Annotated in this window: 46 protein-coding genes (2 of these 46 running past the window's edge); 14 read left to right on the top strand and 32 right to left on the bottom strand. The window is 43.3% G+C overall.

Annotated features, from left to right (window positions below):
• From gltS to HRQ85_RS04290, 5 genes are all read right to left on the bottom strand, one after another.
• On the bottom strand, positions 1 to 730 hold the 5' portion of the coding sequence (gene gltS, locus HRQ85_RS04310; protein ID WP_048615504.1) for a sodium/glutamate symporter. The gene continues 497 nt to the left of window position 1, outside the view; 730 of the gene's 1,227 nt are visible here — the first part of the coding sequence; it begins with the start codon at positions 728 to 730; the stop codon falls past the left edge of the window.
• A 70-nt stretch (positions 731 to 800) separates the two neighbouring features.
• Positions 801 to 2,306: an efflux transporter outer membrane subunit gene (locus tag HRQ85_RS04305; protein ID WP_048615505.1), complete on the bottom strand. Its 1,506-nt coding sequence runs from the start codon at positions 2,304 to 2,306 to the stop codon at positions 801 to 803.
• 13 nt (positions 2,307 to 2,319) lie between these two features.
• On the bottom strand, positions 2,320 to 5,394 hold the full coding sequence (locus HRQ85_RS04300; RefSeq protein ID WP_172378809.1) for an efflux RND transporter permease subunit: 3,075 nt from the start codon (positions 5,392 to 5,394) through the stop codon (positions 2,320 to 2,322).
• A gap of 10 nt (positions 5,395 to 5,404) precedes the next feature.
• Positions 5,405 to 6,490, bottom strand: coding sequence for an efflux RND transporter periplasmic adaptor subunit (locus HRQ85_RS04295; protein WP_172378808.1), 1,086 nt, complete (start codon positions 6,488 to 6,490; stop codon positions 5,405 to 5,407).
• Between the two features lie 297 nt (positions 6,491 to 6,787).
• Positions 6,788 to 7,687 (bottom strand): phospholipase A, encoded by a 900-nt coding sequence (locus tag HRQ85_RS04290; RefSeq protein ID WP_086968402.1) that lies wholly within the window; start codon positions 7,685 to 7,687, stop codon positions 6,788 to 6,790.
• A 251-nt stretch (positions 7,688 to 7,938) separates the two neighbouring features.
• On the opposite strand from HRQ85_RS04290, the gene HRQ85_RS04285 reads away from it, so the two are divergent.
• The 3 genes from HRQ85_RS04285 (at position 7,939) to HRQ85_RS04275 (ending at position 11,434) form a co-directional block, all read left to right on the top strand.
• On the top strand, positions 7,939 to 8,454 hold the full coding sequence (locus HRQ85_RS04285; RefSeq protein ID WP_172378807.1) for an outer membrane beta-barrel protein: 516 nt from the start codon (positions 7,939 to 7,941) through the stop codon (positions 8,452 to 8,454).
• A gap of 564 nt (positions 8,455 to 9,018) precedes the next feature.
• The gene (locus HRQ85_RS04280; protein ID WP_172378806.1) at positions 9,019 to 10,299 is read left to right on the top strand and encodes a sensor domain-containing diguanylate cyclase; all 1,281 of its coding nucleotides are present in this window, start codon (positions 9,019 to 9,021) and stop codon (positions 10,297 to 10,299) included.
• 502 nt (positions 10,300 to 10,801) lie between these two features.
• Complete coding sequence (locus HRQ85_RS04275) at positions 10,802 to 11,434, top strand: response regulator (RefSeq protein WP_086968415.1); 633 nt, start codon at positions 10,802 to 10,804, stop codon at positions 11,432 to 11,434.
• Between the two features lie 26 nt (positions 11,435 to 11,460).
• Here HRQ85_RS04275 and HRQ85_RS04270 read toward each other — a convergent pair whose 3' ends face one another.
• Positions 11,461 to 12,354: a LysR family transcriptional regulator gene (locus tag HRQ85_RS04270; RefSeq protein WP_172378805.1), complete on the bottom strand. Its 894-nt coding sequence runs from the start codon at positions 12,352 to 12,354 to the stop codon at positions 11,461 to 11,463.
• Positions 12,355 to 12,590: 236 nt separating this feature from the next.
• On the opposite strand from HRQ85_RS04270, the gene HRQ85_RS04265 reads away from it, so the two are divergent.
• The 4 genes from HRQ85_RS04265 to HRQ85_RS04250 all read left to right on the top strand — a co-directional run bounded on the left by HRQ85_RS04265 (position 12,591) and on the right by HRQ85_RS04250 (position 16,103).
• Positions 12,591 to 12,935 carry a hypothetical protein gene (locus HRQ85_RS04265; protein WP_048614891.1) on the top strand — a complete coding sequence of 115 codons (345 nt, stop codon included), beginning with the start codon at positions 12,591 to 12,593 and terminating at the stop codon, positions 12,933 to 12,935.
• Positions 12,929 to 14,152, top strand: a complete 1,224-nt coding sequence (locus tag HRQ85_RS04260; protein WP_172378804.1) for an HlyD family secretion protein — start codon at positions 12,929 to 12,931, stop codon at positions 14,150 to 14,152. Before HRQ85_RS04265 ends, HRQ85_RS04260 begins: the two co-directional genes overlap by 7 nt.
• Before the next feature lie 246 nt (positions 14,153 to 14,398).
• A complete protein-coding gene (locus HRQ85_RS04255; RefSeq protein ID WP_172378803.1) occupies positions 14,399 to 15,244 on the top strand; it encodes an EAL domain-containing protein in 846 nt (281 codons plus the stop codon).
• Positions 15,245 to 15,347: 103 nt separating this feature from the next.
• Complete coding sequence (locus HRQ85_RS04250) at positions 15,348 to 16,103, top strand: helix-turn-helix transcriptional regulator (protein ID WP_172378802.1); 756 nt, start codon at positions 15,348 to 15,350, stop codon at positions 16,101 to 16,103.
• Between the two features lie 73 nt (positions 16,104 to 16,176).
• Here the strand turns inward: HRQ85_RS04250 and HRQ85_RS04245 are convergent, their stop codons facing one another.
• The 17 genes from HRQ85_RS04245 to HRQ85_RS04165 form a co-directional block, all read right to left on the bottom strand.
• Positions 16,177 to 17,115: a hypothetical protein gene (locus HRQ85_RS04245; RefSeq protein ID WP_172378801.1), complete on the bottom strand. Its 939-nt coding sequence runs from the start codon at positions 17,113 to 17,115 to the stop codon at positions 16,177 to 16,179.
• A 143-nt stretch (positions 17,116 to 17,258) separates the two neighbouring features.
• Positions 17,259 to 18,491, bottom strand: coding sequence for a BatD family protein (locus HRQ85_RS04240; RefSeq protein WP_172378800.1), 1,233 nt, complete (start codon positions 18,489 to 18,491; stop codon positions 17,259 to 17,261).
• Positions 18,484 to 20,106: a vWA domain-containing protein gene (locus HRQ85_RS04235; protein WP_172378799.1), complete on the bottom strand. Its 1,623-nt coding sequence runs from the start codon at positions 20,104 to 20,106 to the stop codon at positions 18,484 to 18,486. Before HRQ85_RS04235 ends, HRQ85_RS04240 begins: the two co-directional genes overlap by 8 nt.
• A complete protein-coding gene (locus HRQ85_RS04230; RefSeq protein ID WP_253918828.1) occupies positions 20,099 to 21,121 on the bottom strand; it encodes a VWA domain-containing protein in 1,023 nt (340 codons plus the stop codon). Before HRQ85_RS04230 ends, HRQ85_RS04235 begins: the two co-directional genes overlap by 8 nt.
• Positions 21,111 to 21,617, bottom strand: coding sequence for a DUF4381 domain-containing protein (locus HRQ85_RS04225; RefSeq protein ID WP_172378797.1), 507 nt, complete (start codon positions 21,615 to 21,617; stop codon positions 21,111 to 21,113). The genes HRQ85_RS04230 and HRQ85_RS04225 overlap by 11 nt, the downstream gene beginning before the upstream one ends.
• A gap of 3 nt (positions 21,618 to 21,620) precedes the next feature.
• Positions 21,621 to 22,574 carry a DUF58 domain-containing protein gene (locus HRQ85_RS04220; protein ID WP_172378796.1) on the bottom strand — a complete coding sequence of 318 codons (954 nt, stop codon included), beginning with the start codon at positions 22,572 to 22,574 and terminating at the stop codon, positions 21,621 to 21,623.
• Between the two features lie 152 nt (positions 22,575 to 22,726).
• The gene (locus HRQ85_RS04215; protein ID WP_172378795.1) at positions 22,727 to 23,731 is read right to left on the bottom strand and encodes an AAA family ATPase; all 1,005 of its coding nucleotides are present in this window, start codon (positions 23,729 to 23,731) and stop codon (positions 22,727 to 22,729) included.
• Positions 23,732 to 23,751: 20 nt separating this feature from the next.
• Positions 23,752 to 24,759: a HEAT repeat domain-containing protein gene (locus tag HRQ85_RS04210; protein ID WP_172378794.1), complete on the bottom strand. Its 1,008-nt coding sequence runs from the start codon at positions 24,757 to 24,759 to the stop codon at positions 23,752 to 23,754.
• Between the two features lie 12 nt (positions 24,760 to 24,771).
• Positions 24,772 to 25,296, bottom strand: a complete 525-nt coding sequence (locus HRQ85_RS04205; protein WP_172378793.1) for a hypothetical protein — start codon at positions 25,294 to 25,296, stop codon at positions 24,772 to 24,774.
• A complete protein-coding gene (locus HRQ85_RS04200) occupies positions 25,293 to 26,582 on the bottom strand; it encodes an anaerobic sulfatase maturase (protein ID WP_172379341.1) in 1,290 nt (429 codons plus the stop codon). The genes HRQ85_RS04205 and HRQ85_RS04200 overlap by 4 nt, the downstream gene beginning before the upstream one ends.
• Before the next feature lie 138 nt (positions 26,583 to 26,720).
• Positions 26,721 to 28,301, bottom strand: coding sequence for an arylsulfatase (locus HRQ85_RS04195; RefSeq protein ID WP_172378792.1), 1,581 nt, complete (start codon positions 28,299 to 28,301; stop codon positions 26,721 to 26,723).
• Positions 28,302 to 28,590: 289 nt separating this feature from the next.
• Positions 28,591 to 29,892 carry a GGDEF domain-containing phosphodiesterase gene (locus HRQ85_RS04190; RefSeq protein ID WP_172378791.1) on the bottom strand — a complete coding sequence of 434 codons (1,302 nt, stop codon included), beginning with the start codon at positions 29,890 to 29,892 and terminating at the stop codon, positions 28,591 to 28,593.
• A gap of 413 nt (positions 29,893 to 30,305) precedes the next feature.
• Positions 30,306 to 32,978: a transporter substrate-binding domain-containing protein gene (locus HRQ85_RS04185; RefSeq protein WP_172378790.1), complete on the bottom strand. Its 2,673-nt coding sequence runs from the start codon at positions 32,976 to 32,978 to the stop codon at positions 30,306 to 30,308.
• A 314-nt stretch (positions 32,979 to 33,292) separates the two neighbouring features.
• Positions 33,293 to 34,336 carry a GMP reductase gene (locus tag HRQ85_RS04180; RefSeq protein WP_172378789.1) on the bottom strand — a complete coding sequence of 348 codons (1,044 nt, stop codon included), beginning with the start codon at positions 34,334 to 34,336 and terminating at the stop codon, positions 33,293 to 33,295.
• A gap of 866 nt (positions 34,337 to 35,202) precedes the next feature.
• Complete coding sequence (locus HRQ85_RS04175; protein WP_172378788.1) at positions 35,203 to 35,640, bottom strand: PAS domain-containing protein; 438 nt, start codon at positions 35,638 to 35,640, stop codon at positions 35,203 to 35,205.
• A 1-nt stretch (position 35,641) separates the two neighbouring features.
• On the bottom strand, positions 35,642 to 36,646 hold the full coding sequence (locus HRQ85_RS04170; protein ID WP_004731662.1) for a response regulator: 1,005 nt from the start codon (positions 36,644 to 36,646) through the stop codon (positions 35,642 to 35,644).
• Positions 36,647 to 36,952: 306 nt separating this feature from the next.
• Positions 36,953 to 37,198 carry a hypothetical protein gene (locus HRQ85_RS04165; RefSeq protein ID WP_010430578.1) on the bottom strand — a complete coding sequence of 82 codons (246 nt, stop codon included), beginning with the start codon at positions 37,196 to 37,198 and terminating at the stop codon, positions 36,953 to 36,955.
• 212 nt (positions 37,199 to 37,410) lie between these two features.
• On the opposite strand from HRQ85_RS04165, the gene HRQ85_RS04160 reads away from it, so the two are divergent.
• Complete coding sequence (locus HRQ85_RS04160) at positions 37,411 to 37,848, top strand: Spy/CpxP family protein refolding chaperone (protein ID WP_172378787.1); 438 nt, start codon at positions 37,411 to 37,413, stop codon at positions 37,846 to 37,848.
• A 159-nt stretch (positions 37,849 to 38,007) separates the two neighbouring features.
• Here HRQ85_RS04160 and HRQ85_RS04155 read toward each other — a convergent pair whose 3' ends face one another.
• Positions 38,008 to 39,360 (bottom strand): MATE family efflux transporter, encoded by a 1,353-nt coding sequence (locus HRQ85_RS04155; protein ID WP_050648127.1) that lies wholly within the window; start codon positions 39,358 to 39,360, stop codon positions 38,008 to 38,010.
• Between the two features lie 100 nt (positions 39,361 to 39,460).
• On the opposite strand from HRQ85_RS04155, the gene HRQ85_RS04150 reads away from it, so the two are divergent.
• Positions 39,461 to 40,417, top strand: a complete 957-nt coding sequence (locus HRQ85_RS04150) for a LysR family transcriptional regulator (protein ID WP_172378786.1) — start codon at positions 39,461 to 39,463, stop codon at positions 40,415 to 40,417.
• A 90-nt stretch (positions 40,418 to 40,507) separates the two neighbouring features.
• Here HRQ85_RS04150 and HRQ85_RS04145 read toward each other — a convergent pair whose 3' ends face one another.
• Positions 40,508 to 41,908: an alpha-amylase family protein gene (locus HRQ85_RS04145; protein WP_172378785.1), complete on the bottom strand. Its 1,401-nt coding sequence runs from the start codon at positions 41,906 to 41,908 to the stop codon at positions 40,508 to 40,510.
• Between the two features lie 268 nt (positions 41,909 to 42,176).
• Here HRQ85_RS04145 and HRQ85_RS04140 point away from each other — a divergent pair, with 268 nt between their 5' ends.
• Complete coding sequence (locus tag HRQ85_RS04140; RefSeq protein WP_048610851.1) at positions 42,177 to 43,076, top strand: DMT family transporter; 900 nt, start codon at positions 42,177 to 42,179, stop codon at positions 43,074 to 43,076.
• Between the two features lie 157 nt (positions 43,077 to 43,233).
• On the opposite strand, the gene HRQ85_RS04135 is transcribed toward HRQ85_RS04140, so the two are convergent.
• From HRQ85_RS04135 to HRQ85_RS04105, 7 genes are all read right to left on the bottom strand, one after another.
• Positions 43,234 to 43,653 carry a VOC family protein gene (locus HRQ85_RS04135; protein ID WP_172378784.1) on the bottom strand — a complete coding sequence of 140 codons (420 nt, stop codon included), beginning with the start codon at positions 43,651 to 43,653 and terminating at the stop codon, positions 43,234 to 43,236.
• 227 nt (positions 43,654 to 43,880) lie between these two features.
• On the bottom strand, positions 43,881 to 44,645 hold the full coding sequence (gene fecE, locus HRQ85_RS04130) for a Fe(3+) dicitrate ABC transporter ATP-binding protein FecE (protein WP_172378783.1): 765 nt from the start codon (positions 44,643 to 44,645) through the stop codon (positions 43,881 to 43,883).
• A gap of 2 nt (positions 44,646 to 44,647) precedes the next feature.
• Positions 44,648 to 45,619: an iron chelate uptake ABC transporter family permease subunit gene (locus tag HRQ85_RS04125; protein WP_172378782.1), complete on the bottom strand. Its 972-nt coding sequence runs from the start codon at positions 45,617 to 45,619 to the stop codon at positions 44,648 to 44,650.
• The gene (locus HRQ85_RS04120; RefSeq protein ID WP_172378781.1) at positions 45,619 to 46,653 is read right to left on the bottom strand and encodes a FecCD family ABC transporter permease; all 1,035 of its coding nucleotides are present in this window, start codon (positions 46,651 to 46,653) and stop codon (positions 45,619 to 45,621) included. The genes HRQ85_RS04125 and HRQ85_RS04120 overlap by 1 nt, the downstream gene beginning before the upstream one ends.
• Entirely contained in the window at positions 46,650 to 47,627 is a 978-nt protein-coding gene (locus HRQ85_RS04115; RefSeq protein WP_172378780.1) for a Fe(3+) dicitrate ABC transporter substrate-binding protein, read from the bottom strand. Before HRQ85_RS04115 ends, HRQ85_RS04120 begins: the two co-directional genes overlap by 4 nt.
• Positions 47,628 to 47,714: 87 nt before the next feature.
• Positions 47,715 to 49,844, bottom strand: a complete 2,130-nt coding sequence (locus tag HRQ85_RS04110; protein ID WP_172378779.1) for a TonB-dependent receptor family protein — start codon at positions 49,842 to 49,844, stop codon at positions 47,715 to 47,717.
• 188 nt (positions 49,845 to 50,032) lie between these two features.
• Positions 50,033 to 52,069 (bottom strand): TonB-dependent receptor, encoded by a 2,037-nt coding sequence (locus HRQ85_RS04105; RefSeq protein ID WP_172378778.1) that lies wholly within the window; start codon positions 52,067 to 52,069, stop codon positions 50,033 to 50,035.
• A 241-nt stretch (positions 52,070 to 52,310) separates the two neighbouring features.
• Between HRQ85_RS04105 and HRQ85_RS04100 the strand changes: the two genes are divergently transcribed.
• The 4 genes in view from HRQ85_RS04100 to HRQ85_RS04085 are tightly spaced (at most 6 nt apart) and all read left to right on the top strand, a layout consistent with a single transcriptional unit that may run on beyond the window.
• Complete coding sequence (locus tag HRQ85_RS04100; RefSeq protein ID WP_172378777.1) at positions 52,311 to 53,522, top strand: ATP-grasp domain-containing protein; 1,212 nt, start codon at positions 52,311 to 52,313, stop codon at positions 53,520 to 53,522.
• Positions 53,519 to 55,330 carry an IucA/IucC family protein gene (locus HRQ85_RS04095; protein WP_172378776.1) on the top strand — a complete coding sequence of 604 codons (1,812 nt, stop codon included), beginning with the start codon at positions 53,519 to 53,521 and terminating at the stop codon, positions 55,328 to 55,330. The genes HRQ85_RS04100 and HRQ85_RS04095 overlap by 4 nt, the downstream gene beginning before the upstream one ends.
• A gap of 6 nt (positions 55,331 to 55,336) precedes the next feature.
• Positions 55,337 to 56,554: an MFS transporter gene (locus HRQ85_RS04090; protein WP_132942264.1), complete on the top strand. Its 1,218-nt coding sequence runs from the start codon at positions 55,337 to 55,339 to the stop codon at positions 56,552 to 56,554.
• Positions 56,526 to 57,671: the 5' portion of an IucA/IucC family protein gene (locus HRQ85_RS04085; protein WP_172378775.1), read on the top strand. Its footprint extends 720 nt past the window's final position; 1,146 of the gene's 1,866 nt are visible here — the first part of the coding sequence; it begins with the start codon at positions 56,526 to 56,528; its stop codon lies beyond the right edge, outside the window. Before HRQ85_RS04090 ends, HRQ85_RS04085 begins: the two co-directional genes overlap by 29 nt.

Here is a 57,671-nt window from a genome sequence, read left to right as displayed (position 1 = left end):
TAATCACTTCATTGAGAACAACACCAACAATGATACAAATATGAATCGCTAAAACCGCATCTAAGAATTGAAATGAAGTCAGGCTTTCTTTTGCTGTTGATGTCGTATCTTGTTGATTTTCTTGCTTAGCTGACTCTGCTGGTACTAGATCATGCTTTTTGATCAAATACTTTGCGATTGGCCCACCCATCAAGCTGGCAAGAATCAATCCAAACGTTGCACTAGCAATGCCGATTTCCATCGCACTTTCTAAACCGAACTCTTCTGCGACTCTTGGTGCCCAAGCGATAGCTGTACCGTGACCACCTATTAATGAAATACTGCCACTCAATAGACCAAACACAGGTTCTAAACCAAACATAGAAGCGACAGACACCCCCACGATATTTTGCATAACCATAAAGAAGATAGTGATGGCCAACAGAACAACCAGTGGTTTCCCGCCTTTCAATAGATCTTTTAGGCTGGCGTTAATACCAATAGTAGTAAAGAAATAGACAAGCAGCACATCACGAGCCATAAGGTCAAACTGCACTTCAATAGAGGTTGTTGCATAAAGTAGAGCGAAGAGCGTTGAAACAAGAATACCGCCCGATACCGGTTCGGGGATACTGAACTCTTTTAAGAAGCCAACAACTTGATTGAGTCGACGACCAATGAAGAGAACTACAATGCCCATTGTCACTGCGAAAAATGAGCTTAGCTGTAAGATATTATTTTCAAATTCCATAACGATACCTATCGTTCAGGTTAAATTTCAACTTGAAATGCGCTCACAGGAGCGGTGAGCGCAGCTTCAATTAGTTTGTTTGTGTTGCTTCTTGCGTTTCAGTGCTTTGAGGTACTTCCCAGTTGCCACCCAGTGCCTTATGTAAGCCCACGATGACTTGTGAAGTTTGCAAGCTTGCCGCAATTTCACGATCTTTCACTAGGTTTTGTTGACGCTGAGCATCAAGTACCGTCATGTAATCAACGAGACCCGCTTTGTAAAGTGAGTTCGCCTTGTTCAAAGTGCTATCTGCTTGAACACGCGTATCGGCAACTAATGACTGTAACTCTTGGCTACTACCATAAGCATAAAGCAACGTCTCAACCTCTGTAATCGCAGTGTTTACGGATTGTTCGTAAGACAAAGCAGCTGTTTGGAATCGGCTTTCTTGAATCTCAATTAGCGCATCAGAACGCCCACCATCAAAAATGGTCCAGTTAACGCCCACACTCGCTACCCATGCTGCAGAATCACTGCTGAATAAGTCACTAAAATCGCCTGCTAGTAAACCTGGTGAACCCGTTAGGTAAAACTTAGGGTACTTGTTTGCTATTGCAGCCCCTACATCAGCGTTAATCGCTGCCATTTCACGTTCAGCAATTTGAATATCAGGGCGGTTTCTCAACACATCTGATGGCAAACCAATCGGTACTACGCCACTGAAATCAGCTAATTCGGTACTGACGGTCAGCATTTGATTCATATCTGCTGATGTTTCACCAAGCAAGATAGCTAAACGTTGTTTATGAACACTCTGAGCAATATCAAGTTGAGGCATTACAGAGCGAGTCATTGATAGCGCTGCCTTAGCTTGCGCGAGATCCAATTCAGAACCATAACCGCTCCTTACAACACTCTGCACCAGCTTGAGCGTTTGCTTTTGAGATTCAATGGTCTCTAACGCCAGTATTTTACGTTGCTCAGCTCCACGGTACTGCAGATAATTATGAATCACATCGGCAGTTATCAGCGTAGTCATGCCTTCTTTTAGGATTTGAGCTTGTTCTGCTCGAATCTCTGCAGACTCGGCTTTGTAGCCTAAGCGATTAAATACATCCGCTTCCCAAGTAATATTTGCACTGACAGTGGCAAACTCATACTGGTTATCGATGAGCGCATCTCCACCAGTTAAAGCACTCACTTGGGGACCAAGACCGCCAGGGCTGACTAAAGGTCCAGCAAGAGGGTCATTTTCACTAATTTGATAGCTCGTAGCCCCTGCTGATAGACCAATAGTTGGTACTTTAAATGACTCAATTGCTTTCTGGTAAGACTGCGCCGTTTTGATTCTTTCCGCTGCAATTTTTAACGTGATGTTTTGTTGCTGAGCTTGTTCAACTAATTGATTCAACATTGCATCATCAAATGCTAACCACCATTCTGATTGCACTACCTGGCCACTCTCGGTAACGCCTTGTACATCGCTATAGAGAAAGTCATTCCCAACCACATCTTGTGGCGCTTCATAGTTTGGGCCTACTGCACAGCCAGCAAGGATCAACGAAAGTAAAACAGGGCTTAATTTACGTAATTTCATAATGTTATCCTCGTTACTGTGCTTGGTTAGAGATGGTTGTTAAATCTACTTCGTTGTTCTGCTCAGCTTCTGATTTATAGAACAATTTATACAGAGCTGGCATTACAAAGAGTGATAAGAACGTTGCCGCAGCTAACCCGCCAATAATCGTTGCTGCCATTTGGTCGAACAGTAAGTCAGACATAAGTGGAATCATGCCAAGCATAGTGGTTAATGCACCCATTGAAATTGCCATTGTTCGGTTCATTGTTGCTTCTTTAATTGCGTCCGATAATTCAGCTCCGTTTTTGCGCTCTAGTTCAATTTGGTCAATCAATACAATGCCGTTCTTGATGATCATGCCCGACAGACAAATCAAGCCAACCAATGCCATGAAGCCAAATGCTTTATCTGCTATCAATAACATCGCGACTACACCGGTTAATGCCAAAGGCACTGTACCAAAGATAATGGCAGGCTGTTTAAAGCCGTTAAACATCGCCACCATGATGATAACCATCACTAACATCGCAGCTGGTAGGTTAGAAAGAGTATCAACAATCGCTTTATTCTCGTCGTAGTACTCACCACCCCATTTCATTGTGTAACCCACTGGAAGCTCAATCGCTTCAATCGCTTCTCGGCTATATTCACGAGCCAGTGCGACAGTCGTCCCTTCTACGCCAGCTTGAACAGTAATGGTAGGAACACGGTCACGACGCCAAATCATCGATTCTTCCATTTCTAAATCAAAACCATCAACAACTTGACCAAGTGGAACTGTGTGCATACCAAGTAGTGACTGCACAGGTATTGAATTCAAATCACCGATTGTAATGTCACGACCACGAACCTGAATTGGGATAAGTTCATCTTCAATCTTCATCTGGCTAATAGGGAAACCATCTGAAACACGTTTAAGCGTAAGTGCAATATCAGTGCGGTTAATACCGGCTCTACGTGCTTGTTCCTCATTAATAAGTGGCTTGATGACTTTACTTGGTTGACGCCAATCGTCACGAATGTATTTTGCGTTCGGGTTTTGCTCTAGTACTGCTTGAGCTTCTAAAGACAGCTCTTTCAGAACTTTAGGGTCTGGACCACTGAATCGAGCTTCGATGCTGTACTTATCTGATGTCGCTAGCTTTAGAGCTCTAAAGCGAGGTTCAGCTTGTGGGAACTCTGATTTCAGCCAAGTATCACCACGTTCAACTAGAGATTGAATAGATGCGTAATCAACAGTGTTAATCAGTATCTGGCCGTATGCTGGGTCAAAGGGTTCTGGCTCAACAGTTACAGAGAAACGAGGGGCACTTGCGCCAACATAAGTAGAGAAGTTTTTCATCTCTGGCTGTTCAAGTAACCAATCTTCAATTCTTGTCATGTCTACTGACGTTTCTTCAATTTGAGCGCCATTTGGTAGCCAGTAATCCAAGAATACGATTGCTCGGTCAGACGTTGGCATGAACACCACTCGAACTTGGGGAATAAGCGCAAGAGTAATAAGAATCAGTGGGATAACAGTAGACAAACCTTTTTTCGGATTATCGACCATCCAATTCACAGCTTTACGATAACCCGTTGCAAATTTTGATTCCTTCTGGTCACTAGTTTGAGGAGTCGCTTTTAGCCAAGTCCAGCACATAAGAACCGTAACGGAAACTGCTACTAACCAAGACAATAGCAATGAAGACATCATAATCAGTGGTACAGATTCAGAAAACTCCGAAGCATCGGTATTCGAAATCATCACCGGTAATGTACCCATAGCAGCAATGACGGTTGCAGCAAGCAAAGGTAACGCAGTTTCTTTAACGGCTTCGATACCTGCTTTAGTTCGTTCAACACCTTTATTCAACTTAACTGTAAATAGGTCAACAATAACAATGGCGTTATCGACCAGCATACCAAGCGCAAGAATGAACGTACCCAGAGATACACGTTGTAAGTCAATAGCCATGACATTCATAAAAATGAGAGTACAAAGAATAGTAATCAATAAGCTAGACCCAACAATCATGGCACTTTTCACGCCCATGAATACCCAAAGTACCGCAACAACAATCAATACACTCTCAAGCAAGTTACTTACAAAATTGTTGATTGATTTTGTTACTTCGTCTGGCTGGAATGCGATGTCTTCAATTTCAACACCAAGTGGTAAAGTCTGCTTAAATTCAGCGATAGTTTCACGCAGTTCGTCACCTAGCGAAACAACGTTTACTCCAGATACTGGGCTTACCGCTAGTGTAATTGCATTTTGACCATTGAATCGACTAATGCTTAGTGCTGGCTCTTGGTAACCCATTGTAATTTCAGCAATATCACCAAGACGGATAAGACCAGTACTCAGACCACCTACTCCACCTTTAATCATAAAGTTAGCGACATCATCAACCGATTGAAATTCACTATTTTGCTCTATGCGAATACGCTCGGTCCCTGCTTTAAAACGACCTGCATCATAGATAGCATTTTGACTATTTAATTGGCTAATCACTTGAGCCGCTGAAATATGGAACTGAGCTAAACGTTCTTCTGGCAATTCAATGTTCACTACCTGTTGCTGAACGCCATGCAACTCAATTTTCTTAATGCCCTTCACAGCTTTAAGTCGACGCTGAAGTTCTTGAGCATGATCTTTCAACTCTGCCATCGGAACGCCATCACTCGTCATCGCGAAAAGCATGCCATACACTTCAGAGAACTCATCTTGAACAACACTGATTTGTGCGGTGGCAGGTAGCTGAAGCTTACCGTCACTCACTTTACGACGAAGCAAATCCCATTCTTGCGGTAGCTGAGAAGATTGAATGTCTTCACGCAAATCAACAAATATCATTGACATGCCGGGCTTTGAAAGGGAACGCAACTCATCGAGTGACGCCATTTCTTGAAGTTTAGTTTCGACTTTATCCGTAACCTGTTCTTCAACTTCTTTCGCTGAAGCACCAGGATAAAGGGTTACAACTACAGCACTTTTTACTGTAAATGTTGGGTCTTCTAGCTTACCGAGTTTAAAGTAAGAAGCGACACCAGCAATAATGCATAGCACAGTGAAAAAGGCGACAAACGTTCTTTGTTTAATGGCAAATTCTGCAATATTCATAATCCGCCCCTTAGTCTTTATTCATAGTAAAAAGATCGCCAACCAATTGATTGGGCTTAATAAAACCAACACCTGATGAAATTACATTGTCACCTGATTTAATCGCTCCACTTACGCAGATATCGTTTCCTAGTAACAATTCAAATTTAACGGGTTTTGCCACGGCTCTCGAATCTTCAACAACGTAGACGTTGTCGTGACCTTCGTGTTGGAAAACTGTTGAATATGGAAGACAATGGATATTAGCGGCGTTCTCAAACTGCGCTTCAACGACCACCGCTTTGCCTGGTAACAGAGAAGCCTCATTTTCATCTAGTTCAAAAACAACCGTGTAAGTTTGCTTAATTGGATGAGGTGTTGTGCCAATTTCGGTCGCGACAGCGGCTAAAGTCCCTTCGAAACCACTCCAAGTCACATTAGCAGTTTGACCATAATCAAAGCGCTCAATTAGGCTTTCTGGAACGTCAATTTCTGCCTGAAGCTTAGAAGGCTTATGGATTTTGAAAACTGGAACACCGGGAAGTACTTGCTCAAATTGTTCACTATTTTGTTGACCAACCACACCATCAAACGGTGCCTTCAGTGTGGTATAACGAATTGCATCTTCTGCTTTTTGAATATTTTGTTGTACAACTTCAATAGCGGCTTTACTGCGCTCATAACCACTCTTTGCACGGTCAAGATTTACTGTGGCAATTGCATTATCCGCAATTGCTTGTTTTACACGGCGTAACTCTGAGCTTGCTAGGCGGTGAGCCGATTCTGCTTCACTTAAGCGAGCTTGCAATTCGAGTAAAGCAACTTGGTAATCATGTTGATCAAGCGTAGCTAGCTTATCCCCCTTCCTAACCATATCACCCGGAGCAACATACACATCAGTAATGGTGCCAGGAACACGGAAAGCGACATTGGCCTCATCAACAGACTCTAAGCGACCAGCGAAATATTGCTGGTAAGTCGAATCTTGAACACCAATTTCAATAACATTTACAGGGCGTGGGGATTTATCGACAACTTTCACTTCTTCTTGGCTACAACCAGTAATGGCTCCAGCAATAGCAAGTGCAACTAGGGTATTTTTTGATTGGCTTTTCATAATCATACCTTACGTATTGAGTTAACATGAGATGAAAGGTGCGCAAGCTTCTATCAGCAGTGCTATCGTTCATCGTTCGTATTTGATGGGTTAAGTTTGCGGGATAAGAGAGGAACTCGATACTCGAGGACTTACTAGTAACACCTGTGAAAATTACTAGTCAGAAGGCTAATTTTTTCTCACTAGAGCGGAAAGAGATCTCAATTAGGCAGTTAAGATTAAGCGACATGAACTAAGGTGATGATATAGTTACTAATTAATGCGAATCATCACCTATATTGAACGATAGATTACAAACTAAATAGGATCGGTAAGTGCGAGTCCGATACCGAATCGACGTTGTGAATGATTGTAATCGATAAGAGATTCACCATAACCGTCTGAGTATTGAATGTAGCCTCTCAAACGTTTCCAGATAGGGAATGTTATGCCTAGTTCAATAAACCCTTTGTGTGTCGAAAAGTTGTTTCTAGCCATTCCGAACAACTTTATATCCTCGTATTTATACGCTGCGGTTGCTTCAAAATTCCCCATGTAATCTTCAATATCTGGGTTGTCGTCCTCTTCAGCATCTTCACTAAGCCTTACCCATGGTCGAATGGCAAAAGCAGTATTGTCTTTCTCCCAAAGGGCAACCAAATACGCTCGATTCCAACTCCTCGATAACGGTTCACTTCGCCCATTGGATTGATGCTCAACCCCTACGCCCCAGCCAAAATTGTGTTCAAAGTGCGTCCACTGAGTTGGTGCCACGTAAAAGAGTTCGGGTTGGTAATTACTCTCTCGGAAAGGTGCCGATATATTGCTTGAATAAATTTGCCACCAAGATTGAGCAGTGAAGCCAAAATAAAGCGCATCGTCTGTAAGAAACAAGTCATCGTAGTTGAGAGGCACTTTGAGACTCAGCTGGATCTTGGCTTCTTGATCTTCAAAGTTTTCCTGCCAACTTGGGTTATTCGAGTAAGCACCTCGATTAATCGAATCTGTTTTCGTATAGGGGAGAATGTAGTTCATTTTATGTGGCGTTAGTACAAACGGGTTTTCTTGTGTTTCTTGTTCAAGTCGTAACCGTTCTTCAGCCATCGACAAGCCCGTCTCATCAACGTCACTGTGCTCATGAGTATTATGTGCGAGCAAAGAGAAACTCATAGGAAATAAAACGCAAAACTTAACCACACTTCTATTTATACTGTACATGTCAATCTCTCTTTATTTAATACAATGAATGGTTCACGTCGAAACAAAATATTAATCAAAGCAGCATTAAACATTAACTAGTAATAATACTAATTATTTGAAACATGAGTTCACTAGTAATTTTACTCACGTTCACTAGTAAGTTTTACAGTTATTAATAAAAATAAAATCTGTGATTATTACCTCAAGCCAAAAGGGGTAAAAACCTGGCTAAACATTTTAAAACCATTTTATATATATAGGATTTGATTATGAAAAAGTTAACGACAATCTCAGCACTTCTGCTTACTGCTCTAACAACTGCACCTTCTATCGCTTCTGATCTAGATGTGAACTGGTTTGTGGGTGCCGGTGCGGGTTATCAAAATGATGACGTAAGCGGCCTTAATGCAACCAACGGCGAAGATGCTTCTTTTGAAATTCGTGGTGGTGCGATACTTGAAGAAAACCACCGATTAATGGCTACATACGGTTACATGGACAAGCTAGAACAAAGTAAATTCTTAGCATCTTACGACTACCTATTGCCTGTTTACAACGACATTAACTTATTTGCAGGTGTATCGTTGGGTGCAGCAGACAGTGAAGTGGCAAACGAGAGTTCAACAGAATTTGTGTGGGGCGGTCAAGTTGGTGCGATGTACGAAATTAATGATAACTGGTCGACTGAAATCTCTTATCGTTATCTTGCTCAAGATTTCGAAGAAAATAACGTAGAAATCGACAATACTCAACAAGTTATGGTTTCTTTCGATTACCGATTCTAAGTCACAGCCTCCTATAGGCAGACATCAAGAGTGAGCATTACGCTCACTCTTTTTTATTTGTAGAAGATGGGCACCCCAGTGACCTTCTTGTTTAGTACCTAACCGCTCTGAGATCTTAGAAAGTTTAACGTTTAGTCATAATGGATTATTTTTTTGCTCAATAAGACAGCACCTCTCAAACGCTAAATAATCCTCAAATTATAATACCAATCGTAGTAAATAACTGTTCACCCTAGCTTGTTAAAAGGCTCGATAACTGCGTTAGAATTTTTGATTGTAGAATAACAACTTATCGAACCTACTTGTCGAAAAGATCCGCCTTGTTCTCGAGCCTTTTCCTACGCTATTTTTGATCACTTACTCATTGTGATTGGTATAAGCATGACATCACTCTTACCTACATTTCTAGGTATTCCATTCTTGTATGGGTACATACTTAACCCGTCATCGTTCACACTTGTCATTAACTATATAATCCAACACTCACCCTTGTGAATTCGATCAGAGGTTCAGGGAAGCCAAGGTAAACATGAATGTAATGAGAACATAGAGAGGAAGGCAACCATGCCCGACCAACAAATGAGCCTATGCTATGGCACAGCGATTCTAGTTGAAATGAACCTTGTAAAGATTAATAGAGGGCTTTGTCAGTTGCTAGGATATACCCCTGAGCAGTCTATCGCACTAGCTTCTCTGTCGTTGACAGATCTGTTTTCGGATTCCGATAAAGTACAAATTGAAAATGAGGTTGAACTTGCTCTTCAAGATCACTCTACGTCGCAGGCTTTAGTCCTTAACATAGCAAACCAACACCTCGGTACAATACCAGTCGCCTTGACTCTTAAGAAGGTTATATGGGGCTCCCTGACAACGGTAGAAATGACGTTCTTCGATATACATTTCACCTACTCGAAGCTTCTTGAAGCCAGAGAGCAAGACCAAATATTCCGAGATATGATTTTACAATCGGCTCAAGGAATACTTGTTCACCAGAACTTTAAACCACTCTTCGTTAATGAATCTTGGGTGAAACTACAAGGTGGCAAATCGATTGAACAAGTTCTTAAGATGAACACAATCCTGTCACTGTTACCCCCTCATACACTCCAAGATGTAAAGCAGCGATATCTAGACCTCGTCGAAAGAAAGCAGTCTAAAGCGAGTAATGTCGTTGAAAATATAGGGTTAGATGGCGTGAGTCGATACTTCAATATCTATGACAACGTTATCGATTGGCAAGGCGAGCGTGCCGTGCAGGTCGTCCTAGAGGATGTAACAGAAAAAGTCGTTCTAGAAAACAAACTCAAATACCAAGCCAATCATGATGATATGACGGGGTTACTGAATCGTAGAGCGGTTTATTCGTGGGCTGAAAACCAAATCTCACAACACACTCCATTGACCTGCCTATTGATGGACATCGACGATTTTAAACAGGTCAATGATAACTATGGGCACTCTGTCGGTGATGATGTCATTCGAGCATTGTCGAACAGTGCGAATAAGGTTATTTCAGATGTTGATGGGGTTATTGGCCGTTGGGGAGGCGAAGAGTTTATCGCTTTCGTTCCACATATGTCGATACAACAGACGCGATGTATCGCGCAAACCATATGTCAAAACTTTAGAGAAATTACGTTTCAGGACTTTCAGGGTCAAGTATTTCATGCCACCGTAAGCATCGGTATTAGTTACATGACGACAATAAATAGAGAGCAATCTTTAGATACACTTGTTCAGTGCACCGACACGTTGTTGTATACGGCCAAGGCGCAAGGTAAAAACCAGGTTTGCATTAAAAATCGTCGCCATGAACACCTACTCCCCGCGGCCCTCTTCGCATGAGAAAAGTAATGAATCCAGTAAGGGAGGGAGCTTAGATTCTAATTCACTATATGCTAAGTAGGTGTACTGAGTGTCTGTCGTGAAGGAGGACTTACTGCAATCGTCAATATAAGGCCCGATTACAACCACTTTGTAAGCCAGTCTTGGCGTTGATTGTACAGTAAACTCGCGAAACCATTTACTATCAAGTATCAGAGCATGAATGTTCTTGCAGAAATCATCTGAATTAGTATTCACACTATATAAGCGCACTTCTTTAAGTTGAAAGAGTAAACTTTCAACTGCCGTAAATAACCTATCATCACCGATAAATTGAACATTCATCTTTAAGCCTATCCTTCAGTTACAATTAATGAATTGTCATCTTTATCAAGGATTTTTCATACTCGGAAATTTACTAGTTTGCATGACTAGAGTTTCGTTTATGATGCTTTAAACGAGCGCTTGTTAGATGAATGTGATAAAGCTAAAGTAAGAGTAACGGTATACAAAGGATGTAACTATGACCCCAAAAACAGTTTTGCTTGCAGACGACCACGTGATGGTTGCTGAAGGTATAAAAAACTTGCTGGCCAAGGAGTATCAAGTGGTTGGCATAGTAGAAGATGGTAATGCATTGGTTCAAAAAGCGAAGGAGCTAAAGCCTGATATTATCGTGTCCGACATTTCAATGCCTATAATGAATGGCATCAACTCCGCCGAAAAAATCATTGCAACCAATAAAGACGTTAAAATCATTCTGCTGACTATGCACCCTGAATTGAAATATGCGATGAAAGCCCTAGATATCGGCGTGCATGGTTATTTGCTCAAGCACGCCGCCCCAGAAGAGTTACTCACCGCCATAAAAACGGTACTTCTCAACAAGACTTATATTACACCTACGCTCGCTGCAGACATCATGGATGCTTACAAGAATAATCAAGGAACGAAAGACCCGCTCGATATTCTGACTTCACGTCAAAGGCAAGTACTACAACTTCTTGCAGAAAGTCATTCAGCAAAAGAAATTGCCAATATTCTCAATGTTTCAAGCCGAACAGTTGAGTTTCATAAATACAAAATGGTTGAAATACTTAAGCTTAACAGTGCCAGTGAGCTGGTACCTTTTGCGATAAAAAACGGGTTAGTGTAGTTCATCCATTTCCCATTTTAAGTCAATCAAACTGAATAATACGAGCGCAGAGTGTTAATAAAAATCTGCTCTGGCTCCGACAGTTCTTTACTCGATTTGTAAGTGATATAGGCGTCTTCGCGGCATGAATAACTAGAGTCAAACAGTTCAACGGCCTCACCGTGTTTTACCGCTTCTTTCATCAAGACATCAACGTTCCACGAAATACCCATATCGTTCAATAGTGCCTCCCTCGCCTTAATCGCATCATCGACAATTAATGAAGGGGTAACCTTTAGATCATGATACTCACCATCAAAATAATAGCGCCATCTGCCAGCAACTTGCTTAGGTTGCTGGATATCAATACAAGGAACATGAGAACCCAAAATATCCCTTGGATGTTTTATTTCTGGATGCTCTGCCCATAATCGAGCAGACACATAATAGTTCCTTTTAGCTTGAAGAAAATGAATGACTCTATTGTGTTCCACATCCATCTTCCTTCCTTGCAATCTAATCGCATCACCTAAATTTTGTGCTTGCTCATTATTTTTCAGCGTTTTTAAATCGACAACAATATCCGGATAGCTTTTTCTAAAGAATGGTAGGAAACTATTCATTAATAAAATAGCCAACGGTTGAAGCGCCTCAATAATCACAATTTTCGAATATTTTTCTCCTTGGTTTGCGATTTTTTTCAAGGAATTCAAACTTCGTTTTACCTCCAATGCTCCATTTAAAAACTGCAAACCAATTTCTGTTAACACTACCCCACTCTTAGATCGAAAAAACAACTGAGATTTTATTTTTCCTTCAAGAGCCAGAATTCTTCGGCTTACCGTTGGTTGAGGAATATTCATTGCTTCAGCTGCATCGCTGAAGCTAGAGAAGTTGGTCACTTCCACGAAGAACAACACCTCTTTACTTTGAATTTGCATCGACTTACACCAAGTAATGATCATTGTTCATTATGCTAACGTGTAGTGATTTTAATTAACCCTCGATATTTTACTAGTTTTTACCTTTCGCCTTGAACTCAACAATAGACTCGTATTTATTCCTTAATTGACTAGCAATTTTACGAGCTGTGAATTTCGTACCATCTCTTATGATCTTATTAATCCAGATTTTTGTGTTCCCACAAATCAACATTTACATTATCGAGGAAAAGATTATGAGTTTAGTCAGCGTTCCTTTTGTCGACAGCACTAATGACATTGTGCTTCATGGTATCGCCGCCGTCGTGCTGATCGTATCGGTTTGCGCCGCAGCTATTGCATTTTGGAAACTACACGAACTTCCAATAAGTAAAGCTCACGCTAGCGAGCACCGCCAACTAGGGCTTATAACAGTGCTGACATGGGTTGGCTTTGTTTGGCACTGGGTTTGGGTGCTCGCCATCATCATCGCTTTCCTCGACGTCGAACAAGCTATCATTCGTCTTCGTGATATTTGGCATGGCGGTGCAAAACAGCCCCAATACACATTAGATGAAAGCCAAGGAGATAAATTATGTTAGAAGGTCTAGCGATTTGGGCACTGTTTATATATATCCTGCGCCTGCTTGGAGTTCCTTGGAACAAGCCGTTCAAACTATTTGCTTATATTGGTGGCGGACTTTGGTTAGGGTTTGTGTGGATCGGATTAATTAATTACACACCAATGGATTTATCTGGTGGTTCAGTTGTTCAAGCACCACACGTACAACTGAGACCGGGTAATACTCAAATTAAAGGCAAGGTCAATAAAATACACATAGAGCCAAATTCTAAAGTTAAAAAAGGTCAGCTTATATTTGAATTAGACTCAGACGTTTATCAGATTCAAGAAAGCCAAGCGGCTACAAAAAAACAAGCAGCAGAAGTCGCGTTTATGGTCGCTCAAGAAGAAATAAAACTTTCAAATACACAATTTCAAACAGGCTTAATCAACTTAGATATATCTAAAAGTAATCTTGATTCTGCGAAAGATGACTTAGCTCTGCAAACTAACACGCTCAACCGTTATGTCACGCAAAATACGAAGGTGAAATACACCATCACAGAAAGACAAATGGACGAGCAGCGTACAAAGGTGTCTTTAGCGAGAAATAATGTTCAATCTCTAACAAATGAAATTGCACGTAATCAAGTCCAAGTGACGGAATCAAAAATCTATATCGAAAAAGCGAAGCTTAACGCCATGAATGCAAAAGCAACGCTTAACTCAGCGAAAGAAGATCACGCACAAGCACTATGGAACCTAGATCAAACAAAAGTCCATGCCCCTTCGAATGGTTTTGTCACTAACTTTATTCTTCGAGAAGGTCAATACGTAGGCATACTCTCACGTATGCAAATGTATACTGATGAAAAATACGTATTAATGCGAGTCAATCATCAAGCTATTCGTAATGTGAAAGCTGGACAACTTGCTGAGTTTGCATCTCCTGTTTACCCAGGAAAAATATTCTCTGCTGAAGTTCAAGGCATAGTTGAAGCTACCGGAGAGTCAGAAGCTGGCAGCATGGGTCGTGAGTTATCCGTTTCGAAAACGACATTACAAAATGTGAAGAACAAGTATCACTTTGTACGCCTCAAACTTAACGAGCCTGAAGGTTATGACATTCCAGTAGGGGCGGTAGGACTTGCATGGATAAGCGGCGAAAAACCAAGTCACTACCTATCATTCCTTGATGCTATCCGTGGAATAATCATTCGAATGAAAGCACAGATTTACTATTTCTATTCCATCTAAAAATTCAGCCCACCAGTTAATGGTGGGCAATTTATTATCCGATAACAACACTACCCCAAATACCACCGCCCCAATCCTTCAAAGAGAAGGCCGTCAACGTAGTTTGGACTGTTCAGGCGATATATGTCGTTAGTTTAGGCTGGAGCAAACTAGTACTTATTGCTTCGGAGACTAGTAAAATTCGCAGTGTTTTGAGTGGACGCGCGCATAGATAATAGCTGAACAAACCCAAAATGAGATTGTGATATGACTTCAGACAATTTATACACAAAACAAAATCAAACTGGCACTAGTGCATTTAAGCCTGCTCATTTTTCATCAAATATGATTCAAGGTAAACAGCCACAACCTATACAAACTGACGTCCGCTTTATTGTTCAGTACAAACCTAAGTTCTGTATACGCACAAAACGCGTAGTGGGTGTTGAGCCACAAGTTTGGCTGAAAAGTGTTATCGACAACTCTACTAGACCCTGCGACCCAAGCTTACACTACACAGATCAAGTGGTAGAAAGAATGACTATGTTCTCTCTAAAACAATCTCTTCACGATTGTTCATTATGGGGCAAGATGGGACAAGAACTGGATCTGGTTGTTAATGTATCTGCAAAACAGATCTGCGAGGCTGCGTTTCCTCAGGTTGTTAGCAACCTTTTGGAACACTACCGTATACCATCAAAGAGACTCACTTTGAATGTTTTGCCCTGTCGTTCTCGTTATGAAGAGGACAAACTCGTCGCTTCACTGGCGATCTTAAACTTGTTAGGCATTAAATTGTCTTTGGGACAATTTGGAGGAGAATCCGCAAGTGTGACACTTCTAGGCATTGCCAAGTTTACAGAAGTTAAGATCGATAGTTCTATAATCGACAAAATCAGCTACTCACACAAGAGCAAAGAAATTCTTCTTACATTAATTTCTTTGGCAAAAAGGCTCAATTTAAAAGTGGTAGCTGATGGGATTAAATACAGCTATCAAAACGATTTGCTACTAAAATATGGTATTGACTATATTCAAGGCGAAAATTTTTCAAAGCAGTTAACAGCTCATGAGATATCTGATTTATTTACAAAACTAAAAATGGCTTCTTAAATGAATAGAACCTTATAATATTACTCATTATACCTACAGGCTAATAGTATTAAATGGTATGATATAAAAGATTATTACCTTTTTTTGGGGAGGAGAGAAAAACATGTCGAATCATAGGGCTTTTATAGAGAGTGAGTTTAATCACTTAATCAGCTGTAACTCTGATGATATCATGCATGAGATTCAAAAAAGTGTTAGCCGTACTGTTAAGAGGTTTGATATCGAAAGGATAAGTATATTCCCAATATCAAAGCTAAAAATAACCACTAATGAATTTATTTCCAGCTCGAAGAGTCATAATAAAAAAATCATTGCTACTATATATATGGGACTGGATCACGGTGCTATAGAAAAGTATTTAAAAGAGTTTCACAGCATTGATAAATTCAAGCATTTTAATGAAGACGAAATGCGCAACACTGAAAATAAGCTTCTAAAGATGATCCATAAAGAAGGCATGACATTTCACTACAAAATACCTATTTTGATCTTTGGTGAATTATATGGAGGTGTTGGTGTATCAACCACATCCCCCATTGATGAAACAATGATTGACGACATCCGAACCATCGGCAATATGTGGGTGCTTATACGACGCTCATCTCTTCTTGCAAATAAAAAGTCAGATAACCAAGAAGTGTTATCGCATGAACAGTCTAAGATCGAAGAGTTGACTAAAAGGCAATTACAAATTTTACGAATGGTTGGAAGTGAAAAGCCGTCAAGTATTATATCTGAAACACTACACCTGAGTATCCGAACGATCGAGTCTCATAAATACCGGATATCAAGTAAACTTGGTCTACAAAAAGAAGACAGCTTAGAAAAATTCTGCAAAAGAAACAGCATTTGGGAATGACGCTTTAATGTCTCTCTTTGAACATTTTGGTTATTCTAGCGAGGCTTATTAAACCTCGCTGTAACAGGACTCTCTATTTAAAAGGGTTCGAAATAATCGGTGCAAAAAATACTTTCACATTAAAATCTGGCGCATAAGCGACTGAATTAGCAGGGTTGCTATTAAATTCCTCTGTGCTGTTGGCATCTGGCTTCATAATATAGTACTGCGCTTCAATTCCCCAACGTACTGGGATTTGGCCTATACGCATCACACCGATGTAACCTAAACCCACAGGCACTGTGAAACGGTCTTTACCCTCTCTTTCCCAGTCAATTTGAATATTAGGTGTCATACCAATGAGCCCAACGGCATCGACTTTATAGTTCAAAAAGTATTGGATATCCGATTGGCTTGTATCAGCTCGGTCATCATCTCCCGAAAAACTCCACCAGTGCTGTGCTAGCATCCCGACATTCCAACTATCAAGGCTGGTAATATCGCCACTATCGGAACCCATTCGAGCCACTAGAGCTGCTGGACCGGCTTGCCACTTTTCTTGACCTAATGTGTCTTCAGTGGCCGTTGGTGCGATCAATGTTGGGCCTACACCCCAAATTAAACCATCGTCTCGGTTAGGCGCTACTAGAGACATCAACACGGTATCACCAAGCCCACTAGTACGATCATTCGTAAAACCCTCGATACTTCCAAAATCACTCAGGGCATCTGAGCCCGGAGAGCTATAGTAAGGCAGCACCACGCGGTTAACTAAGTTATATTCACCATCCATAATAGGCACTGGCATAACCGGTTGTAAGGATAAACGGTTACGCATCTCATGGTGCCCGTCTTCTTTCTCTAACGCAGTATAGTCATTTTGAGCAATTAGCATCCAAACATCGGACACTGGGTTGGCTGATTTTTTAGCGGCTTCTGCCATTGATAATTCTTTACCTTCTTCTGCAAACGCAGACCCCATTGCAACTCCAGCCACAATCACGCTCGATAATATCGTTTTACTCAAATTCATTGGTTATTTACCTTAATCATAATTCACACACAATGAATATTGTATTTCTAGTATCACCATTCCCCTGCAGTATCATTGCTGCACTTTTCTCGGAAAATGAGTTGGGAGCATGAGAAATTTTAGTTGTAAAACTCCATCTAATTTCACTTAGCTCTACCAATTAAAACAATAGTTACAATTTTAACCATATGAGATTTTGCTTTTCTAAATTTGGTATTGAAAGCGTATCTATAACTTTTATATTTTGTGACTATATTGGTCAATTCAGTATTCTGGTTCCCTTCAACGAAGGTATAACGCTTATGTCTTACTCGTATAAATTTATATAGGATAGTTTCTGTATGTCCTAGTTGTTCAAATAAAACTGAAATCATTAACTGTAACGGCAGTGGGAAGCAATTTATTTCCTTAAGATTTTGAAATATGCGTTTCCGATTCGATATGAAATAGAAAGAAGTACACAATGATCCAATGGTCAATAGAATATAAGACCATTTTGCGCGAACATAGCTGGAAAACGTATGCTTAACTAGCCAAGTATCACCCTTGATGTAAGCCGTTTTCTCGGTCTGCGAATCCACATCCCACCATATGAGTTCGATATCCGGTAGCACCACTTCGCCGGGTTGTTCAAGAACTAATATGACCGATTCTCGAAGAGATGAATGTCGAACTCCCCGCGCTTGTCTATCTAATCGTTCCGGTGCGTTTGTGTAAACACGGACATTATCTTGAGCGTAGTCATCAACCTCTACAAGCTCTGGCATTAACATTGACGTTGTTCCACCCGCAGATAAAGAAACAACACGTTCAATAGAATCACCCACTTTTAATATATTGTCGTCGTTATCTTTCTCAATCGAGGTAACGAGCATTTTCTGATCTAGCTTTACGTTATCAGCAACAAGCCAAGGTGTTTCACCCAAGAAGCTCGCTGTCGGTTGAAACGCCTCAAAACCTAGCGGTTGAGTTAACACAACCCCTTCAATACTTTGCTCGCCATACTTTACTTGCAACTTTATCGCGATGGGCGGAACAACAAATTCCCCGCTCTTTGTCGGAAACAACGGAATTTCCCAGAGTTGCTGTAGATACTTATCGCCCTTGACCGTCGCACTGCCATTGATGCTGTTGGCGTCTTGCAACAACACCAAAGTATTATCGATTTCAAACCGATTAATCATCGTGCCTTTGGTAAACCACGTTTTAGATCTAATGTCGATATTGAGTGTCAGTTGTTCACCAACTACCGATCTTTTTTGGCTAAGGTAGCTATCCACGATGACATGATCACTATGCAAAAGATCTGAAAAATTGACCGATGCCATGCTAGGAGCAGACGTAATCACAATAAATAACCACAGGAATCTACTCATCTTCTTCATCCCTCCGTACTTGTTCAAATTGTAATAACTGAGTCGCATCACCATCTTCTAGCTGAAAATAGAATTTGGAAGAAAGAAACCGTTCGAGTTTCGCATCGACACGTCGCATCCACTTATCATTCAGCTGTGGATCGGACAATATCTCTTCTGAGGTGAGCGTTTCTTCAATCAATTGATCTTGCTGGACGTTTGTCTCTGCACCTTCGCTAGTCTTCGGTTTGTCCCCTAGTTCTCGACTATTTTGTCTCTCGTTGTTATTGCTTTGGCTTTTAGAAAATTGGTCGATTTGCTCAATGATGTGATTGATTATGTCGTAGTTTACTTGTGCTCCAGGGTAGTCTGGATCTTCCTTTAGAATCGATTGATAGACCGTTTTCGCCGCAACGTATTCTCTCTGGTGTGCAAGGGCAGCTCCTGCCCCAAAAAGAGATTTGAGTGAATCTGTTCTGAGAAAATATTCCTGAGCAAGTGCATAGTCGCCGGCATGATAATAGCTCAACGCTTTCATATAATCGTTTTCAAAAACACTCGCAGCTTGTGAAAATTCCGCGTCATCAAACAGTCGCTGTCCTTGCTGATCATACGTCAACCACAAGTCAATGAATTGCCATTCACGAGCCTGAACATCATTGGGGCTCAAAGAAAGAGACACCGCAAGCCCAATCCAACACCACTGAACAAGCCAACCTTTTCGGAACCATAAGAGGTAGAACAGTGCGACCACAAAAATCAGATAATACCCCGCATCATTCCAAGGCATCATATTGTCTTCACTCATCAATAAATGTTGGTTGATATTGCGAATAAGCGAGTGAATATCACTATTATCAACCGTGACTTGTTGATAATGCCCCCCCGTATTATTCGCTAGGGTTTCCAATTGGTTGTCATTAAATTCAAGCCCACTTTCCACTCGAGGGTCGCCGACGCCTAACACCAAGAGTTGATGAGGTGACTGTTTAAAGTACTCACTGAACATCGACATTGCATCTTGGCTTACCGCATCGGTTACGAGTAATACGCTTGCTGCCGGACGACCCCGCAGTAAATCCTCGATATGCGATAGCGTATATTGAGCAAACTTGCCGTGCCGAGGTAGAACCTGCGGATTGATGGCACTCAGTAACGGAGAAAACACATCGACATCGCGAGTCAGTGGCATAGCAACATGCGCACTTCCTGAGTACACAATCAAAGTCGTTTGTCCGCCTTGGCGCTGTGTAATTAGGTCATCAATTTTGTATTGAGCCAGTCGTAAACGACTTGGCGCGACATCCTTCTCAAGCATCGAGTCGGATACATCCAAAACCACGACTAAGTCAGATTTGTCCTCTCCAAATGGGCTTGCCTGCTTGCTCCAGGTCGGTCCCGCTAACAGCACAATGATTGAAATGCACGTAATGACGAGCACCTTTAGCGGTAGATTCCGTGTCCAGCGCCCTTCTCCGTCTTTCAAAACCGCCAGCAAATGCGCGGGAATGCGATTTAGCCACTTCTGTTGTTGATTAGCTTGCGACCAATTGAGGTAGATAACTGCGATAAATGGGATCAAAAGCCAAAGGTATTCTGGACGCATAAAGTGAAAATATGACAATACGTTATTCATCGTTATGCTCCTTTTTCAATACAGGGCTGATTCGAAAACTAATTCGTCGCTTTAGGGTGTATACCCACATCAATACAAGATAATTCAGCGTCAATATAAGGACGGGAACGTAGTGCTTAGATTCTTTTATTTGATAGGTGAAACTTTCAAATAGCACAGGTTCTAGTAGAGCAATTTCTTCATAGACTCGTTGCAATTCTGACGGTGATAACGCTAAAAATGCTTGTCCACCTGTGATGAGTGAGACTTGCTCTATTACTTCCATATCAAGCTCTTGCTCACCGACGGTAGCGGGATCCCCCATAGCAATCATATGGATTCGAATGTCATATTGTGCTGCGACTTTTGCCGCTTCGATTGGTGGAACTAAACTGTCAGTGTCATTACCATCCGTTAGAACCAACATCACTTTCTCTTCGCTCACACTATTTTCAAGAAAGTTCTTTATTCCTAAACCAATTGCATCCCCTAAGTGGGTATTTTGCCCAGCCATTGCCACACGAGTTTCGTTAAGGAGAGCATTCCAAGCATCGAGATCGGCGGTAAATGGTGTTTGTAGATAAGCAGCATCCCCAAACAGAATTAACCCTAACCGGTCGCCTTGTCGGTCATGACTAAAGTCACTCAAGATGCCTTTTGCTGCCGTTAACCGAGAGGTTGCATCCCCGCTTGCGTTGACAAAATCTTCTTGTGCCATTGAGCCAGATAAATCCATGACAATCATCAGATCTCTTCCATGTACCTCTCGGGTCTGTGGCTCCGATAGCCACACGGGCTTGGCCATCGCTGCAACTAATAAAATCCACCCAAGAATCAATGAACACTGTTGCCAGCGTGTAGCCGTAAGTTTTGTTGCACCTTTGGTTGCTCGTAGCCCTAGAGAATCAGTCAGCACATCAAAAAAAGAAACTCGTATAGCCGATCGTTTGGTTTCGTAAGGCGGCGCCCAACGATAAACCAACACAGGGAGAACCAATAAAATAATTGCCCAAGGGTGTTCAAATTCAAGATTCATGTTGTTCTCCATGCTTCAGCACCCACTGTTGGTAACGTTCACTTAGCGCAAGTCCCTCTTCTACCATGAAAATACTCGGCTCTGATCGGGCAAACTGCGCTTGATTGAGTCGACCTAAAAATTCAGGCGATAAATCAAGTTCAAAACAAGCATTCAAGAACTGATACCATTCATCACCATACAGCTTTGCCACACTTTTACGCCCGTATGCCACGCTCGCTGCTTGTTTCACTACCTGATTCATCTGTTGGATAATCTGATGAGTTATGGCACCAGAGCACTGCAGCTCATTCGTTAAGTGGGTTAATTGGTGAATCGCTTCTCGACGGTATGCATTCTTTTTCCACCGAATGTAGAGCTTTATAACAAACAGAGTGAACCCAAGTAACAATAGCCCTAGGAGGACTTTCCAACCCATTGCCTCAGGCCACATACTGATGGTTTTCATTGCAGCAGGTTCGACTAAGTCACTCAGTAATATATTATTTTTTGACATACGCTAGCTTCTCATACCACGTTGAAAGTTCTTGATATGTTGACCGTCGGTACCAATTTCGATTAACGAAAAGTCCCGTTGCCTAAACCATTGACTGAGTTGTTCATTTTGTTGAGTGGTGTGAGCTTCGTAACGCTCGATTACTTTATGCTCGCGCCCTATTGCCAGTTGGCTTTCACCATCACTCACAAACAGTTGATCGAAACCAGACAATTCTTTTTCTAGCGCATCCTGAATATGGACACCAATCACGCCATTCGTCGTTCGTATTTTTTGAATAAGCTTCTTCGTGTTGCTGTCGCTACCTTTGAAGTCGCTGATCACCACAAACAACGCACCATGATAAGAAAGCTTACTCACCCACTTCAGGGCATCATTAAGTGAATCTTGTGGCGATTTAGCCGATTCAATAGCCTTCAGAGATAAGCCATGGTTCATTTCTTCCATTTTTTTGAGTATTTGATAGGTTTGTGTTTGGCTACGTTTAGGGCTAAAGAAGTGCTGCTCCTTGTCATTAAATATGAGAGCGCCAACACGATCACTGTCTTTAACTACTTGCCATGCGCACAGTGCCGCAATCTCTGCTGCCACCACCGACTTCATCGTGTCTTGTGAGGAAAAAAGCATACTCTGTCTTTGGTCCACAAGCAGAACAACCGGCAAATCCTTTTCTTCCGTAAACACCTTAATGTGGGGTTGTCTTGTCCGTGCTGTAACCCGCCAATCGATTGAACGCACATCATCACCCGCTTGATAATGGCGATACTCTTCAAAGTTCAATCCTCTCCCCCGATAATGACTGAGGTGTTGCCCCGACATTAAGCTGCCCGCTTTATTGCTAGGGTGAAGTGAAAATGAGCCAATCAGATGCTTAAATTCTGCCAACCGTCTTATGTCGACATACACTCTAGGATCATGTTGGGAATTAGACGTAGTGTTAGTGCGAATGATTGACATAGGTGATCACTTATTAAAGAAAAAGAAGATCAGTAAAGCACCGCTAGAAGTTGAAGTTGGTGCTATTCAGAAGTAGGGGTAATCTAGAAAACAGATGTTTTAAGAAAACGATTATTAAAAAACAAAGGCTTTAAAAAACAGATGCTAAAAAACTAGGTTAAAACAACATGGTCCAGAATTTCATCGATCACTTGATGAGAGGTGACCCCATCAGTAAGCGCATCAAAAGATAATGAAATACGGTGCCCAAGAACCGAGTGAATTACGCTACGCACATCATCGGGTGTAACATAAGCTTCACCGTTCAACCACGCATGAGCGCGAGAAGTTCGGTCTAAAGCAATTGATGCTCGAGGGCTTGCCCCCACAGTAATCCACTGACTCAGGTTGCTTTCTGGGTAGTCCATTGGCTTTCGAGTCGCCATGATGATATCGACGATATATCGCTCTATATTTTCAGAGACATACAAAGCTTTAACTTGCTCTTTTCCCGCCAGTACATGATCAATGAAAAGAGATTGAGTAACGCTTGATACTCCATCCTTGCCATCAACTTGAGTCGACTCTTGCGTATCTAAATCTTCTTGGCGAACCAAGCGGATAATGTCTAACTCGGCTTGAGCGTCAGGATAATCGACCACCAACTTCATTAAGAATCGGTCCATCTGAGCTTCAGGGAGCGGGTAAGTCCCCTCTTGCTCTATAGGGTTTTGAGTGGCTAGTACCATAAAGGGTTGCGGTAATGATAACGTCTGCCCCGCTGCCGTCAGAGTGCCCTCAGCCATCGCCTCTAAAAGCGCCGCTTGAACCTTTGCGGGCGCGCGATTTATTTCATCTGCAAGCACAATGGAGTTAAATATTGGACCCGGTTTAAAAGACAGCTGTGGCTTACCATCCACTTCATTGTAAACCTCAGATCCAGTTACATCCGATGGCAATAGGTCGGGAGTAAACTGAATACGACTAAATGCGAGACCAAGATTGTCCGCTAACGCTTTCACTGAGCGTGTTTTCGCCGTACCCGGCAAGCCCTCTAACAGCACATGCCCGCCGCTTAATAAACCAATTAGAATGGAACGAACCACCGACTCTTGCCCAACGACTGCTTGATTGAGGGTTGCTTCAAGCTGATTAACGGTATTCATGTGTTTAGACATCATCATTCCCCTTTGGAACTCTAAGATTGGACATTTGGCTGTGTGTCATTGGTGTCTTGTTTCGTGAACTGTGACAACTCTTCTAAACAGGATTTTGCGTCCTGTTCGTTTGAAATCAGCAACTCGCACGCTGCATACAAGTAGTGAGGTTTACCTGACATTTCATACAAGGAATAAAACAATGGGTACGCATCTTCGGGGTGATTCTTTTGTGTTATCGATGCCAACGTATAGAGGTATCGATGATTCTTAGGCTCGAGTTCACTCGCATGTTTGAACTGTAATTCTGCATCCAGATAGTTATTCTGTTTCGCTTTAATAATACCTAATTGGAAATGGAGTGATGCCACAAGGGGCTGTTGCTCACCACGCTGATTAATAAAAGCTTCCGCTTCATCCAGTTTGGCTTGGCGAACCAGTATTTCGCTATGCAGTAATGTACTGCGATGCCCAAGCTGTTCTGTATTTTCTAACCGAGCTAATTCTTCTGATGCTTGCAAGTAATTCGCTTGAGAAATGTAGATTTCAGTACGTTCAAAAGAAGGCTTGTCTTGTGTATCCTCTAAATATTCAACAATTTTTCTGTCGAGGTACGCTTGCTGGTCATGATTCATTACACTTCGTAGCGTCGAAACACTGCGAATAGCCTGAATTTTAACCTTACCGTTATTATCATTCAGTAGAGGAGAAACGACATCCCACCTAGCAACTGGTGACCAATATTGAACCGCTCGGATGGCAGCGATTCTCATCTCTGGTTCCGAATCTCTCGATGCTCGTGCAATCGCTATTAGTGCATTCTTTCCATTAAAATTACCAAGCTCAACCGTCGCTGCGATACGCGATTCTAAATCCACATTATGGTCTTGCGATAGTCTCGAATAATGATGTTCAAGCTCCATTGCACTTTTCGGCGCAACGGCACTATTTGTTTCAGGCTGGCTTATTGACTCGGCTTGAGCTACACCAGTCACATTTGATATGATTAGGGCGATGATCATCCACCACGAATTTGGTCGATTTTTCATATTAAGTACCTTCTATTCATGACTCGTCGTATTGGTGTTGGCATCGACTTGCATTGCAATCCACTGCCACATGTAAAGGTTCTTGTCTTTATCAAAACCATGATCTTCAGACCATTGCTCTGTTGCATTGACCAATTCGTCATAGGTCACATCACCGGCTTCGGTTCCAGTTTCTATGTACCCTAATTGGGTCAAAGCACCTGCCATATCCTCATACGCAACTGGCGCAACCGGCAATACTTGGTAGCCATTATCTAACATCATCAACAAGATATCGGCGTATGATTTCGACTTTAGGTACGCCCCTTGTTTGGTTTCAAACTCTTGACCACAGCGCTCATCATTAGGCTTTTGTTGACACAGATTAAATAGTTCAGCGTAGTGTGAGTAGTTATCCGACATTTGGTTGTAAGCTTTGTCCTGATATTTGCCTAAAGTAAATTTGGTTTCTGGCGCTAAATCAGTCGCGAATACCGAAGTTGACGCCACAAACGTAAGTGCACCAATACAAGTCAGTAACATTCGTTTGATTTTCATAAAGACTCCTTAGGTAGCTGAATAGACATTGCTGTTGGGTTGATTTTTTTATGCACTTCATATCCCATCGTTCGTACAATCAATGAGACGTATGGGTCTATATGGGTGAAAAATTTCTTCCAACCAGCACATAAGTAGTTCAACCCAGTTTCACCATCCATCGTCTTGATAAAGCGGTTTTTCGGACACTCACCAAAACAGGCAAACTGATATCTACATTCTCTGCATTGCTTTGGCAGCGTACTTTCTTTGGCATAACCAAACGCTTCTTGCTCTTTTGAAAACTGCATATCCTCTAAGCGGGTATCATTGATGTTGCCTAGCTTATATTCGGGATAAACATAATGGTCACACGCAAATACATCCCCATTCGCTTCAATCGCAAGCCCCTTACCACACATGGGTGCCAAGGTACATAATGGATTTACTCGCCCCATCCAAGACTCAACACACGCTTCAAAGTAAGGCACATTGATTAGACCGATGTCGTTGTCAATCCATTCATCAAATACAGTGCATAAGAAGTCACCCCACTGCTTGTCAGACACACACCAACTTTCTACAACCGAGTTAGGATGTTTAGGGTCAGTTTCAGGCATGCCTTGGAAGATTACCTCAGCATCATTCCAGCGTTGAGGTGCAGTACTTCGAAAGCTTTTGGGCTCAACAATAGGAATAAACTGCATCTGTTTTGACTTAACTACGTCACGCAGAAATTTATAGACCTCTAGAGCATTCGCAGCAGTTAGGTTATTGACGCAGGTTAGCGTCGCAAATTGCACGTTATGCTTATGTAGAACTTCAAGACCTTTCATCGTCTGACTGAATGTACCTCGACCTGAACGATTCACTCGATAAGCGTTATGCAGCATTTCAGGTCCATCAATGCTCAAACCTACTAAGAAATGATTTTTCGCTAAAAACTTACCCCATTCATCGTTCAATAAAATACCGTTGGTCTGAAGGTTGTTTTCAATTGTCACACCTTTAGGACAGTATTTTTTTTGTAATCGAACGACATCACGGAAGTAATTGACACCAAGTAACGTTGGTTCGCCACCTTGCCAGTGAAAAACGATTTCTGAGTGGTTCTGTTGTTCAATGTAAGAACGAATATAGTGCTCTAATGCATCGGCATCCATTTGTGGCTGGCAGTTACTTTCATCAGCAAACAACTCTTTCTTACTGAGATAGTAACAATATTGGCAATCGATATTACACTTTGAACCCACTGGCTTCGTCATGATATTCATGCGCTTTACCGGTTGTTTAATATCCATTGACATTGAAGCTGGTGAAGTAATGCTAGACATAAGGCTGACCTTTAAATTATTGAGCTCACTTCATTGTGACTTATGGCTATCCTAGCGCTGTGGTTATATGAAGCTGGAGGAACTCTCCTCCAGCTTCAACGTGCTCGGTGCTTATTTGTACTGAGCGCGCTCCCAGATTTGCATTTTGTCTACGATGCTCTTGACCGTCCAAGAACCCGGTTGCTGACGAGGTGGGAACTCTTCAAACGTTTGCAAGAATTGGTAAGTGCTTGATGCCGCCATATACATGTATGGTAGATGCTCAACTTGCCATTGTGGGTAACCCGCACCTTCATCAATTGCGATTTCATAAGGGTCTTGACGCAAATTGAAGATATGAGGCAAGCGCAGCTCTTCAAAGTCACAACGCCATGTCGCAATACCATGACAGTTGTTTTCGGTAAACATCACTTTCCAGTCACCCATGCGGATAGCTGAGATATGACCATCATCGGCTGCATAAACATAGTTTTTACGTGGCCAATCAGCGTTGTCATCAGCTGTTGTTGACTTAGCTTCAATAAGCTTAGGCATCAAGTTATAGCCATCTAAGTGAACACGGTAGTCAGTACCGTTAAGCTTCGTTCCTTCTTTGAGCTTAGCAACCATTTCTGGCTCCCCAGCAGCTGCTAAGAACGTTGGAGCCCAGTCATTATGTGCTGCGATTTCGTTGACGACTTGACCAGAAGGGATCTGATTTGGCCAACGAACCATTGCAGGAACACGGAAGCCCCCTTCCCACGTTGAGTTTTTCTCACCACGGTAACGCGCTGTACCGCCATCAGGCCAACCCCACTTTTCAACACCATTATCACTTGTGTAAGATACGATCGTATTGTCAGCAATCTTCAGATCGTCGAGCTTATCAAGCAGTTGACCAACCATGTTGTCATGTTCAACCATACCATCACCGTATAGTCCACCACGCTTAGACAGCCCTTTAGACTCTTCTTTTAGGTGAGTCCAAACATGCATGCGTGTTGAGTTGTACCATACGAAAAATGGTTTTTTCTCTTTATGTGCACGGTCAATAAAGTCTAGTGCTGCAACTAAAAACTCTTCATCAACAGTTTCCATTCGTTTAATTGAAAGCGCACCCGTGTCTTCAACACGACCGTCTGCGTAAGAGTGGATAACACCACGCGGGCCAAACTGTTTTTTGAAAGCTGGATCTTGAGGGTAATCGGCATGCTCAGGTTCTTCTTCTGCATTCAAGTGATAAAGGTTACCAAAGAACTCATCAAAACCATGGTTTGTTGGAAGATGCTCATCAAGGTCACCAAGGTGGTTTTTGCCAAACTGCCCCGTCATATAACCTTTGTCTTTTAACATTGCGGCAATGGTAGGATCTTCTTTCTTAATACCTTGTTTAGCACCTGGCATACCTACTTTTGAAAGCCCCGTACGCATCACATGCTGACCAGTAATAAAAGCAGAACGCCCTGCAGTACATGACTGCTCACCATAAAAATCAGTGAATAGAACCCCTTCATTAGCAATTCGATCGATGTTTGGAGTCCAGTGACCCGCTTGACCACGAGTATATGCACTGATGTTGTCCATCCCAATATCATCTCCCCAAATCGCTAGGATATTAGGACGACTGATATCAGTTGTAGCAAAGCTCGCGGTTGCTGTCGTGGCGAGAACCGCACCAATCGACAGCATTAAAAGATTCTTCTTATTAACCATAATGACCTACCTTAATAAATACTTGCTTCGTTGTTATAGAGATTCTAATCCTCAAGCAAAAATCTAAGTGCAGTAGTAACACTTCATTTTTTAAGGTTTCGAATTCGTACAAAAGCACTTGGAATAACCTGCAGGATAATGACTATCCATTTAAACCAATGACTCTTAACAACTTGCAACTTGATGGAACAAAAAGTCCGTTATCAAGATGGCATATTTACTTTCAGTGAGGTATTCGGAATATTACTGAATATTAACTGTAAAAATTACTAGGTGCGGTCCTGCTCGTTTATATGTCGTATACTTGCGCCGATGACAGTACGCTAATTTGCCGAACGAAAAGATATTCAATCAAAAAGTCTTTCGGCTGCGGACGACAGATTTCATACCCTTGTAAGAAATCAGCACCAACCTCAATCAACATCTCGATTTGTTCTTGGTTCTCAATACCTTCAGCGATGACTTTGACATCTAAGCAGCGTGCTATCGAGATAGTGGCATCGACAATAATCTCATCAGTAGGCGATTTCGAGATATTGTCGACGAAGTGACGATCAATTTTTATGTAATCTAGAGGGAACATATCAAGGCAACCCAATGCGGAATATCCGGTTCCAAAGTCATCAATGGCTATCTGATAGCCCAATTCTTTTAATTGATGGAGTTGTTTAACTGTGCGATTCAAATCTTTTGAAATTGACGTCTCTGTCAACTCCAGAATGATACTTTGCATAAGTTCAGGAGTAAGCATAGCTTGGTGCTCATAGCTCTCAATACCAAGCTCAAGCTCTTTGCGCGATAGGTTATATGAAAATTGAATCGGCTCGACCAATTGATTATTAATTTCAATGATATAACGGCAAAAACGAGCAAACAACAACTCACTTAATGGCTTCATTAATCCAGTGCTTTCTGCTACCTGAATAAACTCATCTGGCCCCACATATCCTAATACTTCATCATTCCAACGCGCTAAAGCTTCACAGATAGTGATCTTGTTTGCCAAAGGATCATAGATAGGTTGAAAATGCAGATCAAAGTTATCTTCCTCGATTGCACTGCATAAACGTTGATAAACCATCAAGTGGCGTTTTATTTGGATGCGCTTTTGATGGTTAAACCGCTCAATGCGCTTGCCACTTTTTTCCTTAGCGTCAGAAAGTGCATTTTCAGCACAAGACATCAATGTAGTCACGTCTGCAGCATCATCAGGGTAGAGGCTTACACCACCTGACATGCCTATCCATATAGGCGGGAGTCCTTCTATCTCAATCGGGCTGGAAAAACAGTCCAATACATATTGATTGAAACGCTCAAAGTTATAGTTGTTTTTCTCAATAATACAGACAAATTTTTGTTCACTAACCTGATATAGATAGTGCTCTTCTTTAAAATTTCCCTTGAGCCGTTTGTGCAATATTAAGGTAATTTCTTCCCTTTGTTCTTGGCTAAAAAAGGTTAAGATTGAACGAAATATACCAACATCTCCAATAAAATAGGCATACTCATTCCATTTAAACGCTTCACTCTCAAGTAATTCACAAAGCTCATGACGGCGAATAAAAGGGATAATATTATGAGTTAAAATCATGGTTCCACTTTATGTTTACGGCAGCTAATCCGCTAGGGTACGTACCGAACGCCACCTTTGTAAATGACGAGTTTTGCATAGAAGCATTCAGTTTCTGAATAGCTGATACTTCTGAATAAATAATAGGTCAGTCGTGCTTGCTAGACAGGCAGTATCTATTAGATAGGTCGTTTGCTGGACATGATTTGATTTCAAGACGAAAGAAACAAAACTGCGAAGATGCCCCCAACTCTGATCTTAAAAGAGGTCAAGAATCATTAAACATGTGAGAGGGTTGCTTAGACGAGGTATACGGCGTGTGAGCTGAATGCCCGGGTTTCAGGTTAAAGGTGAATTCACTTAAAGATTCAGGTTACAAAAGTTGTACTGCCCTCATGAAACTTACCACTTGGGCAGTGATACCACTACGATTGTTAACCTACTTCTGGTAGCGGGAGTTCAGTGGCTATAGTGGTACCTTCACTATTGGATTCAATGTTGAATTTGGCACTGATTAACCGTGCCCTTTCAGTCATACTTTGTAGTCCAAGTCCAGGTGACTTCATCGCTTCAGCAACATCAAACCCAATACCGTCATCCATAATTTTTAAAACTAGGCTCTGGTTAATTACATTAAGAGTAACAAGTACTTTTGTCGCCTCTGAATATTTAGCGATGTTCCGTAATGCTTCCTGGGTTATTCTGAACAGTCCAAGCTCAGACGCTTTGTCGAGTTCAATTTTGGTTGACGTTGTCTCAAAGTGAACCGCAATCATCTCCCTATCGGCATAGCTGCCAATTTCTGATTGCAACGCATCTATTAGGCCTAGATCATCCAGTATTGAAGGGTGTAACCTTCTCGATAAGCCATGAATATCATTGGCCACTGAAACTATGTCTCTTTTAACTGATCCAAGACGCTCTTTGGCAGGAAGAAGCGATTCGTCCAACTCCAGCGTAGCGATTGAAATAGACAGCACTGCCAGTCGTTGGCTCAAATCATCATGTAACTCACGTGCTACACGTCTTCTTTCTTCTTCTTGTACATGCAATAGCTTCGACGTGAGATTTCTGAGTTCTGTTTCGTTCTGCTGAACTTGCAGCTCGACCAATTTTTGTTCAGTAATATCCTGAACCGTACCTCGAGCCGACATTAACTTACCATCTTTACCTAAAGTTAACTCAGCTACTTCTCTAACCCACTTCAGTTCATCATCGGCAACAATACGATATTCATGTTGGAAAATGCCCGTCTTCAACGCTGCTTTCCAACTGTTTTTTACTTCTTCCCTATCCTCTGGGTAAATAAAACCTGTGTAATCATCTTGTGTTAATGGGAGCCCTCTTGCTAACCCAAGCATTACACGAATCTGAGGAGAGATCTGCTCAAGCTCTCGATCTGCATTAAGCTCCCAACTACCTACTCTTGCGACACGTTGTGCATTATTAAGACGTTCATCATTTTTAGACAACAACTTAATTGTCTTCGCTTTATTGATGGTCAAGATCGTCGTAATAAAAACGACGCCAACTAGACTCAGGCCAAATATCCAATAAAATATCGAGCTCCAGTCCGTACGATGTACAACCTTAATCTTGGTCCACTTATCCATTATCTTATTTATTTCATTCTCGCCCAAGTCTTTAATTAGCTTATTGAATAGAGTCAATAACTCAGGTTTTGATGGATGAACGGCAATCGCGAGTTCAAATTTGAATTCGGTCTCGGCTGATTTAACGATATGTTCTAAACTGTATTCGTTGATAGTTTGGGACATAACGTGTGGGCTAGTCGCTGTGGCATCAACGTCTCCTCTATCTAGAGCTTTATAAGCGTCGACTCCATTTTTATAAGTAACATAGTTAAGATCGGGGTAGTTTTTCTTTAGCAGTCTCGCGACAGAGGAGTTTTTGCTGACTCCAATTTTGTATCCATCTAATTCATCCAAGCTGCCAAACACTGGACCATCGTCATGAGAAAAAATCGTTAAATAATAAGTAAGGACGGGGTTAGTCAATAAAACTTCTTGTTTTCTTTTTTCATTGATGTTGATGGTAGGGATAAAGTCTAGTTCGCCCTCTAACAATGCTTGGTACGTCTCGGTCCAGCTAGGGTAATCAACATAATAGCTGCCTACATCGTATTTGATGCTAAGCTCTTTAACCAAATCTGCAGCTAAGCCCCCCATAGTCCCATCTTCTTCAACATAAGAGTAAGGAGAGTATTTGGTCGGCTGCGAGTAAATTAGCCGTTTATTGTTGTCCAGCCACAATTGCTCTTCTTCCGAGAGGCCTTTTTCAAGTGGCAATGATTGTTGTTGATTAACCCATTTATCAGCTAAACGTCTCTTTTCTTCCGGCGTAACGGAGGAGATCGCTTTATTGAGAATAGATACGAGTTCTGGCCAATCTTTCCTTACAGCAAAATAGGCTTGCTTTGGCTCTGCTATTTCAGCAATACCCAAATGACCTCGAGACTCAATCAGTGATAAGAATCGACTGCTCAAGTATGTATCACATATACTTGGGTAACATAAAAAGTAGTCACTATCGCCTTTCAAAATAGAATTCACGCCTTGATGAATGCTATCAACACCTTGTAACTGCACATCTGGGTATAATTGTGAAAGCAACCTTTGGTCAACAGTATCTCGAAGAACAGAGACTTTTTTGCTTCCTAATTGAGTATAACTACTGATTAACGCTTTGCTTTTTTTCGCGTATAGAAGGCTCGGTGAACCGGTAAAGTAGGATTGAGTATAATTAAGATAACGCTTTCGGTCCTCAGATTTACTAACGAGATGAAGTAAATCGATGTGTCGGTCTTCAGCAAATTGCTTGTACTCACTCCACGTTTTCCCTTGAACAAACTCAAAAGATAAACCAACTTTATCCCCCAGTAATTGAAGGTATTCAATGGAGTAACCCGCTGGAGCACCATTTTCGATAAAATCAAAGGGGGCGTTTCCACTTGAGTTGTTCGTTTTAATAACAGGAGCGTTATCAATCCATCGCTTCTCATCTTCCGTTAATTGCACAGTTTGTGCGAACGCTACGTGTATAAGAAACACACAAGTCAAAACAGATTTTGCTAGCAACTTCAGCATATCAAACGCACCTGATTAATTACATTGGATTAACAATTAATCCTAGCCCATAACGTTGGCATTATCATTAAAAACAGATGTATCATATTGAAAAATTTCGACAAATGATGATATCAAGCGAAACTTTAGTACTAGTATTATTCTGATTGACTGCTGACGTTGACTTTAGAAAAAGATAAACACGCAATTGATTTTGCTACACCAATTAGTCAAGTCAAGGTTGTGATGTACCTACTGCCACTTACTAAATCCCAAACAAAAAAGAGCCGCTAAAAAGCGGCTCATGATCTTCAAACTATTCGAACTCGTTCAGATTACTCTTTACCGAATACGTTGTTCTCTTGCTCTTGTACACGGATGAAAGTCGTACGCTTAGTTAGCTCTTTAAGCTTTGCTGCGCCTACGTATGTACAAGTTGAACGTACACCACCAAGGATGTCAGAAATTGTGTTGTGAACTGAACCACGGTATGGAAGTAAAACAGTTTTACCTTCCGCAGCACGGTACTTAGCAACACCACCTGAGTGCTTGTCCATAGCCGACTGTGAAGACATGCCGTAGAACTTCATGAATTGCTTACCGTCTTGCTCTACAACTTCGCCGCCTGACTCAGAGTGACCTGCTAGCATGCCGCCTAGCATTACGAAGTCAGCACCGCCGCCGAACGCTTTAGATACGTCACCCGCACATGAACAACCACCGTCACCGATGATCATGCCGCCAAGGCCGTGTGCTGCGTCGCCACACTCGATGATTGCAGAAAGTTGAGGGTAACCTACGCCTGTTTTAACACGTGTAGTACAAACAGAACCAGGGCCGATACCAACCTTAACAATGTCTGCGCCAGCTAGGATTAGCTCTTCAACCATGTCACCCGTTACAACGTTACCAGCAGAGATAACTTTGTTCGGGAATTCAGCACGTACTTTTTGTACGTACTCAACTAGGTGCTCTGAGTAGCCGTTAGCGATATCAATACAGATAAATACGAAGTCTTCGCTAAGCGCCATGATTTGCTTTGTTTTCTCAAACTCAGCTTCAGATGTACCCGTTGACACAAATACGTTGTTCAGTGTTTTCTTGTCTGCTGTTTTAGCGAACTCAGCCCACTGGTCTACTGTGTAGTGCTTGTGTACTGCAGTCATAACACCGTGCTCTGCTAGAGCAGCTGCCATTTCAAAGCTTGCTACCGAATCCATGTTAGCTGCAATTACTGGAGTACCAGACCATTGACGACCGCTATGCTTGAATGTAAAATCGCGGGTTAATTCAACTTGAGAACGGCTTTTAAGGGTAGAACGCTTCGGACGGAAGAGTACATCTTTGAAACCTAACTTAAGTTCTTGTTCGATACGCATGGTGTTTTCCTTGATTCATAAAATTATGTGTCTCTCGCGAAATGCGTAGTAAAACCGTTGGCAGACGGGTTTACTTTTCTTCGGACACAAAAAAACCGGAGCGTTGGCAGACGCTCCGGTTTTCAGCATTATAGGTCGTGATTTAGTAACAGCAAGTCTGATATTTCACTTTTTTTTATGCTATCCTCTCAAAGATTCCATATCCGCTAAAACTCCCCTAGCTGTACTTTCCAACTAAATTCTTACTAATTAATAACTTAGCGAACCATCCACGCAAACTCTGTTGGTTTATTGCGCAATCGTTTTCCTTCAGATTTCACACAATATCGCCCTCACAATGCAAATATGTGAAGAAAGTGACTCGAAATCACATAAAAATCACACTTTTCTCCAACAAAAAAATGCCTTTTTTCTTAAATAAATTCGATTTTTTTCTAATTTTTATCTGTTTTCGACCAAATTGGGTAATCTCGTGACGTTTTTGTTTTGCTGTCACTTGGAAAAGTAGGATGAAAACGACTCAATCTAGAGACCAATATCCACTTGGGTTTGATAATTCAACCTTCACACTCCATTAAATACCCCTTTCCAGCTTGCACTTTATAAAACCAATCTCTATTAACCCGTGGCATTACGGTTCCAAAAGCGCGTTTCGTCGCCGCCCTTTCGTTCATGTAACCTAGAAGACTCTGCAAAGAGCTCAGTAAAAGAGGATTGGTTGATGTGAAAAACTGGGGGAAAAGATAAGATTTTAAGAATAGAAAGCAAAAAAATGGCTAAGGTGGTTAACCTTAGCCATTTTTATTCGCTGATTAGACTGATGCTAATACGCGTATAAGAAAGCGTTGTTTGACGAATAGAACGATCTAGTTCTTTTGAGAGACTAACGCTTCTGCAGTCGCATCTTGAATAGACAAGAACAATGAGGTCACTTGCCCTGTTGGCGAGCGCATCGGGTTTAGCGTCACGTTCTGATACATGAAATCAGCTTGTTGGGTTACTGGCCTAACGTTACGACACTTAAACAGATAAGGCCTTTGTTGCCATGTAATGAAGCTACGACAGCCTAAATCGTAGACTGGCTTGGTTTTCAGCCTAAACCATTCTTCTGGGATTTCAGGAAACAGTTCAAAGATCGACTGACCGATCGCATCATGTGATTGCTTACCACTATGGTGAGTCATGAAACCATTCCAGACTTGTACCTGAAAATCACGGTTAATAACCACCAGCCCCATATCGACGTTTTGAACCATGTCCACCATCCAGTGGAACTGTTCAAATTCAGCAGGAAGATTCAGCATATTAAAACTCCTCCATTAGGTAGGCCAATTTGTTGTCTAGAAGAGGCAAAGACTCATCAACAAACATAAATAGAAGGTCACAACGGATGGACGTGCCGTCGATGTTGTAGCTGACTTCGAATGTCATGGTCTTTTTAAATGAGCCGCTGGTATTTTCAATCACCGAATCAATCGAGATGTGTTGACCTAGCAGCACAGGAGAGCTCTGGAAGAAACGAACTTCTGATTGCTCCCCTAACCCATTCAAGAAAGAGCCGACTAAGATGTTCGATACATCCATCAACAACTCTAATTCTTCTAGCTGCTCGCTTTCTGTTGGCACCTTCATAAGCTTCTTAAGATCGCTCACACTGGAATCACTCAACAAAACTAGCGCTTCACCTGCAATGCCTTCTCCACTAAAGCCTTGGCAAACACCCGACACTTGGTCGTTATCCGCTAGGTCACGAAGTGCCATGTGCAATTCACTCACTTCGAAGATGTTAACGTTCGGCAGCGGTAGGTGAACAAACACATTAAAGTGACGAGCCAGTGCATCAGCTGCACGGCCTATCGCTACGTTCGCGACTTCCATATAGATATCGCGTCTGCGAAGTATTGGCAGTTCTAAAGCGGTTGGGGTAATGATTTGAGGTTGTTTCGGCGGCTCAACATGCTCACGTAAAATGGCTTTTAGCGCTTCTTTATCGATCGGCTTTTGCAAAAATGCTTTGGCGCCAAGATCCAGCACCTTCTGTTGCGCTTTTGGTTGTATGTCACCAGAAACAACGACAACAGGCGTGGTATCGCCTAAACGTTGCATCTCTTCCAATGTGCCATAGCCATCTAATTCCGGCATGGTTAGGTCGAGGAACATCAATTTGAATTGGTTTTGGGCGAGCTCTTCAAGTGCATTAAGCCCATGAACAGCAAAAGTTATATCTGCATTTAGAGAACTAGGCAGTGACCGAGCCATCTGCTTCCTTGCTAACGCAGAATCATCACATATAAGAACTGGGAACGACATAAATGCACCACTGACAAATTAAAGCTAATTCGACCGAGTGTAACAGAACATTATGGTATCAGGTACGGGGTGAATGGATTTATGTGCAGATTATTAGTAAGAATGATGAAACAGGTGGGTAAGCTATTATTTCGCATTATTCTTCATGAAAAACAATATGCTACAAAGGTAATAGCCACTCCTTATTGTTGAGTAATAGCACTATTTTATTTAACAGCAGCCTTAACAAGCGGGTTTATTAAGGCTCGGCTGACTCATTCATTGAGCGGCTTTATGTGCTCTTGATAAGAGAGGTAGTGTGAAGAACTAGAACTGATATGAAGGCCATAAAATCAGTAATGCGAAACGTATGATCACAGCAAATACCAGCAAAGCGATCCCCAAACGGTACCATTTGTATTCAGCTATGTTCATTGGGATACGCTTGTAGAACATCGTAATCACGCCTTTCCAATCGCTACTGCGTCTTCCGTACTGCATCATGCTCGTCAAAACAAACAGTGCGCCAAGCACTAGCATTCCTTTTTCAGCCCAGAACAATCCAACTTCCATTTGTGTATTCCTTGATAAAACGGTGAGCAACTCAAATCATTCTAGTCACCTTTTAGCTCGGTTTCTGTAAGACCAAGGTCTAACTCTTTCCACGCTAAGATGAAGGTAACTAAGTGAACGCAATGAGCTCGGCGAATTAAACTGAACGACATGTTCATATCGAGTTCAGCTTACTCACCTATACTCATGTTTCCACTAACAGGAGAAACTCAATGAAATCACTGAAAAAGTCGCTTTGTGTATTAACTGCTTCAGCTCTACTCGTTACCGCTCCTTTTGTGAGTGCTTCATCACCACAACAACCGCCACAGCCGGCGCTTAGCCCATTACAAATGGTTATTGCTTCTTTGAACCTAACTGAAGAGCAACAAGCGGAAGTGTTCTCTCTTGTTGAAGATTATCAATCCGAACGAACAGAGATTGATATGGAGAGCGCAATAGAGCTTAAGAAGAAACAGATCAGCCTTGTGACTCAACCTGATTTCAACGAAGCCGAGATGGAAAAGGTCATTGATACGGTTCAAGCAACCGAAAAGTCGATGGTGATGCAAGAGATGCGTCTTAAGAACAACATTTACAATGTGTTGACTGAAGAGCAGAAAGAGCAATTCAAAACCATGATGAAGTCTGCGCTCTCCGGTGGAAAGTAGTCTGGTGAAAAATAGTTTGGTAGAGAGTAGTCTGGCAATAAGTCGTCTGGTAGAAAATCGCTGCTCCTAATCCTGATATTGATTCCCTCCCCCCAAGAATCAATTTAGATAAACTAAAGCCACAGACATTGCTGTGGCTTTTTTGCGTTTCAATTAAGCTTAAGAGTAAGCTGAACAATCTAAGTCTGGTGTCTTGCTGCTCTTGTTAAGCACAACCATTAAATGAATCAGCAATAGAATACCTGTCACGCCTAAACCCACGCCGATTCCGCCCCAAATCCCTGCCAATTCAAATTTTGGCATCAAATACCAAGCTGCAGGTAGGCCAAATACCCAGTAACCAATGGCAGTCATCACGGTTGGCATAGAAACAATCTTCATGCCTCTTAGCAAGTTAATCGCCAGTAGCTGCCAAGCATCAACAATAAAGCACAACGCAACAACCCAGATAACAGAAGCCAACAGTGAAGTCATCGCACCCGTACCATCGTCTAACTTGAAGATAGAAGCGATCATCTCAGGCCATATGATAAACACAGCCGACAACGCCACACTCAACACCGACACCAATATGAAGCTTTGAATCGAGGTTCTTTTGATCCCTTCGTAGTTTCCCGCGCCAAAATCACGACCAACCAAAATCGCCGCAGCTTGTGAGAAGCCAAAATTGAAGTTCCAAGTAAAGCTCAAACATTGCAGCAGGATTTGGTGCAGAGCTAACGAAGCAATACTGATCGTGCCCGCCATCAAGGTGCCACCGTAGATTAATCCATGCTCAAGTAGTGCTGCTAATCCGATAGGTAGACCCATCAACAACAATGGGCTCATCAACTTGATTGAGTACTCTTCTGTATTTAACCAAGGGGCGAACTGCTTGAATTCGTCACGCTTGAATACCCAAACCGTGTATCCAACCATCACGATAAATGCTGCGATAGCCGTACCTAAGCCTAAACCTGTTAGTCCCATGTCTAATTGGAAGGTTAGGAAGTAGCTCACTGGCACATTCAGAATTACGGTGATAATAGACATCACCAGAATAGAACGCACATTGCCAAACGCACTGGTTAAGCCACGAAGTACCAACAAGATAAGCGAAGGCAACATCACCCACTTCAAAGCATGGACATATTCCATCGCTAAAGTGATCACTTCTGGCGGCTGTTTTGCGGCTTCTAACACCAACGGAGCAAACCAGAAGCTGGCCATTAAGGTCACGCTGAGCACGAACGCCAACATGGTTGCGCCTTTCACCGCCAATCTGATTTGTGTATTACCAAACTCTGGACGAGCGACGCGCTGTCCATAAGCGATCGCAATCAAGTTCGCGACACAACCTACAGTGCTGCTCGCAATAATGAAGATAAAAAAGTAGATAGAGGCGCCTAAGCCACCAGCCGCAAGGGCTGACACACTGATACGCGACATCATCCAAACATCAGTAAGGACTAAAGCCATGGAGATCAGCTGTGAAATGATCAAAGGGAATGCAAGAGTGAGTATTTTTTTCATGAGCGCCTCAGTTAATTTCGCCCAAAATACGATCGATGGGGCTGGCGTTCAATTGATAAATTTGCGACTCTAACATTCCATAAACTCATGCGAACGAATTATGACCCCATATCCTAGCTTGCCATCCTCACATAATGGCTTAAAAGCCTTTGAAGCTGCCGCAAGGCTTATGAGCTTTACTCTGGCTGCCGAAGAACTGCATGTGACACAAAGTGCGATCAGCCGACAGATCAAACAGCTTGAAGATGAGTTAAACGCATCACTGGTTATTCGTAAGCATCGAGCGATTGAATTAACGGTACAAGGTCATGATTTGTATGTGGCTTTGCGTGAAAGCTACGGCAATATCGAAGCTGTCATTGCCTCTTGGAGTGAGCCGAAGCAGAAACGTATCGTGATCAAAGCGACCTTGAGTTTCGCGACGCGAGTATTGATCTCTAAAGTGCGGGAATTAAACGAGCGTTATCAAGATCATGAGATCGTCATAGTTCCTGTAATTGAGGAAGACGAATCAATCAATAGCAGCGAGTATGACCTACTGATCTTCCATACGCGCTTCAAAAAACGCTATGACAAAGCACCAGACATTACCTTCTTGCGTGAAGAGTTCATGGCACCGGTTTGCTCAACTAGCCTAACCACCAAAGACACCGACCTTGATTCGATCTTAACCTTGCCAAGGCTGCATCCAACCTTAGATCATCACGACTGGAAAGTGTGGTTGGCCGATGTTGAATTCCCACCAAAGAAACCTGTCAGAAATACCAGCTTCTTGTCTTTAGATATGGCGCTCAGTGCCTGTCTATCCGGTGAAGGGGTTACGGTCACAGATCTGTTGTTAGTTCAACAAGATCTCCAACGAGGCTTCTTGTACTGCCCTAGAAATGCAAAAATCCAACACAGTGCTTGGACTTACTTCATGCACCAGCGTAGTCATACGCCTATCATCAACGACCTTATTGAATGGCTTAGAGAAGAGACAACAAAAGAGATCGAGTTGCTGAAAGCACTGTCTCATCAGAATCATTGGTTTGGTGTTATTAGCGATCAACAGTAACGATAAGCCTTAAGCTTAGATACAAATAAGCCGCAGAACTTGCTGCGGCTTATGCTTTTTACCAGTGGTGTTCGCTCTAGAGAATAAGCATTAAAGCTTAAACATACGCGCACTGCGTGGTGGTAAATTGAAGGTATGGTAGCGAGAAGAAATGGTTTCTGTCGCGCTGCTTAATACATCTTTGTATTGAACATACCAATTGAACTCATGTTGGTAGGTATCAACCGTCACGCCACGCGTTTCTCCACATTTGTTAATTCCAACAACGCCTTCTTTGCCACGCTTAAATAGCACAGTACATTGGTCGCTCGAAATCATCGTCATTGATTTACCTTGCATCGCGTTATGGAAGCTCAGCATATTCTTCATATTCGAGCTATTCCAAACATTGCCCCAACGACCGTTATCCTTATCTTCAGAATCCGGTAGATCATCACTGTAGATCAACGGCGTGCCACCATCTTTGCCAAGGATGTAAGCGTAAGCAAGCTGCTCGTCTTGTGGATCCATAATTTGATAACGGAAGCCCTCATTGGTTGGAATGTCATGTGTGATCGCAAAAGTGATCGAACGGTTGTCATCGAGTGCTTGGCCGTACGCTTTTGGATCATGCAACTGATTCAAACCACCGCCCATCGAGAATGCAGCTCGAATCGACGCAAACAGCGGGAAATCATATGCGGAGTGATTGGTGTTATTCAGGTAAGGCGCTAAGAACGACTCATAGCCGCTGTTCCCTGCCCCGCCACTGGTAATCACTTCACCGAACACATGCATGTTCGCTGTAATTTCAGGTGTGAATACCTGATCGATTTGATACTGGCTCATGTGCTTCACCGCATCAATTCGGAAACCTTTGATGCCCATATCCTTTAATGCTTTCAGATATAAGCGCTGCTGTGAAACCACCCAGTTATTTGGGTCGAGATCAGGCAAACCTACATCGCCATCAGCCCCGCACAAACGCCAATATTGAACATGACCAGGGTCGTTCCAATCTGAAATACAGCCCGCGGCATGGAAATCGTTAGCGGAGACAAAACCTTGCGCTAGATTGCCAAACAGAGTCTGGTCAGCATAGTAGCTTGAACGGCTCGCATAATCGTTTAGCACTTCTGTGCCTGGGTAATCCAAGTCACTTCGCTTCCAGCTTTCATTCGCCATATGGTTGAGCACCACATCAGCGTATACATCAACGCCCACGGCTTTAAGTGAGGCAATCATTGCGGCCAAATCTTGTTTATTGCCGAGAGGTGAATCAATGGTTCGAAGATCTTGAGGTTGGTAGCGCGCCCACCATTGGCTGCCGCTCGATTTCATTGCCGGAGCAACCAGTACTTTTTTATAACCGGCTTGAGCAATTTGATTGGCGTTGGCTGTCACATCTGAATACTTCCAGTTGAAAGCGTGCAAGATGGTATCTGCATAAGTAGCTGAACTGAAAGAGCAAAGCGCGAGCGTGGATATGAGTAGGGTGTTGATTGGTTTCATAGAACATATCTCTTATTATAAATTCACGAGAATGATATGATTAAGAAAGACAATTAAAACGACCGATAAATCAGAGTTGAATTAGCGTCACCTTCTGTTGATGTTGATTTTATAAAATTGAGTTATAGCCGATCTTATGTGAGATAAAAAACGAGTCGAGCTGAAATGAGAATTAATTGAATCAAGTTGACCAGAACAGGACAAAGCCTTTGGTCGGCTCTTCTAAACTAAGTTATGATTCCTGTTCCCTCAACCGATTGATATTTTTATGCCTTCTTTCTCTTTTTCAATGATCCCTGTTGGGGTTCGGTTCATGATCCTCTCTGCTTTTGGATTCGCACTGATGTCTGCGTGTGTGAAATACATCAGCAACTACGGCATACCTGTATTCGAAATTGTTGCAGCAAGGGCTTTGGTGTCCTTGATCATCAGTTATATCGACGTTAAGCGAAAAGGCATTTCGATCTGGGGCAATAACAAACCGTTGTTGTTTGTTCGAGGCGCAGTTGGCACAGCAGCCTTGATGTGTGTTTACTACGCTGTGACCACTTTACCATTAGCAGAAGCGACCATTCTACAATACGTTCACCCTGTATTTACCGCCCTACTTGGCGTGCTGTTTCTGAAAGAACGCGTCCAAAAGTCGACCATGATCTGCATTGCGTTCTGCTTAGCAGGATTATTAGTGATGGTTCAGCCAAGCATGAACAGCGGCGCGAGCAGCGAGTTACCGCTGTTCAGCATAATGGTGGCGTTATGTGGCGCATTTGGTAGCTCAATTGCTTATGTGATTGTGAGAAAGCTTAGCCAAACGGAAGACAGCTCAGTGATCATCTTCTACTTCCCTCTGGTTGCTCTCCCAATCTCCACCGCCCTTATCTGGAACGACTTTGTGTGGCCTAGCCTGTTCCTAACCATGATGTTGGTTCTGGTCGGGATTTTCACACAAATAGGCCAATACGGTTTAACCAAAGCGATGCAAACCCAAGCAGCAGGCAAGGCTTCAGCTTACTCATATGTTCAAATCGTATTCTCAGCACTATTAGGTGTGTGGATCTTCAACGAGATTCCATCAGTTTGGACTTACCTAGGTGGTGGTCTAATCGTGACTGGCGCGTTAATCAATGTGTTTGGCAAACAACTGTTGGTGCCGTTTAAAGCTAAGTAAACACCAGCTAACAGATCTCAACATCAGTTAGCCAATCAGCGATTAAATAGATCGAAAAAGGGCATTGCGGATTATTCCACAATGCCCTTTTCTATAAATGTTTTCTAGCGTGTTTTCATGTCGCTAACCAACTTTAATAAAGCGGCGTATTACGTAACTAACTCGTGGCATTTCGTAACTTGGGATCATCACTCAAATACTCAACAAACTCGATTTCAAAGCCCGCCGGATCCACAAAATAGACGTTTTTTCGATAGGGTTCTTCGGCGCCGGCTTTGGCAATTGGGAAGCCCGCATCAACAAGCCGTTGAGTGACACTTTCGATATTGTTGGTCACATAAGCGAAGTGTGCGAGACCAACAGAATGCCCTGCCAAATCTCTATTTTCACCTTCACCGTGATCACTTATTGCGATGTATTGGTACTCGTCGCCAAAATGCAGCCAGTTACGTGGCTTACCTGACCACTCCCCTTTTCCCTCATCACGGACATACCAATGAGGAAACGCCGCTTTATAAAAAACCAGCATTTCTGGGATGTCTTTTACCACTAAATTCACATGTTCAAGTTGGATCATTCTTCTCTCCTTAAAGTATTCTCGTAAGCAACGTTGCATATCCTAATACCTCAAGTTAAGTTGAGGTAAAGCACTAATTTGCATTTATTTCGAGAACGTCTTTAGAGCCCAAATTGTTCTACTTTGACTACATACAAACTTTAAGTTTAGACGACCTAATCTAATGTGGCTTCCTTGCCAGTGTTCTGTTCTTTGTACCTTGGTGATCTCGTTGTTCAGGCAAATAACTACATCGCGACACACATTGGCGTATTAGAAATAGGGTCACGAAACACGCTCGCTTTGAGATCAAACACGTCACTGAGCATGGTTTCGGTCATCACCTCATCAGGTGAGCCCTCTGCGATTAAGCATCCCTTTTCCAAAACCACTAGATGGTCGCAATAACGACTGGCTTGGTTCAAGTCATGCAACACAACAACCACCGTTTTTCCTTTAGCATTCATCTGTTGCATCAGGTTCATTAATTCCACCTGGTGAGACATATCAAGGTATGTGGTCGGTTCATCCAACATCACTACGTCCGTATCTTGTGCAATTACCATTGCAATCCATGCTCTTTGACGCTGGCCACCAGACAGAGACTCAACAGGCTTATCAGCAAACTCAAGGACACCTGTATCTCGCATTGCTTGCTCGACAATCCTTTGGTCGTCCTGCCCTAACCTTCCCCAATGAGAGACATAGGGCGAACGGCCATATTCGACTAATTTTCTGACCGTGATCCCTTCTGGGCTGACCAAGATTTGCGGAAGAAGTGACAACGAGCGAGCGAGTGCTTTATCGCCGAAGCTTGATAGCGGTTTGTCTTCAAACAACACCTCTCCAGCCACTGGCTTGTTAATTCTGACTAACGTCTTTAATAAGGTGGATTTACCGCACCCGTTAGGTCCTATCAATGCGGTGATTTTTCCCTTAGGGATAGAAACAGACAGGTTCGGTATGATCGTTTGTTTGCCGTACGCGACGGAAAGATTCTGCGTTTTAAGCATGGTTACCAACCTCGATAACGATAGAGAAGAAAGATGAAATATGGCGCGCCAATCACAGACGTGAGAACGCCTGCTGGCAATTCAATAGGTGGTTGTAGACCTCTGGCCAACCCATCAGCGCCTGTAACCAGAATTGCCCCTACCAGTGCAGATACTGGGATTAACAATTTATGATTATGCCCAAACAACAAGCGTGCTAAGTGAGGTGCCAACAAACCCACAAAACTGATCGTTCCAGCAACAGAAACGCTAACACTGGCAAGCAATACAGCGGCCAATAACGCGAGAGCCTGAATCTGTTTTGGCTTAGTACCCAATGTGGTTGCACTTTCCTCACCAAGCCCCATCACATCTAATCGCCAAGCAAGCCATAATGCCATGGGTAACAACAAGAGCAGTGCACTCCAAATATACGGGACTTGCTGCCAATTTCTGCCCCAAAGACTGCCAGTAAGCCACACCATTGCCGTGTTGATCTCTATTGGGTTGGTGACCAGCAAGAAGTCGATACAACTGGCCAGAAACGCACTCACCGCAATACCAATCAGCGCCAATTTAGCGGGTGTTGGCCTTGACCACCAGGCCAATGCAGCAATCAGTCCAGCAGCTAATACCCCACCCAACATCGCCACCACAGGAAGCACACTGACCGTTGTATTAGGAAACCAGACTAAACTCGCTGTCGCAGCAAGTCCTGCCCCAGCGCTAATACCCATAAGATCAGGCGATGCTAACGGATTACGTATCACGCCTTGCACTAATACCCCTGAAAGCCCTAACCCTGCGCCCACGCTTATCGCAAGCAACATACGTGGTAGCCGATACTGATGGATAACAAAGTCGTCACTGGAAAACGCGACCAAATGTTCGATGACTTGAGAAACAGAAAGCGAAGCTGCACCGACAAACAAACCTGCGGATGCCACTAATATGAGAATCCCAGATAACAAAACTATCTTAGTTTGATGATGCATTAAGATCTCCTCGTCGCAATCAAAATAAAACAAGGTGTCCCGAGCAAAGCAGTAATAACACCAACAGGTGTTTCAGTCGGAAAAGCAATCGCTCGCGACAACGCATCTGACCAAGATACTAATGCTGCGCCTGCCAATGCTGAAATAGGAATCAGTAAATGATAATTGTGCCCAACCATAGGTCGAACCAAATGAGGCACTAACAATCCAACAAAGCCAATTGGCCCTGCGATAGCGACACTTGCTCCGGCAAGCAACACGATCGTCAGTCCACTCACGAAGCGAGTAAACCTGATATTACTGCCCAAACCCACAGCAACTTCTTCGCCAAGTGCCAACAAGTTGAGGTTGCGAGCAAGGCTCATTGCCAACACCAAACCAATCACTACAGGCGGCCAAAGCTGTTGCCATTGATCATCATCCACACTAGACAGCGAGCCAGTAAGCCAATGCAAGACGCTATAAGCCATATCGTCAGCAAGAATCAGCGCCGCTCGTGTCAGTCCGAGCAATAACGCCGTAATGGCGATACCCGCGAGAACCAAACGTAACGGATGAGAACGTTCGGAGAAAAAACCACCGAGGAGCATAACGGCACCGCCGCTTAGCAATGCACCAAGAACCGCATTAAGGATTGGGTTTAAATCACTAACCACAGGTATGCCTATCGCAGCTAACGCCATAAAACAGGCTGCGCCAGCGTTAATGCCAAGAATCGACGGAGACGCGAGTGGATTACGCGTTAATCCCTGCATCAATAATCCAGCGACGGCCAAACTCGCACCAATCAATAGCCCCGCATAAGCTCTTGGTGCTCTTAATGTCGCCAATATTTGATGAGTCATGTTGCTTTCATCAAACGCAAACCAGTAGTCAATCAAGTCACTCAATGTTAATGAGAAATTAGACCACCCGGTCATAGAGGCCGCGTAACCAAACAGTGCCAAACACGACACGAATGCCGTAAATAACGTGACTCGCCACGACAGTATTGGCCAGAATCGCTTACTTTTAGAGAACAACATTGTACTCATGATGGATCCAAGATCTGCTCAAGATTTTTCGCCATTTGTTCTGCCGCTAACATGCCTCGATTCAATGACCAAAGCGCCGGTGACACTTCTACAACTTGCTGATTTTTAGCAGAGGTTAGTACATTGAATAGCGGATTTTTCTGCCAATCATCAACAATATTTGGATGAGAGTAAGCGCCAAGGAGCAACCAATCCGGATTGGTTTTCAACAACAACTCAAAGCTGGTTGGTAAATATGCCTTCTCTGTTGGTTTCACAATAGGGCTCGCAATACCTAATGTGGTGAGCACGCCTCCTGCGTAAGATGCAGGGCTATGTAACCACATACCTTTATCCGACACGACAGAGAATTGGACGGTTTGTTTGAGCGAGAAATGACTTTTGAATTCAGCCATGGCGTGTTGATGTTGTTGGATGCGTTGTTCCATTGACGATTGCTTGTCGAGAGCGATGCCAATCTTGAGTGCAGACTCTAAATTCTCTTGATACGTCTCGCCGCGGCTTTTAAGCAGCAACGTTGGTGCGATGCGTTGGAGATCTTGATAGACAGTACGATGACGCTCTGCATCAGCAATGATCAGGTCGGGCTTTAATACCGCAATGGCTTCTAGGCTAGGCTGAGAACGCATGCCAACCGATTCCCATGGTTGAACCAATTCACGCACCGCCGGAATCACTCGTGAAGCATCATTGTCATCGGCAACACCAACGGGAGAAACACCCACCGCAGCTAACGCATCTACAAATGAGAACTCCAAGACCACAATACGTTGCGGGGTAGTCGCTATTTCAAACTGACCTTGCTCATCTTGTATGACCCTCATTTGTGCTGAACTGGAGAATGAGAATAAGCTTAAAACCAGCAAAACTAAGGTTACCGCTATCCTGCTGAATAAAAGCGGCCTATTAAATGACAGCAGTCCATTCGACAACTGAAATAGATTCGAAAACAAAAGGCGAGAGCTGTTTTCCATATTTAATTTTCCTTAAACGCTAGAACCATGAAAGCCGCCAAGAGTATTGGCGACTTTTATTCGTTATTACTTTCAATAAATTACGTATTAGAACTGATAATTCAGGTCCAAAGTGTAAGAACGTCCTGGGGCTGGATAACGACCAACGGGGCTGGTATCAATACCGCGGAAGTAATAGTCCTCATCAAACAAGTTGTTCACCGCAAGGTTCATGCGCAGCTTACTGTTTTCATCCTTGTACAAATCGGAACCTAGGTTAAAGTTCCAGACCATGTAGGCAGGCACTTTACCTGTCGCACCCGTTGCATCTTCGGCACTTGTATTCGCATTGTCAGAGTAAGACTCGCTGAAGTAGTAACCAGACAAAGTCGTATCTACCTTGCTAAAGGCGTAAGTCGCATCCCAACTAAATTGATGTTTAGACGTATAAGGAAGTTGATTGCCCTTGTTTGCCCCCTCTTCCTCTAACGTTGCATCTAAGTAGTTATAGCCAGCGCCCAAACTCAAAGCTTGCATCGCTTGAGGAATATAACGACCAGAGAGCTCAACACCTTGGTGAAGGGTTTTACCAATGTTATCGAAAGTTTGGGTAGCACTTTGCCATTGCAGCTGATCTTCAAAATCAATGCGGTAAAGTGCGATGTTAAAGCTGGTTGAATCTTGGTTGTAGCGAGCACCCAACTCGTAGTTCCACGCTAGTTCACTGCCCTCTTCACCTTTACCACGGATGTAAGCGATTTGTGGTGCACGCAAAGATTTCTGTGCATTGGTGTAACCCACCCATTGCTCTGTCAGATGGTATGCCACGGTTAAGCCGGGCAGCCATTCCGTCACTTTGTTGTCTGTGCTCTGTGCTGTACCCAGATCATCAAACGTCATATCAATCGATTCGTAACGAATACCCGGCGTAACTTTCAGTACATCATTGAACAGGCCGATTTCATTGCTGATGTAACCAGCAAAAGCGTCAGTATCTAAGTGCCAATCACGTGGGGTTGTTGTAGCACCACCAGCAATTGGTGTTTGGGTCAGCTTGTAATCAATGTCTTCGTTAACATAGCGCGCACCCACAATCACGTTTTGCGTTACGGTATTTCCGTCAAAGTACATCGCGAGTTTAGGTTCAACACCATAAACAGCAAATTCACGTGGTGACGTACGAATATCGGTTGATGGTAATGCCGGGTCCGCCCAGTGACCACCAGCGCTGTTAAAGCCCCATTGGAAGAAACGCTCAGAACGGTGGCCAAAGGTTAGTATTTCTAATTCGGCGCTATCTGCAAGATTCAAGTCATGCAGGTACTTCAGGCTCCAACGCGTTGAAGTGCCTTGATATTCATCGTATGGGCGCTTCGACTGAGTACGATCTTTTTCGTAATCATCCGGCGATAAAGCTCCGGGCATTTGGGTGTCGGCATCATAACGTTGAACGAAAGCTTGTAGCTCTTGAGTATCACTCAGTAACCATTGCAATTTGGCTTGGAAGTTTTTGACATCTGTGTCGGAGTGTTCACGGAAGCTTTCGCCTTTTAAGAAGTTACCCTCTACTTGAAGTGCCAGCGTATCGGTTAACCAGCCCCCCGTGCGCAGGTAAAAGTCGTTGAGCGGCGTATCGCCATCCTCGAATACTGTTAAGCGATTACTGATTTCCGTTTGCCACTCGTGTGGAATAGGCTTAGTCACCAAGTTAATCACACCACCCACGTTGTTTGGCCCATACTGCACAGCAGCGCCACCACGCACGATATCAATTCGGTCAAGCATCGACAGAGTCGCAGGGAAAATAGATTGTCCGGTATGACCATAAGGCGCAAGAGTCAGTGGCACACCGTCCATTAGAAATTGAGCATGACCACTGCGACTCGCTTTCAAACCACGCACTGAGATGTTAGGCAAAACACCGGTGCCCGTTTCGTCTTGAACCTTAATGCCCGGTACACTTTGGAAGGCCGAATCAATCGAAAGTGCGCCAGTCTTTTTAATTTGTTCGTTAGTTAGAACGGTACGCGCTCCCGGATACTCTTTCACATCCTCAAGTTCTGAATTACCGATCAAGCTGCCCGTCACGACAACCGTTTCCATGGTCGTCGTTTGCGGGTCCGATGCAGCAAACGCGCTCATGGAAGTCACTGAAGCGATGGCCATTGCAAGGGCACTTAGACGCAACTTTTGATGTGATTGAGTACAGGGTTTACCATCCAAATTCTGGTAAGGCATGAAAATCTCCTAAATAGGCAGGTTAGGGTCAAAGGCCGTGTTTACGGTTATATCGGCGCTTTGACCCTATGGGCTAAATGGCCTCAAAATAAGACCAACTGTTCACTCATTCGTAGCGAACAAAACAATCGTTTTTAGAGTAGAAAGAGCTCTTAGAAATGAACTCATTCTTAGAACATAATTAGCTTTTAAAACTGATAGCCGTAGCTGAGCATGAATTCGGCTGGCGCTCCGTAACCAATCTGGTTAGTACCAGACGTGCCGTTGGTTGCACCCAGAATGTATTTCTCATTAAGCACGTTGTAAGCATTCGCTTGAACTTTGTGACGACCCGTGGTGTACGCTGCCATCAAGTCAACCGTGGTGTAGTCACCCAGAGCTACCGCTTCATCATTACCCGCGTAACGGTCGCCTACGTATTTCACGCCACCACCCAAACGCCAGTTGTCATCTAACTGATAAGTGCTCCAAAGCGAAAACAGGTGATCAGACACATCATTTGGCTTTTTGCCTGTTTCTTTGTTTTCGGCATCGAGGTAGCTATAGCCCACCGAAATGTCCCACTGCTCTGTAAACTGACCGCGAGCTTCTAGCTCAATACCTTGGTGACGAGCTTCGATCTTGTTAACAACGTCTCCGTCTGTATTGGTTTCAGGTTGCTCTTGATCGATTTGGAAGATCGCTGCATTCAGCATCAAAGCGTTATCTAATAGGTAAGCTTTCGCGCCAATTTCTTTTAGATCAGTGTGGAAGAATTCTGCTAATTTAGGGTTGATGTAAATACCTGAGTAAGGCAATTGCCATGAACGAGCTAAGCTTGCGTACACTGACATGTCGTTGTTGATTCGGTAAACCAAACCACCGCGGTAGCTCACTTTGTTATCGTCTAGGTTCTCTTTTGCTGAGCCCGCTTTTTGCTGCTCAAGCTCCATCGAGTCGTAACGCACATTGCCGATCACTGAAAGATCACCAAAGGTGTAAACGTCTTGAATGTAGACGCCAGTAGTCGTTGTCGTGTTATCACGGAAAGGTTTGAAACCCGGATCAGGCGTTGGACCTGCAACTGGATTATAGATATCTTTCGAAGGTAAAGTTTTGTCGCTTGCGAGAGTGAGATCGATATTGATCTGGTTGTAATCGGCACCAATCATCATTTGGTTAGAATCCGTTTCCCAAACCAATTCAGACTGCAGTGTTGTCGTGGTACGAGGGTCATAGCCGAAGTTGTTCACGGTTTGAGATACTTGATCCCCTGTTACCGTGCCCTGACGCGTGCCTTTTTGCTCAAGCTCGATATGGTTATACGCCGCGCGGTTTGTCCATGCCCATTCGCTATTCAAAAGCCATTCATAATTAACGCCAACACGAATGCTGTCCGACTCTTGGTAATCGTTCGTGCCACCGTAAAACGTGCTTTCAGAGACGTCGACAGGCTTACCATTCTTTGATGGAACACCACGATATGGCACCAACTCCTGGTGAGCATATTCGACATCGAGATCAATCGTGTGACCATCCGCTGGTAATACACGAATGGTGGGTGCGATAAAGAAGTCATTCGAGTCGACGTGGTCTACATAGGAATCCGATTGTCGACTTTCCACGTTGATACGCCCGCTGACTTTATCACTAAACGCCATCGAACTGTCAACCTGACCAACAAACAGATTGTTGCTGCCAACACTGCCATTAACGTGAGTGAAGTTATCTCCGTTAGCACGCTTGGTGACCAAGTTGATGATACCACCTGCTGAACCTCGGCCATAAAGTGCGCCCGCAGGGCCTTTGACCACTTCGACACGTTCGATATTCGCTAAGCTTCGGTACGATTGAAGCGTTCCGTCATCACGCATGCCGTCACGGTACATATCGTTGAGAGCATCAAAACCACGAATCACAAATTGGTCTCGGCTCCCCTCACCCAAGGTGTTGTTAACTCCGGCAACACCATCAAGAGCATCCACCAAACGTACAGCACCGCGGTCTTGCATTTCCGTTTTTGTGACAACAGATACTGCCTGCGGTACATCCAACCATTCGACATCAGTTTTGGTACCCGACTGAGGCATATGCTCCGCGTAACCTTCGTACTGATGACCAATAACTTGCAGAGTTTCATCCACAGCTACACCTTCTGCTGCCATAACATTTGGCACAATAGATACTGCTGTTAATGCACCTCCAATTGCCAAAGCGAGTGGGGACAAGGCCAATCTAATGTTCATTATCTAATTCCATTTTAGTTTATAAAATCACAATAGTGCGAATGAAAACAAATATCATTTATATTTGCAATATATATTTTTTGATCTATATTTGCCTTGCAATATGCAACACCACTAATGACATAAGAGTCAATAAAAACAATAAGATAGGAAAATTCTCTTTCTTATATACCCGAAAGAGAGCACTTGAAAGCGAGTTGTGAGCAGGCGACAACAACGTTTTGGAAATTAGGAAAGCCCCATGAAATCTACGATAATCATCGTGAGTCACGTCGTGAATGATGCGATCACTCACGGCTTCGTACCGACAGCAAAAGCGATGGGTCTCCACGTCGTTTTGATCACAGACCACAAACTCAACCACTTAAAACTGGCCACTGATGACGACCGCTTTAATCCCGATGAAATTTTAGAATGTGATGTTTTTAATCCTCTTGATCTTATCGAGACCATCACAGAACGAGACCTAAAACCCGGTGCTGTATTCAGTAACAGCGACCATTTACAAACCTCCACCGCAATCTGTGCACAGTTCTTTGGTGTGCCTGCTAAAGATTGGAATGTAACGCTTAAGGCGAAAAACAAATACTTAACTCGTCAGGTTCTCAACGAAAAATCGTTACCTAATACTCAAAGTGTTTTGTTAAGTCGAGAGAGCGCTCCTGTATTCGATTTCGATTTTCCTGTCGTTGCGAAGCCCAAGGAAGGCGTCGCTAGTTTAGACGTGCAGCGCTGCGAGTCTGCAGCTGAGCTGGATAACTATTGCGATACGTTTTGGCAAAAGCACCCTACGACTCCCATTTTGGTTGAGGCGTTTTTACAAGGTCCGCTTATCACTGTCGAAACCATTGGCGACGGGGAAAATTTAGTCGCACTTGGGGGGTTCGATGTGGAACTCTCGGCGCCACCTTACTTCATCGAAACAGCGGCGAGTTGGAATGGTATTAACAGCGTGCACTACCGTGATGAATGTATACGTCAGCTTCAAGAATTCGGGGTGGGGTTTGGTGTCTGTCATAGCGAATTCATCATCACAGATTCGGGGCCGGTACTGGTCGAGATCAACTATCGAAGTATTGGTGATGGCCGGGAATTTTTGCTTGATAACCTCAGTGGCGGGAATTGGTTCAATACCATCTTAAGCCTTCACTTGGGTCACAAACTTGACCCTACATTTCGCATTGATGGCAACGCCCATGTGCACTATGTAGTGGCGCAACAAAGCGGTTTGATTGAAGGGTCATCAACCTCTTTCATTCACCAAGAGGGCGATATTGTCACTCAACAACAAGTGCTTAAGAGGGTTGGTGAGACGTTCCAACAAAGTTTCTCCAACAAGGATTACCTAGCGAGAATTTCGGTCGTTTCTCCTTCTGGTCAAACTCTAGAACCCGCGCTACAACAGGCAATCTCTCGCTTCAATCTAACAGCAAAAAACGAGGTAACAGCATGAATGAAAACGCGTTATACCTCACTCAGCGATTAGTCGATACGTGTTTGCGTGAAGACTTGTTTGGATTGGTTTCTCAAAGCCGATTTAAATCTCAGCTCCCGAGTGAACTCAAACTATCTTCTTATCCTCGTAATCAAATTTGGGCTGTTTTTGCAGATTCATACTTTACACTCTACTTGCCCGTTACTCCGAGCTATTACATGCAACGTTGGGTTTACGGCCAACCAGATGGCTCGAAAGGTGATGGTTGGTTCATCGAGAGAAATGGTGTCGTTGAAACCCAGCAGCACTATCAAGATTGGATCGAATTATTGAAAGCAGGTGCTCACGAAAGCTCGCATTCGTTATTAGATGGTTATTTGCAAGAACTCGAATGCGCCGAAAAACACAAAGGATTGTGCGATAGCGCCTTCAGCCAGCACTCGGAAGCACTCATGCTGCCAATTTCTCAACTAGAACGTTGGGAGCAAAAGCTATTACGCGCTGATCAAATCGCATCATATCTTGATCACCCTTACTACCCGACAGCACGTGCTAAGTTCGGTTTAAGCGATCACGATCTAGAGCAATTCGCGCCAGAATTTGCACAAAGCTTTGAACTTCGTTGGCTCGCAATCGAGAAGTCACTCGTTACATTGACCAGCCCGCAGCCGGAATGTTGGCCGACGATGGAGCAAGTGGGCCTGCCCGCCGATTTTGCTCTTAGCCATAAGTTATTTCCTGCACATCCATTAACCCTTCAAAGCCTTGAAAGCCTCCCTGATTGCGTCATTGAAGCGCCGGGTGCTTATCTTGAGGTGACTCCTACCCTGTCAGTGCGCACAGTGGTCGTGAATCAAGCACCACAGGTCCACATCAAGGTGCCGCTGATCATGCGATCTTTGGGTACTAAAAACATTCGCCTAATCAAACCCTCCACGCTCTATGATGGGCATTGGTTTGAACGTTTATTGACGCACTTAGAGCAAACAGATCAAGACTTACACGGCACGCTTTTCCATTGCAATGAGAAACATGGCGGGCATGTTGGAGACGATAAAACCTTTGCTTACATTGTGCGTGAATACCCAGTGAGCTACTTCCAAGACAAAGCACTGGTGCCTGTGGCTGCCCTTGCCAGTCCAATGCCTGATGAACGTTTGTTCTTGGAACACCTCGCCGAACAGTATTATCAGAAAAACACGCTGACTTGGTTTAAAGATTACGTTGATCTACTTTGCAAAGTGCACCTTACATTGTGGATTCGTTACGGTATCGCTTTGGAGTCTAACCAACAAAACGCCATCATCGCATTCGATGAGCAAGGCAAGATGACCTTAGCCATGAAAGACAACGATGCTGCACGTATTTGGCCAGAGCGTTTCCAAACGTTTGAGCAACAATCACCCGTAAAATGCGATCATCTTTTAGACCAACGCATCACTGTAGATAACGAGCTTGCTCTTGGTCAGATGTTTACCACCATTACTTTGCAGTTAGACATAGCCGCGATTGTGGAAGCAATGGCGACGAGAGGAATCGCCACGTCAGCTTATCTGTATGAAGTGGTCGCCAATAGCCTCTCCCAACAACTTAACCAGTTGGATGAACAAGGACACAACACCAAGCTCGCAAACGAGATGTTGTTTGAATCACCCAACCTATACGCTAAGTATCTATTGAGCTCGGGTAGCTTATTGTCTAAAGAGGCATCTGGCGCAAGCGATATCAATAAATTCTATGGCTTGTCGGCACCGAACTTCTTATTGCTAACCAGCGAAGAAGCACAACACGCTTACCTTGAAAACATCAAGCAGAGCGTGAGTTAACCCGTCATGACCAAACTCATCTATTGCGTGCTTTTAAGCCACTTTATCGCCGCGTTTGCAGCTTTAGGAATGCCGTTGTTTTTGCCAATGGTATTGCCGACATTGGATGCAAACATTACTGCGGACTGGGCAGGGATACTGTTCATTTTACCCACCTTTTGCACTGCCGTTGCGGCACGTTTTTGGGGACAGTTTGCTGATAAATATGGCAGACGTCGCTCTCTATTACGAGCTCAACTCGGGCTTGCAGCAGGCTTCGCGCTGTGTGGCTTAGCCGATAATCTATCCATGTTTGTGTTTGGTCTTGTCGTTCAAGGAACCTTTGGTGGCACCATGGCCGCCTCAAACAGCTACTTATCCAGTCAAATCAACGATGCGAAAGCACTCGGTAAATCACTCAATAAAACTCAGCTTTCTGCCCGTCTGGCGCTAATTATTGCTCCGATTGGGCTTGGCTGGAGTTTATCAGCAACAAACCCGCTGAACGCGTACCTGTGGCTGTCCGCTTTGCCGCTATTCGCGCTAGTGATCACCTTAACATTACCCATTGATGACTTAGCGAAATCTAAGGGAATTGTAAAAGATCAGGCATCGAAGAAAGCTCAATGCAGCCAAGTCAATTCGTTAAATACGCTTTACTGGGTGTTTGGCGCGCAGTTCAGCTTTGCTTTCGCCATGGTCGTCACGTTCCCCTATTTCTCGCCTTATGTGCAGCAATATGGCGTGACAAATCAAGCGTGGATTGGATTTCTATATGCCCTCCCACATGGTGTTTATCTGCTCTTTGCAGGGAAAGTTCATCTGTTCTCTGAATGGGTTGATCGCCACCAGCTTGAACACAATCAAGCGCAGCGTACTTTATGGCTAGGCTTTGGTTTGCTTTCACTCAGTGCAGCAATGCATCTCACGCCATATCAAGAAGTGTTGATTATTGCTCGTATTGTTTTCGGACTTGGCATGGTTTGCTGTTATCACGGCTTGCATCAAGCATTAGCAAACCAAATTGATCGACGACAAAGCGGCAAAGTATTTTCGCGCTTTGACGCTATGTCTAAATGGGGTGGCGTTGCGGCTGGATTGAGCGCGTCTTTCATATCAAGCCAGGGCTGGCTTAAGGTTCCTTTCATACTTTCTATGTTGGTCAGTGGCATTGCTGCTATCGCGCTGATCATCCATTCAAAATTTGGACATCAACATGTTACAGACTCAATTACCTCCAAGTGAATATTCCGCTGAAGACCAAGTTCTTCAAAATCGTAAAAAAGTACTGCTAAACCGAGAAAAAGCCCAACTCAATACCATCATGGGCGTGGTGAACTGTTACTTGCGTGAATACGCGATACCCAATGAACAGGTTAATTGGCGCTACAGTTCGGCTTCTCTTCCTCAAACTTTGAAAAGAAACTACAACGCTCACCAACGCGTGGCCATTCACCTACCTCATCAAGATCAACCTCAGAAAAATGGTCTGATGGTTTTACCCGTTGAGTACATCAGTAAACTGGGGAAAGTGAAGCTCAGTGATACACCTTGGGCTAAAATGCCCGGTGCAGCTTGGTGCAAATTGGACGCAACGCAAACCCTGACGCTTCTACTCAGTTACCTAAAACAAGTGCTGAGGATTCCATTCAATCACGAACTGGTCGAGCAAATGGAAAACAGTTTGTTGATTACCGAGCAGTTCCTAAACTCAGACAACTCACCCCAGCATCACAATGCGTTTATCGCATCAGAGCAATCGTTACTTTGGGGACATACTTTTCACCCAACGCCAAAGAGTCGATCAGGCGTAAGCATAGATGATCTGCTAGCGTGTTCCCCTGAAGTTGGCGCTAAGGTTCCTCTCTATTGGTTTAAGATCGACACAGAATTGCTTGATATCTTAAGTTCAGATGACCGAACGTCACCAACGACCATGCTTGAACAACTTGCGCCAGACGAGAACAATTCAGCAACTACCATGCTTTACCCTTGCCACCCTTGGGAAAGTTACACACTTTTGCAAAACCCAGTGGTCAAAACGGCCATTGAACAAGGCAAAATCACCCCTCTTGGATTAGGGGGGAAAAAACTCTTACCCACCTCATCCGTGCGCACTCTGTATCACCCAGATATGGATTGGTTCGCCAAGTTCTCTATTAATGTACGTTTAACCAACTGCGTACGTAAAAACGCATGGTATGAGCTCGATAGTGCCGTTCAATTAACCTCGATTCTGCATCCAATCAAAGAAAGCGAACAGTTACGTAATCCAGTATTCAAGGTAATGACTGAACCTTACGCCACCACATTGAATCTAGAATCTGTGGCTGAACAAGAACATGCGGATGTTATTAAGGCT

Source organism: Vibrio sp. Vb339, assembly GCF_902751245.1.
Lineage (GTDB): Bacteria > Pseudomonadota > Gammaproteobacteria > Enterobacterales > Vibrionaceae > Vibrio > Vibrio coralliirubri.
The sequence above is the reverse complement of the archived record's forward strand: the minus strand, read 5'-3'. Positions and strand labels throughout refer to the sequence as shown.

What these genes read in the sequence shown, in the direction of transcription:
- HRQ85_RS04305 (WP_048615505.1), bottom strand. Translation starts at nt 2,306, where the DNA reads ATGAAATTACGTAAATTAAGCCCTGTTTTACTTTCGTTGATCCTTGCT.
- HRQ85_RS04300 (WP_172378809.1), bottom strand. Translation starts at nt 5,394, where the DNA reads ATGAATATTGCAGAATTTGCCATTAAACAAAGAACGTTTGTCGCCTTT.
- HRQ85_RS04295 (WP_172378808.1), bottom strand. Translation starts at nt 6,490, where the DNA reads ATGAAAAGCCAATCAAAAAATACCCTAGTTGCACTTGCTATTGCTGGA.
- HRQ85_RS04290 (WP_086968402.1), bottom strand. Translation starts at nt 7,687, where the DNA reads ATGTACAGTATAAATAGAAGTGTGGTTAAGTTTTGCGTTTTATTTCCT.
- HRQ85_RS04285 (WP_172378807.1), top strand. Translation starts at nt 7,939, where the DNA reads ATGAAAAAGTTAACGACAATCTCAGCACTTCTGCTTACTGCTCTAACA.
- HRQ85_RS04280 (WP_172378806.1), top strand. Translation starts at nt 9,019, where the DNA reads ATGCCCGACCAACAAATGAGCCTATGCTATGGCACAGCGATTCTAGTT.
- HRQ85_RS04275 (WP_086968415.1), top strand. Translation starts at nt 10,802, where the DNA reads ATGACCCCAAAAACAGTTTTGCTTGCAGACGACCACGTGATGGTTGCT.
- HRQ85_RS04270 (WP_172378805.1), bottom strand. Translation starts at nt 12,354, where the DNA reads ATGCAAATTCAAAGTAAAGAGGTGTTGTTCTTCGTGGAAGTGACCAAC.
- HRQ85_RS04265 (WP_048614891.1), top strand. Translation starts at nt 12,591, where the DNA reads ATGAGTTTAGTCAGCGTTCCTTTTGTCGACAGCACTAATGACATTGTG.
- HRQ85_RS04260 (WP_172378804.1), top strand. Translation starts at nt 12,929, where the DNA reads ATGTTAGAAGGTCTAGCGATTTGGGCACTGTTTATATATATCCTGCGC.
- HRQ85_RS04255 (WP_172378803.1), top strand. Translation starts at nt 14,399, where the DNA reads ATGACTTCAGACAATTTATACACAAAACAAAATCAAACTGGCACTAGT.
- HRQ85_RS04250 (WP_172378802.1), top strand. Translation starts at nt 15,348, where the DNA reads ATGTCGAATCATAGGGCTTTTATAGAGAGTGAGTTTAATCACTTAATC.
- HRQ85_RS04245 (WP_172378801.1), bottom strand. Translation starts at nt 17,115, where the DNA reads ATGAATTTGAGTAAAACGATATTATCGAGCGTGATTGTGGCTGGAGTT.
- HRQ85_RS04240 (WP_172378800.1), bottom strand. Translation starts at nt 18,491, where the DNA reads ATGAGTAGATTCCTGTGGTTATTTATTGTGATTACGTCTGCTCCTAGC.
- HRQ85_RS04235 (WP_172378799.1), bottom strand. Translation starts at nt 20,106, where the DNA reads ATGAATAACGTATTGTCATATTTTCACTTTATGCGTCCAGAATACCTT.
- HRQ85_RS04230 (WP_253918828.1), bottom strand. Translation starts at nt 21,121, where the DNA reads ATGAATCTTGAATTTGAACACCCTTGGGCAATTATTTTATTGGTTCTC.
- HRQ85_RS04225 (WP_172378797.1), bottom strand. Translation starts at nt 21,617, where the DNA reads ATGTCAAAAAATAATATATTACTGAGTGACTTAGTCGAACCTGCTGCA.
- HRQ85_RS04220 (WP_172378796.1), bottom strand. Translation starts at nt 22,574, where the DNA reads ATGTCAATCATTCGCACTAACACTACGTCTAATTCCCAACATGATCCT.
- HRQ85_RS04215 (WP_172378795.1), bottom strand. Translation starts at nt 23,731, where the DNA reads ATGTCTAAACACATGAATACCGTTAATCAGCTTGAAGCAACCCTCAAT.
- HRQ85_RS04210 (WP_172378794.1), bottom strand. Translation starts at nt 24,759, where the DNA reads ATGAAAAATCGACCAAATTCGTGGTGGATGATCATCGCCCTAATCATA.
- HRQ85_RS04205 (WP_172378793.1), bottom strand. Translation starts at nt 25,296, where the DNA reads ATGAAAATCAAACGAATGTTACTGACTTGTATTGGTGCACTTACGTTT.
- HRQ85_RS04200 (WP_172379341.1), bottom strand. Translation starts at nt 26,582, where the DNA reads ATGTCAATGGATATTAAACAACCGGTAAAGCGCATGAATATCATGACG.
- HRQ85_RS04195 (WP_172378792.1), bottom strand. Translation starts at nt 28,301, where the DNA reads ATGGTTAATAAGAAGAATCTTTTAATGCTGTCGATTGGTGCGGTTCTC.
- HRQ85_RS04190 (WP_172378791.1), bottom strand. Translation starts at nt 29,892, where the DNA reads ATGATTTTAACTCATAATATTATCCCTTTTATTCGCCGTCATGAGCTT.
- HRQ85_RS04185 (WP_172378790.1), bottom strand. Translation starts at nt 32,978, where the DNA reads ATGCTGAAGTTGCTAGCAAAATCTGTTTTGACTTGTGTGTTTCTTATA.
- HRQ85_RS04180 (WP_172378789.1), bottom strand. Translation starts at nt 34,336, where the DNA reads ATGCGTATCGAACAAGAACTTAAGTTAGGTTTCAAAGATGTACTCTTC.
- HRQ85_RS04175 (WP_172378788.1), bottom strand. Translation starts at nt 35,640, where the DNA reads ATGCTGAATCTTCCTGCTGAATTTGAACAGTTCCACTGGATGGTGGAC.
- HRQ85_RS04170 (WP_004731662.1), bottom strand. Translation starts at nt 36,646, where the DNA reads ATGTCGTTCCCAGTTCTTATATGTGATGATTCTGCGTTAGCAAGGAAG.
- HRQ85_RS04165 (WP_010430578.1), bottom strand. Translation starts at nt 37,198, where the DNA reads ATGGAAGTTGGATTGTTCTGGGCTGAAAAAGGAATGCTAGTGCTTGGC.
- HRQ85_RS04160 (WP_172378787.1), top strand. Translation starts at nt 37,411, where the DNA reads ATGAAATCACTGAAAAAGTCGCTTTGTGTATTAACTGCTTCAGCTCTA.
- HRQ85_RS04155 (WP_050648127.1), bottom strand. Translation starts at nt 39,360, where the DNA reads ATGAAAAAAATACTCACTCTTGCATTCCCTTTGATCATTTCACAGCTG.
- HRQ85_RS04150 (WP_172378786.1), top strand. Translation starts at nt 39,461, where the DNA reads ATGACCCCATATCCTAGCTTGCCATCCTCACATAATGGCTTAAAAGCC.
- HRQ85_RS04145 (WP_172378785.1), bottom strand. Translation starts at nt 41,908, where the DNA reads ATGAAACCAATCAACACCCTACTCATATCCACGCTCGCGCTTTGCTCT.
- HRQ85_RS04140 (WP_048610851.1), top strand. Translation starts at nt 42,177, where the DNA reads ATGCCTTCTTTCTCTTTTTCAATGATCCCTGTTGGGGTTCGGTTCATG.
- HRQ85_RS04135 (WP_172378784.1), bottom strand. Translation starts at nt 43,653, where the DNA reads ATGATCCAACTTGAACATGTGAATTTAGTGGTAAAAGACATCCCAGAA.
- fecE (WP_172378783.1), bottom strand. Translation starts at nt 44,645, where the DNA reads ATGCTTAAAACGCAGAATCTTTCCGTCGCGTACGGCAAACAAACGATC.
- HRQ85_RS04125 (WP_172378782.1), bottom strand. Translation starts at nt 45,619, where the DNA reads ATGCATCATCAAACTAAGATAGTTTTGTTATCTGGGATTCTCATATTA.
- HRQ85_RS04120 (WP_172378781.1), bottom strand. Translation starts at nt 46,653, where the DNA reads ATGAGTACAATGTTGTTCTCTAAAAGTAAGCGATTCTGGCCAATACTG.
- HRQ85_RS04115 (WP_172378780.1), bottom strand. Translation starts at nt 47,627, where the DNA reads ATGGAAAACAGCTCTCGCCTTTTGTTTTCGAATCTATTTCAGTTGTCG.
- HRQ85_RS04110 (WP_172378779.1), bottom strand. Translation starts at nt 49,844, where the DNA reads ATGCCTTACCAGAATTTGGATGGTAAACCCTGTACTCAATCACATCAA.
- HRQ85_RS04105 (WP_172378778.1), bottom strand. Translation starts at nt 52,069, where the DNA reads ATGAACATTAGATTGGCCTTGTCCCCACTCGCTTTGGCAATTGGAGGT.
- HRQ85_RS04100 (WP_172378777.1), top strand. Translation starts at nt 52,311, where the DNA reads ATGAAATCTACGATAATCATCGTGAGTCACGTCGTGAATGATGCGATC.
- HRQ85_RS04095 (WP_172378776.1), top strand. Translation starts at nt 53,519, where the DNA reads ATGAATGAAAACGCGTTATACCTCACTCAGCGATTAGTCGATACGTGT.
- HRQ85_RS04090 (WP_132942264.1), top strand. Translation starts at nt 55,337, where the DNA reads ATGACCAAACTCATCTATTGCGTGCTTTTAAGCCACTTTATCGCCGCG.